Raw genomic sequence first — 45578 nt, forward strand, 5'->3', positions numbered from 1 at the left:
GCCGGCAGCGGCTGGACGAAAAAGTACCCGGAACGGGAATTTGCCGACTATTATCGGGCGGGTTCCTTGAAAATAATCGACTGCGAACGTGATTTAAAACAGACTGCAGCACCCTGGACGGGAGCGCTGCCGGAGCTGCAATGATGTTTCTTAAGTTTATAAATTGATGTCAGGCACCGTCAGACTTCTTGAAAATATCATAAATAGCCGCGATAGTCAATAGCCGGTCTTACCTGCGCTATCAGGGATCTCAAAGCGACTACCTCCGGGATGGATAAAAAGGGTTGATCCGCGAATAGGTGAATCACTCGTCTTCAGCTAGCTACCCAAAATCATATTGACTTTTATGCACTTTATCATTATAATAGTATGCATATATGTCAATAACACGAAACGATTCTTTATAAGACCGAGGTGAGCACAAATGAATTATGCCGAACAAATCTTAGCCATCGCAAATGACAACAACGGTGTGGTGACAACTACACAGGTTACAAAAGCTGATATACCGCGTGAATATTTAAGAATTCTTGTGGCTAAGGGGCTACTTGAGCATTCAGCTCGAGGTGTCTATATTATCCCGTCAATTTTTGATGATGAAATGTTTAATTTACAGGTGCGGTTTAAACGGGGTATCTTTTCACATGAAACAGCGCTGTTTATGCTGGACTTAACTGATCGCACCCCGATTCATTATTCCATGACCTTTCCGCTTGGTTATAATACCACAACCGTGGGATTAGAAAACATCAAATATTACCGTGTCAAGAAAGAACTCTACGAACTTGGTGTCATAATAGCCAAAACTCCCAGTGGTAATGATGTTCGCCTGTACAATGCCGAACGAACGCTGTGTGATATTTTAAAGGGACGTAGCGATACTGAAATCCAAATTGTGACGGATGCCTTTAAACGTTATACGCATCTCGATCAAAAAAATATCCCCTTACTGTCAAATTACGCAAAACGATTAAGAGTTGAAAATAAGCTTCGTTCTTACCTGGAGGTTTTACTATGAACAATGCCATGCAATTAAAGGCGATTATGAAAAACATGTCCAAAGATAAACATATCTCAGCTCAACTTATTTTACAAAATTACATGCTTGAACGACTGCTTGAGCGTATTTCGATGTCTCCTTATCAATCCCATTTTATCCTTAAGGGTGGTTTTCTTATTGCGTCCATCGTCGGTCTGGATACAAGAGCAACCATGGATATGGATGTAACCCTTCGTGGATTTCCAGTCAATGTCGAATCGATCACCAAAATGTTTGAAGAAATCTGCCAAATACCATTGAGTGATGCCATCACTTTCACACTCAGGCACGTTGAAAGCATCCGTGAGAGTGCCGATTATTCCGGTCTAAGGATCGCTCTTGAAGCGAATTACCCGCCAATGAAAGTTCCTTTAAAAATTGATCTTACCACCGGTGATAAAATTACACCGCGGGAGATTGTCTATGAATACAAGCTGTTGCTTGAACCACGCTGTATTAAAATATTGGCATATAACCTGGAGACGATTCTTGCCGAAAAGCTCGAAACCATCATTTCCCGTAGTGATCAAAATACCCGCCCCCGAGATTATTACGATGTTTTTATTATTCGCCAGCTGCAGTGGCAAAATGTCAATGCCGATGCAATTTACGACGCACTCATCGCGACAGCTCAAAATCGCAATACCCTAGCTTTGATGGAACAATACCCAGAAAACCTCCAGACAATTAAGAATAGTCCGGCAATGCATCGGCATTGGATTAATTATCAGAACCAATTTGATTATGCCAAAGATATCGAATTTAATAATATCTGCACGGTGATTCTGGATATTCTAAACAACATGGATTGGCCTCAAAGGAAGACGTGATATCAGTAAAACTCCTTGGGTCTTGATCTCAATAAGTAAAATTATAAACACTGTTTTTTTCTCTATTATATCAGCTATCGACTTAACTATCGACTTAGCTATCGACTTTATTGACTTACGGGGCCGTTCCTCGGTACACCACCTGACTGATATCAACACATCCACCTAAATGGTGCTTTTGCATAAGTTTATAAATTGATGTCAGGCACCGTCATGTTCCTTTTTCGTCCAGCCGCTGCCGGCGATGGTATCGCCAATTTGAAATCCGGATTTTTGCTGCTGCTTTTCCGAAATGGCCACCCAAAACTCAGTTTTCCCGTCATCGCTGCTACCGTTTATTAGCAGATTGTAGCCAATATGATAATGGGTCCGGTTATCGGTTACATAACGCCATACCCGGGTTCGCGGTTGGATGGTTACGATTTTCCCATACCATTTTATCTTTTGTGAACCATTTTCTTCATTACCTCTCATCCTTACCTCGCTATTGTTTTTTATTGGTAGCTTGCAGTTTGACCGCCCTTATCACCTGCAATGATGTTTCTTAAGTTTATAAATTGATGTCAGGCACCGTCAGACTTAAGGCACCGTCAGACTTACAGTCATTTTATTATCCTTTCATTTCATGTTTTTACTATATTTATTTATTTTTTATGATATTATTATGAAAAAATAGAACAACAACCAAGCACTACAAATTTTTTGACAGGTTTTTTTCCTCGTTCATTACCGGGAGGTGTCTGAGTCATTGGATAAAATAACTAAAACACAACGAAGTGCCAACATGTCTAAAATCAGATCAAATAATACAACCCCTGAATTGTTTATTCGTAAAGCATTGTACATTCGAAATTTACGTTACAGAATAAATTACAAAGATGTCAGCGGTACCCCTGATCTCTACTTTACAAAGAATTCAACAGCAGTCTTTGTCAATGGCTGTTACTGGCATCGACATGAAAATTGTAAAGATGCCACAACCCCAAAAACAAATACTGAATTCTGGAACAAAAAGTTCTCCGAGAACACCTGTCGCGATGCTCGCATCAAAGCAGAACTGATGTCTTCCGGCATACGCATACTGATCATATGGGAATGCACCATAAAAAAAATGATGAAAAACCAGAATTACCGCGAGGAAATGTTGGATCTCATCATTCAATTTATAAAAGATAGCGAATTTAATTATCTGGAAATTTGAATCTTTCATAAATTGTTTTGTTCTATTGCTTTAATAATTTCGGCAGCAATCCCCTGTGCCATTAATGGTGGTACTGCATTACCAATTTGTACAAAAGCACTCGTACGTGAATCTTCAAAATAATAATCATCCGGAAATGACTGAATTCGTGCGGCTTCGCGTAAAGAAATAGAACGATTCTGTTCCACATCAGGATGGATATAATAATGACCATCCTTTGAAATATGGGCAACAACTGTATGTGATATACCTTCACCAGGTACAACTTTAAAACGATCCAAAAAACTCTTTGTGTTCTTTTGTGTAATTAGATTTTCAGGCAATTCATTATACTTCAACTTCTTTTGACCATCATTCCAATTTTCAACACATATGCGATAAATCTCTAAATCATTATCTCGGTTTGGTCTTACTTCATGTTGAACTAAGTAGTTACATGTTTCATCTCTTATATGCAGATCCCGCAAACACTGACTATCAGGCCATGTGTGTTCATGTAATCCATGTTTCACGCCAGCCTTCGTAAATGGTATATCGTTAAACAAATCATTAATTGTATAACTTGGTTCACTACAAGGGAAATCCGGAAATTGAAAATCAATATCCTTTTTCCACCCGATTATGATTACTCTTTTTCTGGACTGCAAAACCCCAAAATCTTTTGAATTCAATACTCTATGGTCTATATGATAGCCAAGATTTATCATATCTGTTTTTATTTGTTCAAAAATAGTTCCATCCTTTGCAGTTTTTATACCCATAACATTTTCAAACAGAAAGAAGTTTGGATCATATTTTTTTATAAAGCGCAAATATTGTTTATACAAAAAATTCCTCGGATCATTTTTCATGCGATTCGGATCACGACTACGCCCTGCAATTGAATACGCCTGACACGGTGGCCCACCAATGACGATATCTATCTTTTCATTACCTATCTTTTCTGAAATTTGCTCGAAAGTTTCATCGGAAATCTCTTGATGAATAACTTTGTTCAAAATCGCTTCAGGTATTTGTGAATATAACTGGTCTCTAGTTATTTTTTTAGATAGATAGTCAATATAAATATTCAGTTTATTTTCGTTCTTTAAATAGTAAAACGCTTCTCTTGTTTTTAAAGTCAGTGATGCTGCCCTGTCCTTCTCAACATGTGCCACAATATTAAAACCACACCTACGAAAACCTTCCGATAGACCACCAGCACCTGCAAAAAGATCAAGACAATTCAACTATATCACTTCCTTTCGTTTAACTTATTAATTATACCAGGTTAATGTCTATCTTACAAGGCATTCGTCTGGTTTATTCATTCTATCGCAAATAATCTGACAAGCCTTCATATTCACTTTTATTTTTTATTTCTAAAATACTTATGCACTGTTTCTCAGTGGGGAGCTTTTTCTCCATTTCTATAGCCGTTCTTAACAAACTCATTTCTTTTGGCGAAAACAGATTCTTCTCAATCCCGAACAAAGAAACATTTTTCCAGTATTCGACTCCTAATTCAACTACCTTTTTTTGCGATTCAATGCCATTTACCATTACCTGAACTTTTCTTTCTGATTTCTTAATTTCTTTAATATCGCCTGTACTTATAAGATATCTGTCAATTATTCTTTTTTCAATCATTAAATTACTTTGTTTAAGATATTTCCAGCAGGCTTCCTTCTTACACCACTCAGTTACATTTAACACTTCTCTTTTAGGATCCGTAATATGTTTACTTACATACCCGGAAATCTCCAGAAGAAGCATCTTCAGTTCATCTGTGATTTCTTGCTCCTTCCAGACGCGCTCTAAATTAAATGTTTTATTTGGATATTGTTTTTCAACTAAATATTTAAACCAGGACATTGCATAAGTTACAATGTTAGCCTTGTAGCCCTTTTCATACCAACTTTGTTTTGCGATATTTTTATCTAAATAATTAAAAATAATTCGCAAGGCTACTGTTTCCTTATAATAAAGATCATTGAAATTTTCTTTATCTTTATTCCATTCACCATCAATATATTCAGCAAAACGCATGCAGTTTTTCTGTGTGCCCCAGGAGACGATGTATGGCAGTTCTCTCCAGATATTTCTGAGTTTAGCCATGTCCGTCTTATTAAATCGCTGTTCCTTAGGATGCTGAAGCAGGTATTTTTTCTTTTGCGCCTGAGTCATTTTGCGCTGTTCCTGCTCAAATTGACCTCTTACTCGCTCAAAAAACCAGATAGTTTCATACTGTGCACCATTCTTTGCCGGTGCAAAAAGAACACGTGATTTTTGTTCCATTCGAATATTAAATTCGTGATTTGAGAAAAAATCCGCTGAACTGACTTTATTCTGGCTGTTAGAGCACCTGGAAATATTCGGTATTATTTTCTCCGCAAGAACCTTATCTGGAATTACTGTCAATTTCATCTGAACATAAATATCCGTCATCGAAGCTTTGTCCTTAAAGCGAGCATTCGAAAGACTTGCTGTTGTTTGTCCGCCATTTACCACCTGCAAATTATTGATTTTTTTTAATACAGCTCCATTTTCAGTTCGCTCTATATCCACACTATTCGCAGTAGCCGCAATCCCATTATTATAAGAAAAGAACATATTTTTTTCGTCGCTGAGTATTGTTTTTCGGATATCTCGATTCACAGCAACTTTTGTCGAAAGAAATGACCTGACATTCCCTTCTAATAATCGGCTGCCAAATCTATCGTATATGTCCGCCAACAGATTCCCTGGCAAAACACATAAATAAAATTGCAGATCATCTACTTTAACATCGCATGCTTCCAGTATTGGCAAACCTTTCCCGTATAATTCCAGAAGATCAATTTCTACGGGTTCACCCTCTTCACCATTCGAATAAAGCCTTTCCAGTCTCTGGATATCCCAAATATGATACTCTAACGGTATTTCATTAAACTTAGCATTTGGGAAAACACCTATAGATTTACTCATTATTTTATCAGTGACAACAAATAGTTTGATTTTGTTTAATTCTTCTTTATGCCATAAAAACTGAATCTGTTTAGACAGATCAAATGCAGGCGTACTTATTTCTATATCCAATTTTTCGTGGATACATGCCTCGAAAAAAGTGAATAAAGACTTGAAATATTGGTTCGCTTCAGTCTTCGTGAGTGTATCAATCTCATCTTGTTGTGAATAAATACTTGCAATCAATACCAGTGTTTTATCAAAATCATTATATGACCAGGCATCTACCCGGCATTTTTTCCGACCGCACATTCCTTCAAAGAATGACTGTTCAAAGTCTTCAAAAACCTGATTTTCAACAAAATTATCACATATAATCTTTGTAAATGACGAAACTTTGCCATCACCCTCTGAGGCTGCTGTGGATTTTACATCCTCGCAGCATAACTTATGATATGTTCCTAACTCCATCAATATCCTCGACTTTCCAATCTTTTATGGCTGCTAATGAAAGTGAATAGGTAGCTTTAATAATTTCTTCTCTTACATTTTCCGGGATTAATTTGGGAAATGTCGCATCAACTTTATAAAATTTAATCCCTTTATAAACAAAATACATATTGTCATAGTTTTCTCTGTTTCGATATCCCAACTTCAATAATTTATTCTTGAAGATATAATTGATACTTGGATATAATTCAAGTTTTTTTATAATCATATTTATAATTCCATTAAAACTGAAACCATCCTTATCACTTGCAGTTGTTTTCTCAAGTCTTATTACTCCGAGATAACCTACCTGTGGTATGTCCAGTTGATCAAGTGAGGATATGGCAACAGAATCCTTATCGACACCGATTGTCTTTATTTCAGCCCATGTTTCACTGAAAACAAAATCTCTGTCAGAACCCTCCGGTCCCAACCATGCTTTTATGGCAGAACCCCTATCCATTTTATTAAAAAGTATCTTATCTATAAATAGCAATTCACCGAGCAGCCCTTTTATAACAGAAACAGACATCTCTTCATAACCACTTTCCATCATTTTCTGCCATTTTGTAAACCTTGAAACGAAAATCTCCACACCGTTTAGTTCGTTTTCTGCATAACCACATGCTTCTATCAAATCGAAACATAAATGTAAAAACACATCGCTGAATTCGCTATTTACCAATTTAATTTTTATTGCCCAGCGGCCATCAATTGCCCGATTATTTTTCAACACGGTTAAAGATTTGCTGGATGAAATTTTTGATGGTTCGTAATCACTTATTAATGCTAAAACTCTATTGCCCGCATCATCTTTACCAATAAAAAAATCCAATGGGTGTTCAGCATCAACACGTATTAAGACGTCTTCCTCACTGCGGGAACTGTCCCATTTATTTATTAGTGCTTCGTAATCAATCAAACTCATCACCCTGTTCTTCCTCCAAAGCAGTAACGTAATCAAGATGACTCTGCATAGCTACCTTGTTAATTACATATTTTACTCTTTCTGAATTCGGCTGATTCAGGCTCTTTGGAAAACCCAAACCTAAACCGACTAAAGGCGTACTACCAATAATATTCCTCAGCTCATTTTCTAATGGATTATTGCTGGGTACTACAAAATAAATGAGTAATAAAGGCCTTCGATCTGCATTGAGATATGTCTTATCATCAATTTGTTTTGGCTTACCTTTTTTATTTATTTCATTTTTTTCTTTGAATGCTTTTTCGATAGAAACTCTTTCTTTCTTAGTTAATCCAATTTTTGTTGCACCTCTAGTACCCAATCGGGCATTTCGGCCTGAAATATTCAAAATATTCCCGTTTTTTGTGATACTACGTTCTGATAGTTTAATGCTTAAGTTGTCTATCTCTTCTGAAATAAATTTCCCATGTTCTTCACTATTTAATGGAACACCAGCGCCACCAATTATCGCAACATCCCAAAATGGCTGCTCCATATTATTTAGAATATGCTGACTTAAATCCTTGGATGAGAAGGGTATATGAACAGGATGTGCCGCAAATTCTCTGACAAATTTCCCGACAGTTTCTTTTGTAACACCCATGAACAATACCCTGTTTTCAAACTCAGTATCAGTCTGCAGTGGCAATATTTCTTTAATTAAATCATTGGTTTTAATCAGATTATCTTTTAAAAGATTCTGACTGGCTATCAATTTAGGGGTCTCGATTAATTCCCCAGAAATATTGATCCAGCGTTCAATGTTCTCAGAGTTTCTCATCTTATTCCTGGCAGTTACAAATAGTGAAGGTATACCTTGCCTCACTCTAAGTCCAAACTCCCTTGGTGTCATATCCAGGCGTCGCATTTCTTCAATTTCTTCTCTCAACTCTTCCGATGCCTTTGTAATGTATCGATACCAGCCAATTGTTTCTTCCACCATCCAGATTTTAAACAAATGTTCATAACCATTTCTGTAACCAAACCAACGGCCCATCTGCATCAATGTATCATACATCTGTGAATTACGGTAGAAATAACTGACACAGAGACCTTCCAGTGTAAGACCACGGGAAAGACTGTTCCCACCTATGGCAATTACACGTAACCCGGTATCCGAATACATATCATAATCCAGTTTTTGTTTGCTTTTTTGATTGATTACTTGTATGTCAATCGATATCATTGAATCGTATAATTGGTTTTGTATTTCATCCCAGTTATAATCTGATTTTTCTTGAAGGTTATATTCTTTCCATAAAGCGTTAAAGAGCTTCATCGTTCGATTCGATTTTATCTCTGCCCATGGTTTACCCGCATAAAATTGAATTTCTTTTTTGATACCATCAAAATATGTCTTTACAAAATCAAAAACCTGTTTTTGAACGTTTACATACTGGCTTACATGAATCATCATTGAACGATGTGTATGTGGCCGTTTATCTAAATCTCTGATCGCATTGACCAGACAGAAATACACGATTGATTTTTTTAAACTCATTGGAATTTCCGGTACAGTATGAGCTGACCTGCTTTTTGATTTAAAATGGTTTTCATCTGGATCTTCGCGGTCCTGAATGATATCTTCAATAACTTCAAGACATTTATCAAATTCGGCCTGGTCACCAAATACTCTGACACTCCCGATATAATTAGTTGGAGGCGAGAGCGCATAAATAAAATCACTTGGGAATAAATCAAGTTGTTCAATTTGTTCTTCATCTTCCGGATCAATAAAGATATTGGCAAATGGCGTTGCAGTAACACCCATGTAGTTTTTACAAGAAAATAAATCCAGAATATCGCGAATGCCCTGATTAATAGTAGTTGGATCTTCTTCCGGTTTTTTTGTATTGACCGATGCATTATCTGCTTCATCATCAATCAGCAGTAAAGGCAAGTCAATCTTTTCACCTTCATTATCTATGTTATAATGTTTAAGCCAATTTTTTAGGTTATCTAAAATATTCTTGTTTTTTTTCAAGACAAATATTACTGGCTCATTAAAGGCATTTAAAGTAAATTTTAGAGAATTTAATTTTTTTGCATTAAAGTCACCAGTATCGCTGGTAAAAGGTACCGGTATTTTTATTCTGCTATATAGTCCGACTCCTATATATTTTTCACTCTTCTTTTGGCTAAGAATGTCTTTACTACTACGCCCCACGAAACCTTCATCCACGCGTTGTTGTGTCTGTTTTCGGAGTGTTTCAATTGTACCAGTCAAAAGGATTATAACCTTATAGCCTGCATCAGCTGCTTTATTACATAATGCCAGGTAATTCGATGTTTTTCCAGATTGAATATCTCCAAGAAGCAGGCCCTTTCTATTCCAGGAACCAGCCCATGACCCCTGCTTTATTGGATTACCCAATAAACCAAGAATTTCATCGCTTACCTCCCCTAAACGTTCAACAATTTCATAATTCCAACCCTTTTCTTCTTCCAGATATTTTCTGTAACGGGGCCAATAATAGGCATTCTTTTCTATTTCAGCCTTTCTGCCAGGCAACCATTCTCTAAAAGTAACCTCATTTACAAGACGTGTACCCATATCCATTTTGATATGCATATTAGCAAAAAGATGCGCTAATAATTGGTTTTTTTCGACATCATTTAATACAAAATTTGGCTTAATACTGGAAATCATTATTATTGCAGAATCTATTGCTTCACGAAGATCGCTTTCAGTTGGCTGACTGAGTTTATTATTCATTCTCAATACATTGAATACAATATTCTCAACTTCTCTGGAATTATTCACTTTTAACCTCCTCATATACTTTTTTTAAATCAACAGGAAAATCTTTAAATTCATCCATTATTTTGAATTTGCTATATGCACTTTCGAGCGTTCCCAATTCTTTTGCCTGTTTAAGAAGAAACTTCGCTAATGAGCAAGTTCTTTCTTTGCGCACAGAATTTTCATCAGTTAATATTTTTTCATCGCTCCTGATATCAGAATACAAGATATTTAATGGCAAGTTATCCTGAATCATCTCAATGAACAGTTTTAACGCTTTTTTCGAGTCATTGTCGAGTTTCTCATTTAGATGACATAACATCGGGTATTCATCATTTATGACATATCGTACACCTTCCTCGCTGACCATTCTGCTCCAGATGTGGATACCTTCTTCCACATCTTTTTTTTCCCGAACTTTATATACTCTTTTACTGCCTTCTAAAACCTTATCCAGAATTTGTTTCAATATTTGTTTGACCCCATCCGGTGGTTGTGCAACAGATTTCTTTATATCCAGCGACCATTGTTCATCCAATGTATTGGGTATATCAACCTGGACTCGCGCTAATCGGGTGTAGTCATCTTTAGTGGCTAAATTGAACCAGGTTCCCCAAACTAAAAGACGCTTATTTCGGTACACATACACCCCCTGCATTTTCCTGAAGCCATCTTTACCACCACAGATTTTTTGATCTTTTTTGCTTAATTTTGAAATATGTGGCAAAGTATATGCCTGGATTATGATTTCTCCTTTTCTTCCCGGTAACATTACTTTCTCATCATCCATGAGTTTTGTGCTTTTACTTTTGTAAAAAGGATCATAATACTCTACATCTCTTTTGTTAATTGCTATTCGAGTCTTTTTTACACCATCACCACTTAGATAACGATGAAAAACAAGCCCCAGATGTTCGTGTACATCACTTGTTTTATCAATTAAAGCTTTCTCAAGATCCTTTTCACCCGTATCAATCTTATCCAGTTTTGACCAAATTAGTAGAGTCCCCTGTTTCATAGCATTCAATTCATTTATTTCAGGTAGTTTTAACATCTCTTTTTCATCTAAAAAAATAAGTGACCACTTATCAACTTTATTTATGTAATCGAGATCCCAACGGCAGGCATTCAGTTCGCCGTTATTCTTCGAAGCAACAGTCAGGCAACGGCATTGTGATAATGAGGCAGTCTTCATACCTAGACCATATCTCCCCATATCCTCTTTCTTCCTGGATTTCAAAGGGTTGGTGCTGCCATATCGCATTGCTTCTATTAATACTGACTGTTCCATCCCTACACCATCGTCAAGCACTGAAATGAATGGCTCACAAAAACTATTAAAGGTTATATCGATATTCTTGGCTTTTGCAGTGATGCTATTATCCAGTATGTCAGCCAATGCAGATTCAATTGTATAACCGATTGCACGCGTTGACTCCATTAATATCGAAGCTGATGGTGGTAGATCATGGTATCTCATTTGTAATCTCTCCTGTTAACATTTTAAATTGCTATGCTTTGTTGACTTATTCTATGAAAGCTCAATTTCGTTTTTGTTCGTTTTCATCTTATATGATGTTCTTTTAAATGATTCGATTATTTCTGAAAAATGCTCCAAGTTATTTATTAAAAGCAATTCAATTGCTTTTTCCAGTTCTATGCCACTAAATAAATCTTTGAATTCTTTGGTAATTCCTAAATAATGTAATATACCCATTGCTTGATAGCCACGACTATCTTCAGAAACGAGACCGAGTACGTCCTGATCCAGTTTTCTGTGCGATACACCATCAAACAAATACTTGTAGACAACTTTATCAATTTGATTTTGATTGTACAAATCATATTCTCTTTTTCTGTTTGAACGTTTTAACGTTGGTATTATCATGATTTGACACCTTCATTTCTTTTAAAAGTTTGCACTTCTCACCCCAATCACATTCAACCACTTCTCCCCATCCCGACCTTCCCGCACATCCCCGGTCACAAAGGTCTCCACGACCTCAAGCCCGGCCACTGGTTCAATCAGCGCCGCCAGTCGTTTCTCATCCAAATCCGTAAAATACCGGCCGTTGCGTTCCCCTTCAAAATCCCCATATTTAAAGGAAGCATACAAATAGCCGCCGGGACGTAAGGCCCGGGCGATTTTCCGGAAGATCCCGGTCAGTTCGGCATAGGGCACATGGAGCAGTGAGGCGCAGGCCCAGACGCCGTCAAAAGCCTGGTAGCAATCCAGTTTTTCAAAGGTCTGGCAGAGCACTTCCTGGCCGATGTAATCTTCGGCCAGGCGGCAGCAGCCGGCCGAACCGTCGATCGCAGTGACCTGATAGCCGGCATCCAGAAAGGCTTTGGCATCCCGGCCGGAGCCGCAGCCCAGATCAAGGATGTGGGCCTGGATCGGCAGCAGCTTTAAAAAACGGCGGTGCAGTTTGCCAAGGTCGGCATCGATGGTGCCCTGGACAAAGGTCTGGGCGGACTGGTTGTAGTAGTAGAGGGTTTTACTGAGGTTTTTCGTCATGATCTTCTCCTAAAAATGGTTTGCTTATTGCTTTAGTTTTTCCAGCCGTTCTTTGTAAAAACGCTTGGTGCGGTAATCGATGATGTCTTTGAAGTGCCGGACAAATGTAGGGTTAGTGATAAAGCTTTCCAGTTCCGGCGCCAGATAGAAGCGGCTATCCTTTAGATAAAAGAATTCCCCGGCGGATTGAGCCAGAAAATGGACGGGGTTGCGTTTGGCCAGGCTGACGTATTCTCTTTTACCCCAGCTCATGGCATTGGCGGTGCTTTTATCGCGGAGCAGATCGACCCGGTTGGAGCCCTTTTCATAGAAGGCCTTAAAGCTCTGGTAAAGATCTTCGTCATCAATTTCTGTTTTCATCTGTCCACCGTTATAAAAAGCCAGCAGCACCGGCATCTTGTAAGTTTTTGACATGGCGGTGTTTTCGATGGTGGTGAGAAAGGCCTGTCCCGGGGTTCCCAGCAGCTCTTTTTCGGCCGTTGTTAACTGCCCGATTGTATCGAGAAAGGACAGATAATCGCGGAACGGATTGAGTTCTTTTTTGCTGCGGATCGTTTTATAGATCGTTTCATCCAGATGCACGTAGAGATCCAGCCGCAGCGGTCGTCGTCCCAATTCTTCAGTGATCCGGTAAAACTCATCGAGCACCCGGTCAGTAATTTTCTTCTGATCCCCGGCCATCTTTTTAAACAGATCAATCAGCTTAAAATCAAAATCCACCAGACAGTCGACCGGGTAGTCGGCTTCTTGTGGCAGCCGGAATCCGCTTTTGCCGGTGGGTTCGGGCTGTGCTTCGCTGGTCAGCAGAAAGGGCACCAGATTGGCTTTTTTATAATTTCCGATAAAATCTAGCACGTTGACATGGTTTTTGCCTCGGGTTTTGCGCAGTCCTCGGCCGAGTTGCTGCAAAAAAACAATCGGTGACTGGGTCGGCCTAAGAAACATCACCATATCAAGTTCAGGGATATCGAGCCCCTCGTTAAACATATCCACCGAAAAAACAACCGCAAGCTTGCCGGTTTTGAGATCGCTGATGGCCGCTTCCCGATCCTTTACCAGCTCCCGGTATTGCTCATTGACGGTGCCGCTAATCACCGCACAGCAACTGATCCCCTGCTCCTGGAAATAGCCGGTCATATAGAGGGCGTGGCGGCGGTTGATGCAGAAGCCCAGCGCCCGGCGGCTGCCATATTTGCCATAGTGCTTAAAAATCAGGTTGCCGCGTTTATTGACGCTGGCCAGTTGTGACAACTGGGTGCTGTCGTACTGCCCCTTGCAAAAGTCAACCTGGTCATAATCCAGATCGTCATAGATGCCGTAGTAGCGGAAGGGTGTAAGCCAGCCCTTGTTGATGGCTTCTTTAAGGCGGACTTCGTAAACGACGTTGTAGTCGCAGAGGGCAAAAACATCCTGATTATCCAGCCGCTCGGGGGTGGCGGTGAGTCCCAGTAAAAACTTGGGCCGGAAGTAATCGATGATGTTCTGATAATAGTCGGACACGGCGTGATGGAATTCATCGATGATCAAATAGTCAAAGGCATCCGGGGCAAAGGGGCCGTTGTCCAGATAGGCAGGATTCCCCAGGGTCTGCACCGAAGCGAAAATAATGTCGGCAGCGGTGTCTTTGCGGCTGCCATTAAAGTGGCCGGTGGTCAGCTCGCAGCGGACACATTTAAAGCTGTGTTCGGCCTGACTGAGGATTTCGTCGCGGTGGGCGACGAACAGAATCCGCGAAAAATCGCGGGAGTCAAAGGCAGCCAGAAAGGTTTTGCCAATCCCGGTGGCGGCAACAATCAGACCCTTGTCGAGTTTTTCGCGGCGAAAGTTTTTAAGGGCATAAAGGGCTTCTACCTGGGCGCCGGTCGGTTGGGGAAAGGCAATCAGTGGCGACGGCGCGGGCATAAGCGGAGCGACGATAAAGGCCGCCTGCCCCTGGGCGACGCGGTCATTCACTTCGGCCACGTCGTTGGCCGTTTCGCTGGCCGCCTCACTTTCTTCGATTTGCTGGATAATTTTTGGGCGAATCCATTGTTTTGAGTATTTTTTGAGCTCGGTATCATCAATGATCAGGGAATGATTAGTCAGCAGTTCTTCATAGGTATGTCGGAAGTATTCGCAATCACCGGGGTGCTCCCGGGAGTTAAGCCGATAATTCCACTCAATCCCATTGGTCAGGGCCGATTTTGACAGGTTGGAGGAACCGACAAAGACTTCTTCGTAATCGAGATAGCGAAAAAAGTAGGCTTTGGCGTGGAAGGAATGATTGGCAACATTATAAAAGCGCAGCTCCAGCCGGTCGCCCAGGGCATCCTTGAGCAGATACAGGGCTTCAGGCTGGGTGATGTTTAAATAATTGCCGCAGAGAATCCGGATCTTGACACCTTTATCGGCGGCGGTTTTGAGATCATCGAGCACCAGCTTAATACCTGAGACCATTAAAAAAGACACATTGATGTCTATTTGCTGGGCTTCGGTAAACGCTTTCTTGAGGTGCGGATAAAGGTGGTCGCTGGCGCCGGTAACGCAATTTGGATTAAATGGACTGGCTCCGATCTGATATGTTCCCATGGCTTCCTCTTTCTGTCTTTGTTACAGCACCCGCTTCCCGGCGTATTGGTAATAGCGCCTCGGTTCGGATGGTTTGATATTGTTCAAAAATATTTTTTTGTAAATGAAAGGCTTTCCTTTAATTATACGCTTTTATCACCAAATTTCAAAACATTATAACTAAAAAATCCACCTTTTTTATCAACATCAGCGCCTTATTTGAAATTTTCTGGTCAAAACTTTGACATATGCTAAACTTTTTGCTACCATCACCCCTATCAGGCTGAAAAAGCTCGCGTTATCATGATCGCCGGGATCTTGGTGATTGATACGCTGTAGCGAATCGGGCGCCTGCATAACAGCCTGAGGATAGGTGTACTGCTCATCACAGTACCGGCTGTATTGATCATACCTCATCGTTCTGCCCAAAAATGGTGCCGGTAGGACATTTTGCTGATTTTTCTCAAAAAATAAAAACCCGCCCGGCCATCACGGTGATGAGCGGGCGGGTTTGTTCCCTTTTCGCAACGGTCGCGGCCGGGGAGTTTTGGGGCAAGCCGCTCTCAGCCACGGGTCTTTTCGTCTTGCAGCGTTTTTATCAGGGCGCGGGCTTCGCTGTCACGGCCAGCCGGAACCAGCAAGCCGACCTGATCGTCAAATTCTGCCTTGCCGTAACGCATCCGCACGCTACTGTGATAGTGAAGCTTCAGGTAGTGCTGATCATTTTCTGTGCACAAGACCGCCGCCACCGCTGCTAGCGTATCGCGTTCATTAAAGACCGGGCAGAGATTGCCCCAGATCAAAAAATTGCGACCGATTTTACTTTGGCAGGGCATCCTCAAAATCCTTCGTTTTAGATACAGGTGATACAGGCTCCGCACGAGCCAGGGCAAGCCTACCGGCAGCAACAGCAAGAGCCCTTGCCAGAGCGGCCGGCCGGGAAACTCCAAATGCAGGATCACGGCAAAAATGGCACCGATCACCGCCAGACAGCCGGCCGTAAACGGTGCCAGCCAGCGGTTGCGCTGACGCTGCCAGGCCAGCACATCGCGGGCGACCTGGCGGGCTTCGGGGCGGGAATAGGTCCAGTCCACCAGTACCTGGTCTTCATCATACCGGCCCAACCGCTTGGCCTGGATGGCCAGCACCGGGACAAACAACAGCAAAAGCACAAAAAATCCCAGACCAATCCCCCTGACCTCCGCTACACCAATTAGCAAGCCGGCGACGATCGCCCCACCGGCTAACAGCAATAGTAGCAGCAACCACCAGCGAAAAACTGCTTTAACCATAAAACCTCCTCATTTCAATCCGTGTTCAGGGCACTTTCACAGCATCCGGTTCTCGGCAAAACTATAATAGCCTTCCCCGGCGACAATAATATGATCGACCACGGTAATGGCAATCGCTTCGGTAGCGGCTTTAATTTTCTTGGTCACCGCCACATCAGCGGCTGAGGGCTGGCGGCTGCCACCGGGATGGTTGTGGGCCAGGATGATACTGGCGGCCTGGTGGCGCAGGGCGGTTTCGACAATCAGCCGGGGGTAGACCGGGGCTTCGTTGATGGTGCCCTCATGGAGCAGGGTAGCCTGGTTGACCTGGTTCTGGCTGTCCAGGCAGATCACATAAAAGGCCTCGTTGAGGCGGCCGGTAAAGAGCGCCATGGTGTATTCGCCGGCGGCGGTGGTGCTGCTAAGCACCGCCTTTTGCTTAAACTTACCCTGCTGATAACGGCGCGCCAGGGCGGGCATCAGCGACAGCAGCAGGGCGGTGTTTTCGGTGACCCCGGCCTGACTGCAGAGGTCTCGCGGGTCGGCATCAAAGACCCCTGACAGCGAACCGTAATGGCCGATCAGGGCATGGGCCAGTTCGTTGGTATCCTTCATCGGAATGCAATAAAAGAGCAGCAGCTCCAGAATCTGATGATCTTCAAAAGAGTCGATGCCTTCCTTGATAACCCGGGTCTTGACCCGCTGGCGATGGCCTTTGTGGGGGTTTTTGTCCTTGTTTTTATCCATTTTTTGTCCCTTTCGCTGGTCTGATCAGTCGATTGACCGAAGTGACTGATTAAATGAAAGATTTAACTGATGCTTTAATTATACGGCATTCTGATCATTATGCAAAACAGTTCTGCTGTAAATTATCGTTTTTTTTGGCTTTTCTAAAACAGTGTCGCTAAAAAAAATTCCGGTCTGCCTTGATGCGGCAGACCGGAAAATGATTGTCTAAAACAGCTGCTGCTGACCGCCCTAATTTACTGGCAGCTTAAACACCGCGTCGTAGCTTTTGAAGTCATTGCCACGCACTTCCACATTGACGGTAATTTCACCGCTGGCATTGGCCAGCCCATAGGCGACTTGGGCGCCGACGGTTTTGGCCCCGATCGGGGTCTCCTTGGGATTGCCGGTGGTCATAAGCGGATAAGAGTCGGCCATTACCCCGCTACCATCGATCACTTTAAAACTGCTGGATGAGACATACAGCTCCATGATGCTTTTTTCGACCCCGATATTGCTATAATCATAGGTCAGGATCACAACCTGAGCCGGTATTTTATCCGAGAACTGGTTGCGGTCGTCGGTCAGACTGGCGGCGGTGAAGGTCAGATCAAAGAGGCCATCGACAGCCCAGGTTTCGCCAAGGCCGTAGACCTTTTTTTGCGGCTCGGTGGTTTTTTGGGGCTCTTCGGTGGCGGAGGGGGTCGTGGTGTTGTCGTCCGCGGTCGTGCTGGCTGCGCCCGGAGCGCTAGCGAAGAGACCGCCCAGATTGGCCAGGATGACGATAAAGCCGAGGCTAAAAATGACCGTCATGATCACCTTGGGGATCACAATAAACTGGCGGCTGAACCACAGCAGCGCAATTCCGACTGGCGGAAAAATAATCATCGCCAGGATAATCAGCCAGGATTTCTGCCACCAGCGGACTTCTTCCCAGTCATCTTCATCGTAAAAGGCATCGACCAGATAAAAGATCGCAAAGGCCCAAGACAAAAAGGCCCAGATATAGAGATCGCTGTAATTGCCGGCCATGGTACCGCCGAACAAGGCCGCGACCAGATAGAATCCCGCCGCTGTCAGGCCGCCGCCGGCTCGGTAAGAATTACGAGTGACCACCCCGACGATCCCGGCGATGATAAAGCAGGCGGCAACGATCACCCCAGCTGTGCCGCTGACACCACCACTGCCTTCGATGGTGTTAACCAGCCCGGCCGCGCAGGACTGAAACAGGACAAAAATCGACAGTACCATCGAAATAATACCGATAACCAGTTTTGCAATTTTCATATCTTTACCTCTTTCCCTTATTATTAGTCTTAGTATAACACTTCGGGCTGGTCAAAAATGGGACAGGTGACATTTTATTTTAATTTATTTTATTTTCTTTTGACGTAACCTGAGCAGTTGTCACGGTTGCGCGCTTCGCTTCTAAGCGATAAAGCGCGCCGACCTCTGTCTTAAATTCTGTCTATCGTTTTATTTTGTTCAAACAAAATAAATTTTATTTTTAGCCTTTTGTTTTGTTTGAACTTAGTTTTAAAAACCCCCATCCGGTCGTGTGTTCCGGCTGGGGGTTAGCGATGAAATAAATTGCTTTAGTCTGGCGGTGGGTCATCTGCGCCCAGGTCAGTGACTACCTGTATGAGGCGTTTGGGGATCGGCACGCCCAGGGCGGCATTTTGGTCGCTCGGCTCCATCACAGACTGATTTCAACCCGGTTGCGGCCCTTGTTTTTGGCGCTGTACATGGCTGTATCGGCGCGTTTTAGGACTTCCTCAAAGGGCTCGTCAGCGGTTCGCGGCAGTGATAAGCCGATGCTGACGGTATATTTGATGACCGTCCCGTTATCGAGACGCAGCTCACTGGCGGCGACACTTTCGCGCAGCCGCTTCGCCATCTGCAGGGCTTCTTCAAAATCGCTATGTTCGAGGCAGATGGCAAATTCTTCGCCACCGATGCGGCCGATCAGGTCGGTCTTGCGGACGTTCTTCTTACAAATCTCGGCAAAGCCCCACAGCGCCTGGTCGCCGACGGCATGACCATAGCTATCATTAATCTGTTTGAACAAATCAATATCCAGCATCAGCATTGCCCATTTTACCGCATCGGTCTGGTAGCGGATGGCATTGCGTCCCATTTGTTCAAAAAAGCTGCGGCGGTTATATACCTGGGTCAGGACATCCTCCTGGTAGAGCCGTGCCAGCAGCTGGCGATTGTGATATTCCTCGGTAATATCCTGCTTGATCCCGATAAATTTATAGAGCTGGCCTTCATCATCGAAAATCGGGGCAATAATCGCCTGTTCCCAGTAGGGCTGGCCATTTTTTTTGCGGTTCTGAAAAATCCCCTGCCAGTCCTGGCCGCCCAGAATTGTCTCCCAGAGCTTCTGATAATCGATCGCGACATCCCGATTCAGCTTGAGAATCCGGGGGTTCTGGCCGAGGGCTTCGTCACGGCGGTAGCCGGTGACCGCCTCAAAGGTATTATTAACATAGGTGATGGTGCCGTCGGGGTCGGTAATCACAACCATAATCGGCGACTGTTCAATCGCTGTTTGCAGCACCTTGACCTTTTTTTCAGCCTCGATGCGGTCGGTAATATCAAAGGACATGCCAATCACGCCGATGATCTCACCAGCATCGTCACGAAACGCCAGCTTGCTGGTATCGACCCAGCGCAGCCCCTGTTTGGTGACCAGCTTTTCAACGATGTTGAGCCCAACGATGTTGAGCCGCGGCTCACCGGATTCGATCACCGCCAGGTCATCCTGGTAATAGCGTTCTGCCAACTCCAGCGGGTAGATGGCACTGAGGTGTTGTCCTTCGAGCGCCGCTTTGGCCTGGCCATGCTCTTCCGCCATCGCCTTATTGACCCGGATAAAACGGTTTTCTCGGTCTTTATAGTAGATCATCCCCGGAATGTGATCAAGAATTGCTTCAAACTGGTCCGCCGCGAGCCGGCAGGCGGCTTGCCAGACTTTACGGCGCAGGTCCTGTTCGTTTTTTTCGGTGACATCAATCAGGATGCCGGCAATTTCGGGGTCGCCACCGCTGCCATCAGCCTTGTAAAGACCCTGATCAAGCACCCAGCGAACCCCGCCGTCGGCGCCAATAATCCGGTATTCGAGGGTAAAGGGGGTCGGTTTTTGTAACTGGGCGCTGATCGCCTGGCGGATTTTAGACTGATCATCGGGATGGATGATGCGATCGAGATCATTCGGGCTGCCACTGCTAAAGTAAGGATCTTGATAACCCGTCAAGGCTTTGATATTGTCGCTGATTTCCAGCACCCGACGCTGTTGGTCGCCACTGCAGCGGTAGGTAACGATCTGGAGATTGTTTAAAAATTGATCGATCATCGCTAGGACCTCCTGTCTGTCTGTATGGTTTAATTATCTGCTGAGTTTATCTGCTGAGTTTATCTACTAAGTTTATCTGCCGTTTTGCTTCCGCGCTGCCCGGCCTGATTGGGCTAGGCAGGCGCATTAACCGTTTGCAATTTTTTAATTATTTAAAATCATTATAATATAGTATGCGTTATTTTGCAAGCCTGAAAGCGAACGGACAGGGCTGCCAGTGGCAATGCTTAATTTGAACACATGATTGATATTTTCGAGATTTATCGGTGCTTTATTTCGATATCGCAATCAGCAATAATGACGATCTCATAACTCATAAATCGTGATCTTTGCGAATATCTGCAAAGACTATACCGGCTGGCTTGGTTCGGCCGACTTCTTTGTCTGCATAACCTTTTTCTAATTCTGCATGCAATTGTTCCTCATTCAAGACTGACAGATCGACCAGGCTTGTCGACGGAATTTTGACATCAAACGGCAGACCTTTCTGTAAAATGATCTGTTTATAAAACATATTGATTGCATTGGATGCGGGAATTCCTAGCACGGTTAAAATGCGCTCGGCTTCTTCCTTCACTTCCGGCTCGATTCTGGCATAGAGATTAGCTGATTTTGCCATTGCTTTTGCACTCCTTTCAAATCATACTTTTGTCCTTGCGAACGGACTGTGAGCTTTGTGTCGGTTCTTTTTAGTTTCGCGATGAGCTGGTATCATTTCTGCTTAGTTTTATTTAGTTTTATTATACCGATGTGTCCGCACAAAAGCAATACATTATCATTATTCTTAATGGTCGCCCTTGTTCTGCACGTGCCCCGCGGCCGCCAGCCCGGGGCGATCAAGGGTCGGGAACAGCCCCTGTTGAGGCGCTTGGGGATGGGCACCCCACTGTAATTTTTTGTTTGCTTTTGGGAATTAAAAAACCACCTGCCTTTTACGGTTGGTGGTTTTTGTTATTCTACATCGTTTGATTTTTCAATTCTCTCAGCTTTTTCTGACCGTGTGCCATAAATAAATGACCCCACGATTGAGCCGAGGCTCACGCCAGAAATCAAAGTTCCCGCCCATTCGGCTCCCTGAAGCACAGCATAGATGCCGCCCGAAACACCAACGATGCCAATCACAAAAGCGAATACAACACCCATTCGACTGTCTCTGACGTTAGAGTTAATTACCGCTTTTTCGAGTTGCTGTCTGTGAGTTGCCTGATTCTCTGCCATAGACAAGATCCGTTCAGCTGCCCCCGGAACAACTTCTTCATATCCCCTGAGTATTTGAGGATGTGGTAAAGGCCCCGAAAACCGTTCTTCGCGTGTCATTTGCATGACGATTGATAGCAGTTCTTCTTTTGACTTTTGCTCTAGCTCCTCTGCCTCTATACAATCAACATCATCGCTTTCGTCAAGATTAATCAATTCGGCTGTTTTATTTTTTCTCTCTGCCATTGTAATTTTTCAATGCCTCCTTGATATCGCCGCCAACCATGCTCCAATCAGATTTCAAAGCTTTGTGATCGGCCATCATCCCGGAGTCGCTATTGTTATAAATATTTCGCGTAGACCTTAGATCGATCGCCCTTCCAAACCCCCGGAGTAAGCTCGGCCTGGCAAAAAGAAAATCTGTTTTGTTCATTTCAGCACCTCCTTGTTCGCATTTGCTTAACAATATGTATAGTATCATCAAAAACTTAAAATTTCAACAAGTAAGGCGGGTAATATTTGGCGATCAAGGGGGCAATCAAGGGGACGGTTCTTTTGTGCAATCAAGGGGACGGTTCTTTTGTGTCTTACAGCCACGTCGTAGCTGTCGGCATCGGTGGCGGCGGCTTTGACAGCGCTGGTCATAATGATAATCGCATCACTCATAAATCGTGATCTTTGCGCATATCGGCAAAGACTATACCGGCCGGCTTGGTTCGGCCGCCAGCCCGCGGGCATGGAGCCGATAAACCCAGCGGAGGTCGTAGCCCATCGCCGCGGCGATCTCAGTAAAGGGCTGATCATTGATGTAACGGCGGGTCAGGATTTCCTTGATCTGGGCGCTTTCGTGGCTGTCGATGGCAGCCATCAGCGCCTGATTGAGGGTTTCTATCTGGCGGCTGTCGCGGGCAATGGCCGCCCGCAGGGCGGCCAGCTGGGTGCGACTGCGGTGACTGGTGGCCGGGGTGGCGCGGTAGATCAGCGCTAACTGTTTTTGGGTGTGAGCCCGGTATTGGCGGTTGCGCCAGATCCGTGCCTGGACTTCGGTGATCGCCGCTTTGATGGTTTTAATCGACATGGTACCTCCTTGGGATTGACGCTTCCGGGACGATTCGTCACATTTGCTGTTTGAGACCGACCTTGCGGGCGGGCAATGACCGCCCCTAGGGGATGATTAGCAGCCTTTGATTTGTTAGCTCATGGCAATTCAGATTCGATAAACGCTATGCAATTGTTTTCTTTTTTTCAACTTGATCAGGATTTTTAGACAGGGTTGAAAGGGTTGGGGGCTAAAAAAAACCATCTGTCGATTTTAATTTTATAGTCCTTAGGAGCAAAAACTTCGAAAACCCTTTCACCCTTTCAAATGCCTTTCTAATCGCATTTAACCCTGTCCAAACGTTGTCCAAACGTTGTCCAAACGCTGTCGTTTTGGTGTTTTCAGGATAACGATTTCGCCTCTTTATCTCATTCTGTGCATCCTCAGGAGAAATCCTCAAAATCTTCGAGGTCAATACCAAGATACATGGTTCGTCGGGTGACTTTTTCCCTGATTTTTTCCAGCTTTCCAAAACTTTCTTTTAACTCCATCCAAAAGCGTTTCTGGCTAACCGGCCGCAACCCTGATGCAGTGCTGTATTGCTGATAACCATGATAGAGGCTGGCCGCCGAGGCCTGCCGGCCATCAGCCACCAGACAGCAGTCCTCGACAAAGGACAGCACCGAGCTGCCAGCCACCCGGTAGCGATCCAGCGCCGCCCGGCTGGCGGTCGACTCACTAAAGCGATAGCCATTGTCAATCAGCCGCGCAAGCCCGGCCAGCGCCCAGTTTAAAATCCCCGGCGCCTCCGCAGCCAGCTTATCCTTTAAATAGTGGTCGCGCTGCTCAGCCGGCTTGGGCGGGCCAAAGGGGATGATCACCAGCCGGCGGTAAAAGGCCTCGCTGCGATCACCGAGATTTTTGGGGATGCTGTTGCAGGAAAAAACCAGCCGGGCAGTGGTCTTAAAGGCGTGGGGATCCTTGTTCTTACGCTGGTCGGTCAGCCAGTCCTCGCCGGTAATGCTTTTAAAGAGGCTGCTGTCCTCAATACTGCGCGACAGCAGATCGGCAAAAATATTGGCCAGTCGACCGTCCAGCTCGGCGGTCAAAAACTTCTCGCCCAGTTTCTGCCAGGAAATATTAGAGACATTGGCCTGACCCAAGAGCAGCTCCTGGATCACTGCCAGCAGCGTCGATTTGCCGGCGCCGCCTTCACCGACCAGCACAAAGGCCTTCTGGGCGCGGGTTTCGGGGATCAGCAAATAGCCGCACAGTTCCTGGACGACCAGCTGGGTGGCCGGATCCAGACAGTCGTTGAGAAAGGCCGCAAAAATCGGCGCCGCGGCATCGGGATCATAGCAAACCGCCAGCTGGATCGTCGTCAGCAGCTCGGGATCGTGGGGCGCAAGCGTGCCGGTGCGCCAATCGTAAAGGCCGTTTTTAAGATTGATCAGCGCCTTGTTGACATTGAGGCGGTCGGGGCTACAGAGCATTTCCATCGTCCACTGGCCATGGATGTCGTTGATCTGGGACATCTCAACATCATCGACGCGCAGGTATTTGCGGACGATATGCTTGACGTGGAGGGGATCGACTTTTTTGTAGACGCCCTCCAGATACTGATAATAACATTGCCGCGAATAGATGATTTTTTTGTTGGCCGCTAGGGCGTTGGCCAGGACCCCGGGGATCAGCCGCAGACCAGTCCGGGTTTTTTGATACCAGGGCGGCAGCGGCGGCTGACCCAGATCGCGCGGTCGCCGCCCCGGACAGACCCCCCGCTGTGGACAGCAAAAGCCCCACTGCTCGATCGTTTCACAAGTAAAGGGCTGGCTGCCGGATTGCCGGTAGTGGGCAATCTTGGCCGCGGTGGCAGCAAAGCTATAACCGGGATGGGGTGCCGACAGCCGCTGGATGGCGGCCTCACCACCGGGGACATCGGCCAGATTGGTGATCAGCGGGTACCACAGCGGTTCCGGCAAAGTCGCGGCGGTTTCCTGACAATATTTGATAAAGGCACAGGTCCGCAGCAGCCGCTCCAGGTCAAAATCCCCCAGCGGCGCCTTCAGATCAACTACCGGCGGGGATTTGGCTGGCGCCTGCGGATTTCCGGGGGCGGCGGTAGTAACCCGAAACTGGACCTCATCGGGATGCAGTTTACTCAGCACCGCCTGCAGCGCCGCCTGACGATAACGCCGCTGTGGTTCAAACAACAGGCAGGCAACCGCCACCGGCTCACCCTTGCAGTGGTAAAAGCCCGGCAACCGCATCACCCGGCTGCGGTTGGCAATCACCGGATCACCGGCAAAATGAACCGCCAATTGTTTTTGCAGGGTTCGAAAGCCAGCCAGGTTAGGGTCGGCGGCGGTGTCCGGGCTGTTGGTATGGGGTGGTGGGGCGGGCATTGCTGGCCCGGGGGCATCAGATGCTGCCATCAGCCAATAGCCATGCAGGGACTTGCGGGTTTGCACGACAATCGATGGCGGCAGCGGAAAAGCCATTAAGGTATCCCACTGCTGAGCCAGCGGCAAGTTGTCGGCCTCGACAAAATGAGCGGTCACCCGGCTGATCTCGGCATCGCGATGGCCACCCTGGTTGACCACAAAAAAGACCCCCCGCTGCTGTTCCTGATTGACCCGGTGCAGCTCGGCGACAAGCTTTGCCAAAGCCGGATCGTCAGCCCCCGCAAGGGTATAATTTTTGCCACCGCCGCCACCCTGATCACAAAAAGTCCGCAGCCCATAGGGCCCCGGGCCAAAAGCCGCCAGAAACGCCGCCGGACTAATCTGTAGCGGGCTGATCTGTCCCCATTTCTTTGCCTCTCTATTTATCTCGGTATTTGCCTCGCTATTTGTCTCGCTATTATTCACACTATTTGTATCACTATAACAAGTCTCTTTCATCGCTTTTCTCCAAAAAATCTATATTTTACAACCGGGTCCACAACTAACCTTGATTCAGGGGACGACATTTATCACATCATGTTGTCCGCATCGGAGCGGACACGGCCTAGCCTGCGTGGAGGCAACGAGCCAATCACAAGCTGGCTTGTAGTTGGCGACTGCCCACGACTAATAAGAAATCTTATTTCTTATTATATAAGTTGAATTAAAGAATTTTGCAAATCGAACTGGAATTGTCCCGTGTGTGGGCGATCACGGATCGCCCCTACGATAAATCTTTAATACGACATATATAGTGTCCGATTCCGCAGCGAACAACAGCTTGAAAATGGTCGGACCCGACCACCACTCCTCAACAGAGCCGATATTTCAGTGAGGCAACAACCCCATGCCAGGCATCACCCAGTACCGACAATGACCAAGGGGTCAGACCCTTGTTACATCATGTTGTTCGCATCGGAGCGGACACGGCCTAGCCTGTCCGATTTTCGCGAAGGCAACGAGCCAATCATAAGCTTGCTTATAGTTGGCGACTGCCCGCGACCAATGCGAAAGGAGCGTAGCGAATTTCGCATGGCGCAGCGAACAACAGATTAACAATTGATCGGTACGTTAGTGTGGCACCACCCTTTAGGCTACGACAGCCCCGACCACCTCCTGCTACTCGGCCGGCGCCCACGCCGCCAGCGACCCATAGCGGTCGCCGACTGTGACTTCAACGGCCAGCGGCACATCAAAGCCCGGGAAGGGCGGAGCCGCCATCACCGCGCCGATCCAGGCAATCGCTGGCGCCAGGTGGCTGGTCTCGACCTCAAAGACAATCTCATCATGAACCGTCAGCAGCGGGTGAATCTGTGGCCACTGCCCCAGTCCCGCCTCCAGCCGCACCATTGCCAGCTTTAAGATATCGGCGGCCGTCCCCTGGATCGGGTGGTTTAGGGCGGCCCGCTCAAAATGCCGCTGCAGCCCCTCATCCGGCGCATTGATCCCCGGCAGACAGCGCCGCCGGCCCAGCGCCGTGTCAACCGTCTCGCGATAACGGGCTGCCGCTTTGGTCTGCTGCTGCCAGGGCGCAAGCCCCGGATAAGCCAGCAGCAGATTAAAAATCATCGCCTGACAGGCTTCAAGGCTGAGGTTCAGGCCGGCCTTAACCCGCAAAATATCCTGCAGACCGCGGGGATAAAGGCCGTAAAAAATCCCAAAGTTGATATTCTTGGCGACCGTCCGGCGCGCCTTATAATCAGGATGGCTCTTATCAAGCGCCTCCGCCAGGCTGATCCCATAAACCGCCGCTGTCGTGACCGCGTGGATATCGCCACCCTCGCGGTAGACCGCCAGCATATTGGGGTCGCCGGTAAACCAGGCGCCGATGCGCAGCTCGATCTGGCTGTAATCAACCGCCACCAGGGTCATGCCCGGCCGCGCCATCAAAAAATCCCGGACGGTAATGCCGTGGGCCGGCCCGGCCGGCAGGTTCTGACAATTGGGATTAGCACTGCTAAAGCGGTCCGTCGTCGTCCCCAGCGGAAACAACTGGCTGTGGATGGCGCCGCTGGCGGGGTTAATTTTTTCAGCCAGCCCCAGCACATAGGTTTTGTAGAGTTTGCCCAGGCCCCGATAGGCGCTGATCGCTTTCAAATATGCCCCAGCCGCAAGCCCCTGGGCCCGGCAATAGGCCAGCAGCTGGCCGATGGCATCCTCATCCAGGGCGGCCTTGCCGGTCTCGGTGTACTTCACTACCGGCAGCTCCAGGTCTTCAAACAGATAGGCCTTAAGATCATTGGTGGCAGCGTTTTTACCAACCTGCACCGGCCGGCTGCCCCCGCTTTCTAAAACCTTCTGATACCGTTTAAGCCGGTCCCGGCAGGCGCCCGCCGCGGCAGCAATCCCGGCCTGATCGACTAAAAAGCCGCGTTGCTCAATCCGCGCCGTAAACAGCGCCACCGGGCTTTCAATCGCCTTGACCAGTTTTTCATGGGCGGGGATGTTTTTTTGAAACCAGTCGTTTTCCAGATCATAGAGGCGGCGCGCCAGATCGGCATCAGCACAGGCATACGCAATCGTCGCCGCGGCCCTAGGGTCAAGATCAGCAAACGAGCCCAGCCCGACAACATCAACAAAGCTCGGCAGATTAAGCCCCCACCAGTCCCGCGCCAGCGTCTTTAAGCCGACCTCAGCCAGCTTGCGAAAATGCCCTTGTTGCCGATAAATCAGCAGCGCCGCGGCCATCGTGTCATAGACCGGCGGCACCAGGGCAATCCCCCGCGCCAGCAAAAACTTGGCCTCAAAGGCCAGATTATGGGCGACTTTAACCACCCCCGAATGCTCAAAAAGCCGCCGCCGCAAAAAATCAAAAACCGCTTCGGCATCGGCATTAAGGCCAACCCCCTCCGGGTCATGGTGGCCAAGCGGAATATAGATGGCATCATAGCCATTATTCTTGGCCATTGTGCTAGCAACCGCCAAAGAAATCCCGACAATCTCGCCCCGATGGGGATCCAGCGCCGCCCTACGATCATCCCGCCAGGCCGCCGCCGGTGCCGTCTCAAAATCAAAGGCAATCACCGTGGCACCGGACAGATACGCGTCCAGCACCGCCAGATCAGTGACCAGGCCATACTGTGTTTCTTGAATGTTCATCTCTTACCTCTTTCTCATTAAATTATCTGATCAATTTTAACAAAAAAAACCGAATGAGGTTAATGCCTGCGGCAGCAGGTTAATTAACGTCATTCGGTAGGTCAGTGGCACAGTATCGGCCCTATTTAACTCGAAATGTGGTTACATTCGATTCTATTTGTATGCCCTGGCCGACCAGCGGACAGAGTGCGATCTTTCAATATTATTCACTGATCTTACAGCAAGTCTGTGAATTCTCTCCTCAATACATTAACATTTCTGTCTATAAATATTTCTGGCGTGTTCTCACACGTTTTCTCAGTGTCTTTGACACCGTTTTATGATTGTCGCAACGACAATTTTTCTAAACGTTTAGTTTTGTGTTAATTCCGGTTCGGAATCGTGATTCTCTGACAGCAACACAACCAACTGTCGATTATCCCGGGAACATTTAAAGCGTAAATCCAGTTTGTTCTCCACAACCGCGTCAAACAGGCGTTGTTCACAATTGGGGCAGCGAATTTTTTGATGTTGATTTTCAAAATCAAGCAGCTCCGGCGACCCTGACTCTAGAAATGAATGGTGATGATTATCAATCCTGACCATGACCACTTTTTTGGCCCGGGCGCATTTGAGGGCGACCATACTGGCACCGTCATGGTGACGATAATCAAACAGGTACCCGACACAATGCTTCTTCTTCTCGAGATCCGCATACCGGCAAGTCAGCCGGTGTGGACAATCCACCCGCACAAAATCTTTGAAGCACTCCCCCCGCAATTCCGACGACACATCCATCAAGTTTATCCCATCACTAAAAAAAATATCCAATGGGTCCTCCTTTAATCGTTTTTTTTTATGTCGACAGCCTCATGATGTCCCAACCCCCTTTCGCTATTATGGTTACATTATATCATCTATGGCAATTCTCAGAAAGATATTTCTGGTATTTTAAAAAAAATTTTTGACATTTTTTTTGCTATTAAAAACGCTCGCATTTCTAATTAAATTCAAGTAAAATAAAATATAGTGTGCATATCTGCCATATTTTTGTCGTTCTAGCCAAATTGCAGGTTTTTAAAGTAGCTGTATCACTTTTGTGATACTTGCCAACTTGTTGTTAATATAGCAATATTGATTATTCTGCTGAATTAATGCGCACTACGTTTTTCACTTAAGCAACGCCTAAGGTTGATGGTTTTTCCTGATCCGCTTTCCGATTTGTGTTCCCGCAAAACCATGCAAACAAAGTGAGATGCTCCTCTTGTCTTAGTCAGTTTAAATAAAAACTGGCTATGTCCAGGAGGAGCATTTTTTATTCAGTCTACTTTTTTATTCAGTCCGCCTGACGCTGAGCTGTTTACTGCGGTTCAGGTTTTTTTTAGTATTTATCCAGATCATCTAACCGGATGGTTGGTTCCGCCAGTGCTGGGCTGTGTGCTTTCGCTGCTGGGGTAACTGCTTTTTTTACCGGCGAACCGGTTTTTTTTGCGTTTTTAATTTTAAACGCATCGACCATTTGTTTGAGCATTTCCGCCTGTCCGGACAGCTCTTCGCTGGCGGCAGCGCTTTCTTCGGCTGTCGCCGAGTTGGTCTGAACCACGGTCGAGACCTGTTCGATCCCCTGGGTAATCTGAGCGATTTCCGAGGCCTGATCGTTGGAGGCCCGGGCAATGCTACCAACCAGCCCGGTTACCTGTTCGATTTCATTCAAAATTTCTTTGAGACTTTCTTCGGTTTGATCGGCAATTTTGGTGCCGGCCTGGACCTTGTCAATGGAGCCTTCAATCAGACCGGTCGTTTCCTTGGCGGCCTCGGCACTGCGGGCTGCCAGCGTTCTGACTTCTTCCGCAACAACGGCAAAACCCTTACCATGCTGGCCGGCCCGGGCGGCTTCAACCGCGGCATTGAGCGCCAGAATATTCGTCTGGAAGGCGATGTCATCGATGACTTTGATAATCTTCGAAATACTTTTTGACGACTCATTGATATCAACCATCGCGGCGACCATTTTATGCATCTGATCATTCCCCACTTCGGCATTACTGCGGACCCGCATCGCCAGTTCGTTGGCCTGATTGGCATTGATAGCGTTACGCTTGGTTTCACCTGCCACTTCTTCAATCGAGGCGGTCAGCTCTTGAATCGACGAGGCCTGCTCGGTGGTGCCCTGCGATAAGGCCTGACCGCCATCAGAAATTTGCTGGGAGCCAATTTCAACCTGGCCGGCGGCAATGTTAATGTCCGACATGGTGGCACTAAGGCTACTGGTAATATCGTTCAGGGCTGTTTTAATAGCCTGGAAGTCCCCCAGGTAATCATCAGTGATGTGCTGATCAAGGTTGCCCCGGCCGATTTCTTCGAGGGTGTGGGTGATTTCCCCCACATAGCGTTTGAGGAAGGCCACGGTCTGGTTCATGCTGTCCTTGATAACGGTATAATCACCCTGATAATGGCCGACCATGCCGGTGTTCAGGTTCCCCTGAGCCAGTTCGTTTAAGGTCGCCGAGGCTTCCTGAACTGGTGCCACGACGGCATCCAGAGTGGCATTCACGCCGTCGACAATCCGGGCAAAGTCGCCCTGATGTTTGCTGGCATCGGCCCGGGTATCGAGCTTGCCGTCAATGCCGGCCTGAGCGAGCCGGGTGGCATCATTTATCAGATTGCCGATGGCACTTTTTACCTCCGCTAAACTATTACCAATTGCCTTAAATTGGGCATTGACCTCCGCGGTGTATTCATCCGCTTCTGCAATTGCCATATCAAAACCAACATCCCCTTGGGATAACAGAATCAGGTTGTTTTCCAATCGTGTCACTTCATTTTTGGTATAGTCGCTGACCCGGATCATCGATGTCAGATCGGTGACCACTTCAACGAAACCGACATTTTCGCCTTTGGCATTCTTGAGGTAGGCGGTATCCTGCTTATTGCTTTTGCCACACCATTCAAAAAAGCTGTCCGTTAAGCCCTGATCAACCAATCGTCGGATCCCACAGCCTTCGGTGCGGCAGATATCTGCGCCGGTATTGTAGCAGTCCATACCCCGGGCGGAATCCCGATCTTTAATGACATTGCCGGCGATCATATTGTCTTCAAACGGTTTGTTCATAAATGTCCATTTCATGTTATTATCGGTGACATGAATGGGGAAAGGCACCGCATCGATAATTGCTTCATACCAGACCATTTTATCCACCACGGTATCAAGGGTGGCATTGACCCCCTCAACCACTTCTTTATAACCGCCGTTAAAGGCTTCGGCATTCCCCCGGGTATCCCATTTACCGTTAATGGCGGCCTGGGACAGCATGGTTGCTTCGGCAATCAGACTACGAATCGTTTCGATGGTCTTTTTAAGTGCCGGGGCGATTTCATCCTCAGGGTCACGGAGTTCAATATTGGCCGAAACATCCCCTTCAGAAATCTGATTCATGGTGCCGATAACTTTAATTTGCAGATCCTCGGCCATCTCATCCATGGCAATGGCCATTTCACCAATTTCATCCCGGGTGTCCATGTTTAACCGTTCGCCAAGGTGACCTCGCCGGATTTCTTTGATCATATGCGCGGCTTTTTTAAGGGGCCGGCTGATGGACATACTCAGGAACAGTCCGAGTGCAATGGCGACCACCGCACCGCCAATCATCATCATCGTCATGGTGGCAATAACGTTATTGGCCAGCTCGCTGTTGGCACTTTCCTGGGCTTTGGCTCCATCCACCTTCATGGCAACGATCTTGGCGATGGCCTCCTGTTCGGCCCGGGAAGCAATGCCCGCGGGACTGTCCTCCGTCATCAGTGCCCACGCTTCAGCGTCGCGATTTTCGGTGGCCAGGCTGATAATCGTTTCCAGCTCGGTCTCATAGTCTTTTTTGGCATCCTGAAATGTCTGAAAGACCAACCGCATTTCCTCAGATACAATGCGCTCTTCAAAATCAGCGGCGATAGCTTCTATTTCAGCTTGACGCTCATAGATTTTATCGACATTACTTTTAATCGTCGCGGCATCGTTTGCCGTAATCATATCCCGGGCATTGACTCGCATCCGATGAAATGCGGTGGAGATATCACCAATCTGGGCCAATGGCACCGTCATGTTTTCAAACAGCACCTTGTCCGCTGCGCTCATCGTTCTGAGGTTGCTAATCCCCATGAACCCGACAAGCCCGACAACCGCCGCCACCATCATAAAACCACTTAGAATCTTAGTTGTGATCTTCCTGTCATAAAACCATTTCATCCCTAAACCTCCTGCAATAATTTGCAACCGTTTTCTTTTTTCGCTCTTTTTCTGATTTTCTAACCATTTAATTTTTCCCGCTCCGGCGCTTATTCCAATCTTATTAAAATAATCGCCATACCGAATCGCCAAATATTATACGGATGTAAAATATTACAGTTTATTATACGATTATTTATGCATATTAACAAGATAAATTATCACCTGTATTATGCAAAGTTTACTTTTTATGTGATCTGAACACGCGCCGGTGAAACACTAGGCCGTACCTGACACCAGCCCGACAAACACCAGCACCAGTTCCGGATCAAACTGGCTGCCGGCGTGGTTTTGCAGTTCGGCGATCGCCGCTTCTGGTGAGAGCACCGGCTTGTAGCTACGATCACTGGTCATCGCATCATAAGCATCGGCAATCGCGCAGATCCGCGCCGGCAGCGGGATCGCGTCAGCTTTGAGACCTTTGGGATAGCCACTGCCATCCCAACGCTCATGGTGCGCCAGAACATAATCGGCAATCGCGGTTAATTCGTTATTGGTGCAGAGAATCCGGTAACCGACTTCGGCGTGGTTTTTCATCTCCAGCCATTCGGCATCGCTCAGCTGGCCGGGTTTATTGAGGATGGTATCGGAAATGGCAATTTTGCCGATATCGTGGAGTAGCCCAAAGGCTTTTAGCTCCTTGATCTGATATGCTTCCATCCCCAGCGCTGCACCGATCCTTTCACAGCGTTCTGAGACCTGTCGGGCATGGACTTCCTCGCGATTGCTTTTCTGATGCAGGGCAGCAACGATATTATCGATGACCCGGCCTTTGATGCTTGGCCCCTCATAGAGTTTGTCGTGGTACATCATATCCTCTGCTTTTTTGAAGAGTTCATGGATATCGTCGGCGGCACTGGTCTTGGTTTCAGACCCGAATGAAACCGAGATCTCCAGACCCTCGATGCTTTCCTTTTGCAAGAGTTCTTTAATCCGATTGATCAGTTTAGCGGCTTCTAAGGCGTCGGTTCTGGGAAAGAGCATGATAAACTCGTCGCCGCCGATCCGGGCAACGATGTCATCAGCCCGACATGCGTCGGTCAGGACTTTGGCCGTCTTGATTAACAGTTGGTCGCCACTTGCATGGCCAAAGGAATCGTTGATCAGTTTCAGGCCATTAACATCGCTCATCACAATCGACAGCGGCCAGTTTCTGGGATTATCCAGCCGCACCAGTTCTTCTTCATAAAAACGACGATTATAGAGGCCGGTGAGATGGTCATGAAAGCTGAGATAGGCAATTTGGTCGAGGTTTTTTCGCTTTTCAGTAAAATCCCGAAAGACTAATACTACCCCGGTCACTTGACCCTGTTCATCGATGATCGGGGCGGCGCTGTCTTCGATCACCCGTTCAACACCGTCTTTAGCAATCAGCAGGGTATGATTGGCCAGCTCGATGATTGTCTTGCTTGCCAATACCTTAGCAACCGGGTTATCACAGCTTTCGCGGGTAAACTCATTGATAATCTGAAAGACTGCTTCAATCGGCTGTCCCAGGGCTTGATCCTGAGTCCAGCCAGTCAGTTGTTGGGCAACTTTGTTCATGATTAAGACCCGCCCTTGGGTGTCGGTCGAGATAACCGCGTCACCGATCGAAAACAGGGTCGTTCTAAAGAGTTCTTTTTCATTGTAAAGCTGGTTTTCGAAGGTCTTCTGTTGGGTGATATCCTGAAGGATGCAATGGGTCTGCTTAAAGGCGCCATCCGCATCATAACCAATCTTGCCGTCAAAGGCGATCGTCAGCCGCTGGCCGTCCTTGGTTTTCATCTCAAACTCACTGTGGATGTAGCCCTGGGCTTTAAAAAGCGGAAAGCGCTTACGAAAGCCCTCGACATATTCGGGGCAGAGAAAATCGCCAAACCACTTACCGATCACTTCTGCTTTTTGATAACCTAAAATTTCCAGCCATTTGGGATTGACTTCAATAAAATGACCATCAAAATCGAGCGACTGATAGCCCAGCGGTGCCTTGGTAAAGAGCATTTTAAATCTTTCTTCACTCTCCCGCAGTTCGGCTTCGACCCGCTGCTGCTCGCGGAGCATCCGCGCCAAACTAAAGTTGTGAAAACCCAAGTCGGAGATCATTGCGCCCAGCTTGGCATGATAGGACATCACCGCTTTAACCGTCTCGCGATCATAGCGGGGTACCCGGTCAAGGGCAGCCAGATAGGCGGCCTCATCAAAACCATAGCGGCGCGCCTGCTGGCGGAAGAACTCCTGATCCAGGGCTTCATCGGCATAGATAAACTGACCAAAATAGATATTGCCAAGCTGCTGGCCAGCGACCACAATCGGCGAGGACATATCCCACATGCCATTTTTGCAGCGGTAGGATAAGAAAGTGCCCGGTTCGGTGGCGCGCGCCAGAAGGGTATCGCTCTCGACGCAATTCCGAGCGGTTTCAGGATGACAGCGATGAAACTTGGTGCAGATGTCCTGCCAACCGACGCTGACCAGCACCTGCCCCTTGCTGTCGACGATGGCAGCCAGCATCCCGGTGATTTGATGAAAATTCTCCAGCAACGACTGGACCGCGGCCACATCAATAATCTCGGCGAGCTCTAATTCATCGTCACCGTTCGGTGCTTCAATCGTGGCTGTCAGCTGCTGGTCAGCAGTTGCCGCGCTGGCCTTTAGCACTGTCTCGGGGTGCTTTCCTGGTTCACCATTCATGCGATTCACTTCCTTTTTTATTACAGCTTAATTATTCACCTAATTTTTTACCCCTTTTAGGTTTATTCAAACAGCGTTTTTAACTACGGCAGGAATTTATTTTGGGGGGCTTGCCTGACGATAAAATGAAGGTCTGCTAGATTGCTATCGCAACACCAGCAAGACCTTCATCAATGATTGTGGTTTTAGTATTTGGGGTTTTAGTATTTATCATCGTCCCGGTCATCTAAATTGATCCGCGGCGGAGCCGGCGCGGAGCTGGCAGCCGGTGTCAGTGGCGCCGGCTTTGGTTGTCGATTGGCCGCTTGTTTTTTTATATCTTTGATTTTAAAGGCATCAACCATCTGTTTAAGCACTTCTGCCTGGCCAGACAATTCTTGGCTGGCGGCGGCGCTTTCTTCGGCTGTCGCCGAATTGGTTTGAACGACTGTCGAAACCTGTTCGATCCCGCTGGTGATCTGGGCAATTTCGGTGGCCTGATCATTGGAAGCGCGGGCAATGTTGCCAACCAGATCAGCCACTTTTTCGATTTCCTGTAAAATCTCAATCAGGCTGGCTTCGGTTTGATCGGCTATTTTAGCACCCACCTCGACCTTGTTAATCGATCCTTCGATCAGACCGGTGGTTTCTTTGGCAGCGGCAGCGCTGCGGCCAGCGAGGCTGCGGACTTCTTCGGCAACCACGGCAAAGCCTTTACCGTGTTGACCAGCCCGGGCTGCTTCAACGGCGGCGTTAAGGGCCAAAATATTGGTCTGGAAGGCGATGTCATCAATGACCTTGATGACTTTAGAAATACTATGGGACGCTTCATTAATGTCAGCCATGGCGGCCACCATTTTTTGCATTTGTTGGTTGCCGTACTGAGCACTGCTGCGGACTTCGATCGCCCGTTGATTGGCTTGATTGGCATTGACGGCGTTTTTCTTGGTTTCGCTGGCGACCTCATCGATGGAGGCAGTCAGCTGCTCGATCGCGCTGGCCTGTTCGGTGGTTCCCTGGGAGAGCGCCTGGCCGCCATCAGAAATCTGCTGGGAGCCGCTTTCGACCTGACCGGCGGCGATGTTGATCTCGGTCATGGTTGCGCTGAGATTGGCGGTGATTTGGTTTAAGGCCTTTTTAATGGCCTGGAAGTCGCCCAGGTAATCGGTGCTAATGTGCTGATCAAGGTTGCCCTGCCCGATTTCTTCGAGGATCGCAGTAATTTCTTCAACATAACGTTTGAGGAAGGAAATGGTCTGGTTCATATCCGCTTTGATAATCGCGTAGTCGCCCTGATAACTGCCGACCATGGCGCTATTGAGGTTGCCCTGAGCCAGTTGCTGCAGGGTCATCGAGGCTTCGTTAAGGGGCGCTGCCACGGCATCAAGGGTCTGGTTCAAGCCGGCGATAACCTTGGCATATTCCCCCGAAAATCCTGTCAGGTCGCTACGATGACTGAGGTTCCCGGCAATCGCGTGACTGGCCATGGCCTCGGTTTCAGCGACTAAATTGACAATATTTTGAAGCATGGCAATAATCGCGGGGCTCAGTTGGTCTTTATCACCGCGGGCGCCAAGTTTTTTGAGTAATGGCAGATCGCTCATATTCCCTGCAGCAATCTTATTGGCAATCGTGACAATGCTGGCCAGCCGCTCACAGACTTCATTGATGGATCGGCCAATTTCAGCGTAAATGCCCGGATAATTGGTCTCCATCGTCTCTGAATAATCATTCAGTGCCAATTTCCCGAGGATCCGTTTGCCTTCTTCAAGGGCTCCCAGACCGTCGATGCAGGCATTGATACTATTTTTGATGGCATTAAAATCACCCTGGTAGGTAGCGGTGATCAGGGGCGGAATGTCGCCTTTGCCAATCCGCTCGATATAGTCCGCCGCGACATGCAGCGGACCGACCACCGCATCGAGGGTATCATTGACCCCAGCGACGATTTCTTTAAAGCCGCCACTAAAACGGTCGGCATCGCCGCGGCTATCAAGCTGCCCCGCCACTGCGGCAGCCGACAGCTGCTTGGCTTCAGCAATCAGGTTGCCGATGTTTTCGATGGTTTGTTTAAGGGCCGGTGTGATTTCATCCCGGGGTCCCTGGGCTTTTATCTCGGCCGTGAGGTCGCCAACGGCAATCTGATTCAGGCTGCCAATCAAGGTCAATTGCAGGGTATCCGCAAATTGATCGAGGGCTACCGCCATTTGACCAATTTCATTGGTCGGTTTCATCTTTAGGCGCGTCCCCAAATAGCCCTGCCTCATTTCCTGAATCATCTGATTGACCGCCTTAACCGGTCTGGTCACGGAATTTGAAATTCTATAAAGCACCAGCGCCAGGATCAAAAAGATCAGCAGCCCAATCCCGGCAATCAGTAGCATATTATTGGTAACGGCAGACTGTACATTTGCCATCGAGTAACCGATCGTAATCGCCCCGACCAGGTCACCATTGATGGTCAGTGGATAATTCACCTCATAGACATCGATATCCAGATCTTCATAATAGTATTGTGAGGCCGACGAAACTCCTTCCTGAGCGGCCGCCTTCATATAGACTTCATCAGAATAGTCGGTCCCGACATCGGCGATGATGCTGTCAGCAATGTCAATCACATCACGATCGACAATCGCCAGATAGACAATGTTGTCATCATTAGCAAACTTGTCAACCATTGCTTGATAACTGCATTGTTCACTGAAGGCCTCAAGCTGAGCTGGTAAAATAGCCGTATCGGCCAAACGATTAAGGGTATTGGTATTATCTTCTAATTGAAGGACAAAACGCTGGGCGCTGCTAAAGCCGTTATTTTTCATCTCGGCAAAAAGGCTTTCTCGAATTAAAACCGATGAAATCAGCGCAATCGCGACGATCCCGACAAAAAGACAAATCAGGGGAATGATCAGGAGTTTAAATTTAATACTGGTGATTTTCATTTTGGGGCCGCCTGTTCTGCTTGAAGCGCTTGTGTCCATTGGGGTCTCCTTTTCGTAAAGCCGTTGTATTTAATGATTGTTGCGGTGCCAATCGCCGCTTGATCTTAAATCTAGTCTAGTTTAATATCGTGCACATATCTGCAATATTTCTCATTATACTCGTAATTGTACATGTTTACAAGTTAATATTTTAATATATTATTAAAATAATTACAACCACCTCTATAAATCAGGTGATTTTGGTGCATGATTTAAACGACCCAAAAAAAGACAACCCCTGACGGAGTTGCCTGTTTTTGTTTGAAAGTTTAATGCGTTTTGGTCCAACTCATCCAAATCGACGGCTCAATCACTAGTTAGCCACAAATTCTGATCCAACAACCTGACCCTTGGGCAGGTTGAGATAAACAATCGCATAGGAGCCGTCGGGGTTAAACCAGGCGCGGCCGGTAATCGGTTTGGTGGTATCGGCTTGGGGCTGGCTCAGGCTGATTTCGATGCCGTCGCTGCCCATTACCCCCTTGACCTCGTAAAAGGGCATCCCGACGGCCATCCGGTAGGCCTGTTTATCTGTCACCGGGAAGGGATTCAGGGCGATCAGTTCGGAGGCTGGACTGGTCGGAACCAGCTGTTTGGCAAAGACTAACTGTTCTTCACTGTAGTTAATCAAGACCCCGTAGCCGCTGGCCGGATCAGTATAGGCGACCTGGCCATCGGGCTGTAGCGCGCCGGCGCTGCCGAGCAGCGCTTCGACCTCGGCACGGGGCATATCGAGGCTGACCAGCTGATAGAATTTCAGGGCTGGCAGGTTTAGGTCATTTGCCTTATTATTAGTAGTCGGAACCTTATCGGTGCGGCTTTCGGTTTGATTGGTTTCATTTTTAGGGGCGGCACAGCCACTAAAGAGCAGGAGGCCGACCAGCAACAAGGCGCCGAGTTGGATCGGTCTGTTAATTTTTAATTTCATCGCGTTTTCTCTCTTTCATTTAAATTTACGTCTAAATTTTCATCAAACTTGTATTTCACTATTTGTTGATACTTCACTATGGTTGTTTTTTACCCTTTTGATAAAATAATTATCAGAAATTTTTAGAGAAACTAAAAACGCCCGCAATCCGAGCCGTCTTGATCGCAGCTGTCGCGCCAATAAAAAACCTTTAAATGTTAAAAAAAATTTGAATAAAACCATTAATAATTGGTATATCTTCAATATAAAAGTGGATTGTTGAAAGCTGATTGTTGACAATGATGCCCGCCCTCTCCCGTCGGATCTTTTAATTCTTACGATACGCCCAGCCAGTGCACCTGCTTGATTGCAATGACCGGCCGTAGCTATCGTATCAGAAAGGATAATCGAAATGAAAACACGATTAAAACGCCGTTTCGTCCTCTTGCTCGTGAGTCTGCTCGGCTTGCTGATGATTCCCCCAAGTGCCTCAGCCGATGATATACCCGAGCTATTAAGCGGCCCTGTCAATCCCGAATTTTTGCAATACATCACGGATTTAGAAGCCGGCGAAATCAATGCCAACTCGGCGGAAGGCTACAGCCGCGGCTATATTCCCGAACCACTGGCTCGGGTCGAAACGCCCGAGGAAGACCTTAACCTCGCTGCCACCTTACCGGCCAGTTATGATCTGCGCCAGACCGGCCGGGTCACCGAAATCCGCAATCAGGGACAACTCGGCGTCTGCTGGACATTTGCCAGTCTCGGTTCGCTCGAATCCTACCTCAAGCCGACCAAAACAGAAGACCTCTCCGAAAACAATATCCGCTGGAATCATGGTTTTGATTCCGGGCCTACCAGTGGTGGCAACGCATCGATGGCGCTGGCCTACTTCTCGCGGTGGAGTGGTCCCGTCGGTGAAAGCAGTGACCCCTACGGCTCATCCCAAAAAACTGGACTGGCGCCGCTTTATCATATTCAAAAGGCTGAATTTATAGCCAAATCACCAGCCATGATTAAGACCGCCATTCTAAACGGCGGGGCGGTCTACAGTTCGATTTATTCCGATGCCATTGACTCGCCCACTTACTATAACAAAAATACCCATGCCCTCTATTATGATGGCAATGCCGGCACCGATCATGCCGTCGTGATCGTCGGCTGGGATGACAATTTTGACCGCAACCGCTTTAGCAAAACCCCACCAAACAACGGCGCCTGGATTATCCGCAACAGCTGGGGCAGTGATTGGGGCGATCGCGGCTACTTCTACCTCTCCTATTATGACACCTATGCCGGCAATGAGGTAACCGCCTTTCATAATGCTGAAGCGACCAACAATTACAACCGGATCTACCAGTATGATCCCTTTGGCAATACCGGCTCACGGGGCTATGCCACCAGTGATCGCTCATCCTGGGGCGCCAACATCTTTACCGCCGTCGCCAATGAAAACCTGATGGCCATCAGCACCTACTCACTCAGCACAAACACCACAGCTGAAATCAAAATCTATACCAATGTCAGCGCTGATAATCCCAGCAGTGGCCAGCTTAGCGCAACGCAAACGGTAACCTTTCCCAATCGCGGCTATTACACCGTCAAACTAAACAGCCCGGTAAATTTGACCGCTTCGCAACGGTTTGCGGTGGTGATTAAATACACCACCCCCCAAAATGCTTATCCGATCCCGGTCGAACGTGCCATGGCCAATTATTGTAGTGGCGTAACGGCTAAGGCCGGTGAAAGCTTTGTCAGCTTCGAGGGCACCGGCAACTGGCGCGACATCAGTGCCAACGATCGCGAGAATGTTTGTATTAAAGCCTTTACTGGCGGCACCAGTGTCGCCACCCTAACTGGCATCAAGATCACCAGTCCTGCCACTAAGCTGACCTATCAGCTTGGTGAGCCGCTCGATCTTTCCGGTCTGGTGGTTACCGGTAGCTACAGCGATGGCAGTAGCCGGAAAGAAACCGTCACCGCCGCCAATATCAGTGGTTTTAACTCCGCCACCGCGGGCAGCAAAACCCTGACCATTAGCATCGGTGGCAAGACCACCAGCTACACCATTACCGTTAAGAGTGCGGTTAGCTCCGGCGTTGACGTCTATTACCGCACCCATATCCAGAATGTTGGCTGGCAGTATGACTGCAAAAATGGCCAGGTCTCCGGCACCTCCGGTTATGGCTACCGACTCGAAGCCATTCAGATGCAGCTGATCCAAACCGGTTACGACCTCGGGATTGCCTATCGGACCCATATCCAGAATATCGGCTGGGCACCCTGGCGCTATGACAAAGAGATCAGTGGCACCTCGGGGATGGGTTTACGGCTAGAAGCGATTGAGATTCAGTTAGTCGGTAATGATGCCCAGCTCTTTGATGTCTATTACCGGGTTCATTGCCAGAACATCGGCTGGATGGGCTGGGCCAAAAATGGCCTTATGGCTGGTACTTCCGGCTACGGCTACCGGCTCGAAGCAATCCAGATTGAGGTCGTCCCCAAGGGCACCTACGCCAACAGCTATAGCGATGATGGCGCGGCTTATCTGGAAATGAATTAAGCGTGAATGAAGTTACGATTGATTAAAATTAAATCGTGATTATTTAAGCATCAAAAAAAGCAGCGTGTCTGACCATCGCTGCTTTTTTTCTTGCCGAGCCTTAGGCTTTGTCTAACCGCTAGAAAACTCAGCGGGTCATACCCCCTAAAAGCTTTTTTTGCGGTAATTATTTTGCATTTAGTATTTATCCATATCCATATCCATATCCATATCCATATCCATCTCTAAATCAATGACTGGTTGAGCTGGTGAGGGCTGGGACGGTTTTTCTGTTTCTAAAACCACTTTTTTCACTTTAGCAGCTTGCGCTTTTATGTTTTTTATTTTAAAAGTGTCCACCATTTGTTTGAGCATTTCAGCCTGTCCAGATTATTTTTCGCTGGCTGCAGCGCTTTCTTCAGCGGTGGCCGAGTTGGTTTGAACCACTGTCGAAACCTGTTCGATCCCTTGGGTGATCTGAGCGATTTCGGAGGCTTGGTCGTTAGATGCTCGGGCAATGCTTCCCACCAGTTCGGTTACTTTTTCAATTTCACTGAGGATCTCTTTTAAGCTTGCTTCCGTTTGATCAGCAATTTTCGAACCTGATTCAACATTTTCGATAGAACCTTGAATCAAAGCCGTGGTTTCTTTTGCCGCTTCAGCACTGCGAGCGGCCAGGGTTCTGACCTCTTCCGCCACAACTGCAAAACCTTTTCCATGTTGACCAGCTCGCGCCGCTTCAACTGCTGCATTCAGGGCTAAAATATTGGTCTGGAAGGCGATGTCATCAATCACTTTGATAATCTTAGAAATACTCTTTGATGACTCATTGATGTCCACCATGGCCGTGACCATTTTGTTCATCTGCTCATTCCCTAATTCTGCATTGGACCGCACTCGGATCGCTAATTCATTGGCCTGATTGGCATTCATGGCGTTGCGCTTGGTTTCACTAGCCACCTCTTCAATGGAAGCTGTCAGTTCCTGGATCGAACTGGCTTGCTCGGTTGTGCCCTGAGATAATGCCTGGCCACCATCGGAAATTTGTTGCGACCCGATTTCCACCTGTCCCGCAGCAACATTAATATCCGACATCGTGGCGCTAAGTCTAGTAGTGATATCGTTTAGGGATATCTTGATCGCCTGGAAGTCGCCCAGGTAATCTTCGGTGATATGTTGATCAAGATTTCCTTTGCCTATTTCCTCTAAGGTGTGGGTTATTTCATCAACATACCGTTTTAAGAAGTTAATTGTTTGGTTCATATCATTTTTGATAATCGTGTAGTCACCTTGGTAATGCCCAACCATCCCCGTGTTCAGGTTTCCTTGAGCCAGTTCCTGCAAGGTGGCTGAGGCTTCTTGAACCGGCGCAACGACGGCATCAAGGGTGGCATTGACCCCATTTACGATCCGCGCAAAATCACCCTGGTGCTTGCTGGCATCCGCCCGGGTTTGCAGTTTTCCATCGATCCCGGCCTGAGCCAGCATCCCGGCGTCGGTAACTAGCCGGTTGACTGCCTCAATACAGGTGTTTAGGTTATTCTTGATGGTATTAAAATCGCCCTGATAGGTATCGGTGATCTTTGTTGGGATCTCCCCCTTACTGATCAGGTCGACGTAGTCGGCCGCGACATTCAGTGGGCCGATCACAGCGTCGATGAGCATAGGGAAACTGATCCAGCAAGGCAATGGCCTTTTCTAAATCCGTTTAAATCAATGAGATGCTTGTCCGACAGCATCACGGCAATTTTTTTCACATCCATGACAGTCCTTCTTGCTGATACCAATTAGTATCAATTTGTATCACTAGCACAGCGCCGGACGAATGCCAACAAAAAAACCTCCCATCACTGGAAGGTTTAAGCACTAAAAAGCAGCGCCGTCAGACGGTGCGTTGTCAGGTAGTCAGCCTGGGCAGCCGTTTCATGCTTCATGCATGCTCATGACAGCGGCCAGAGGTAGATATTCAGCTGACCGCCGGCAACATTAACCCCGCAGATCTGATAACCATCCGGGATAGTCGGAAACTCGATTAGCGGATTCAGCTCGGTTTTTGTCGTCAAATTGTATTGGATTAAAGTCCCCTCCTGCTTCAGGACCAGATAGCAATCCGCCCCTGCCGCCGTTTGATAGGCCCCGACGACTTCCCGGCCTGCTAAATTAATGGTGGACAGGGAGTCGCTCCAAGTATCAGCGTCTTGGGTAATCTGATAGACCTTGCCATCCGTGGGGTCGACCGCCAATGCGATGCCATCAGCAACCCCGGCATAAACTGGATTCGCCAGTAATAACTCACCGCTAAAGGGTGTCTCCCAGGTGTTTCCGCCGCCGTATTGTTTAATGGTGCCATAACCGGCTCCGGCAAAGACGGCCCCGTCATGATCGACGGCAAAGATACGAAAGCCCTGGGGCAGTTCCGTCGCAATGGCCAGTTCATTGGCAACCGTCGGCGCCGACCAAATGCCCGTGCTGCTATCATAGCTGACCACCCGGAGATCTTTTTTGATCACCCCAATAGTGGTGGTAAAATCATCCGGTTTCAGGTAATTACCGATGTCCTCGCCCATAATTTGATACACCACAGTAATGGGTTTTTCCGAGCCCAATTGCGGGTCGTTATAGGACGCCATGGCCGTCACCGCAACGTTTTCGCCCTCAGTCACACCGCTGAGGGTCACCTCCGTCACCGCCGCCGTCGCTCCCACGCTCAACCGACCGATGGTGGTGGCCGAGCCAGCAGTGGTGACGCTCAGCTCGGGGGCATTGACGGCAACGCTGTCAAAGGCTCCTTGTAAGATAATCGTCTCGCCGGCGGCATCCTCGGCAATCACCACCGCCAAGCCGGTGGCGTCGGTAGCCACAATCCGGATCGCCCCGCTGGCGGTTTTTTGCATCACAATGGTTTTATAAGACCCGCCGTTAATGTGAATACTGTTAACCCCGCCGCCGCGGACAAAGGTATCGCCCATAACCGTCACATTATTCAGGGTCACGGTGCCATCCCCGACAGCCTCACTGATGGTTAGCTGGCCTTCAATCACCAGATTCTGAAGTATTACGGCATCGGCGACAAGGGTGACATCACCATCAATGGTTTCATTGCCGCTGGCCGGGCCGAAGGTTCCGGCGCTGTCATAGACCACCGGCTCAGCTTTTTTAACCAGTTGGTGATAAGCCGTCTGGATCGCTTTAACTGCAGCATTGACCGTCATCTGTGACTGCTCGGCCGTCACCGCATGGCTTTCAATGGCCGTTTGCAAGGCCGTCCAGCTGGCGACGGTGTAGTCCTCCGGAGCGGTTTTTTCAATCTGCGCAAGCAGCGCCGTATAGGCCGTCAGATCGGTCTTGTTTTTAACTACAGCAACCAACAGCGCTTCCAGCCGCAAGGAACTGCCGACCGTGCCCAACTGGGCGCCATCGGCCAACCACTGGCTGTCATCGACTGGCAGATCGCCAAGATTCTGAACATGGCCGCGATATTTGACACTGTAACGTAAATGTCAAACTGTAGGCACCTATGCATAATACCCCTCAAGGTGCGACAGCCAGTGCCATGATTTATAGTCTTACCGAGTCGGCTAAAAGCAGCAACCAGTTTGACATGGTTTGCCGGGAGAGTGCGACACTGTAGCGTTCAAACTCCTGCTGTTGTCTGGCCAGCGGCATGGCACAGACGTACTTGGCATTGATAATCGCAGCGACCAGCTCCGGCGTTGTAAAGCTGCCGGGAATCAGGGTGTTTGGCATCGCCGCACGAATAAAGGGGATTTTCAAATCAATCCCATCGTCATGTTTAGCGCATTCACGGCAGGTATAGACATGCCGACGATTGTCATTGAACACGA

33 protein-coding genes and 1 pseudogene are annotated in these 45578 nt (G+C 47.3%); 5 read left to right on the top strand and 29 right to left on the bottom strand.

The window, feature by feature from the left end; all coding sequences use genetic code 11:
- The first annotated feature begins 424 nt into the window (after positions 1–424).
- Complete coding sequence (locus QZ998_RS09720) at positions 425–1018, top strand: type IV toxin-antitoxin system AbiEi family antitoxin domain-containing protein (protein ID WP_296560101.1); 594 nt, start codon at positions 425–427, stop codon at positions 1016–1018.
- Positions 1015–1869, top strand: coding sequence for a nucleotidyl transferase AbiEii/AbiGii toxin family protein (locus QZ998_RS09725; protein ID WP_296560102.1), 855 nt, complete (start codon positions 1015–1017; stop codon positions 1867–1869). The genes QZ998_RS09720 and QZ998_RS09725 overlap by 4 nt, the downstream gene beginning before the upstream one ends.
- 201 nt (positions 1870–2070) lie before the next feature.
- On the opposite strand, the gene QZ998_RS09730 is transcribed toward QZ998_RS09725, so the two are convergent.
- On the bottom strand, positions 2071–2343 hold the full coding sequence (locus tag QZ998_RS09730; protein ID WP_296560104.1) for a hypothetical protein: 273 nt from the start codon (positions 2341–2343) through the stop codon (positions 2071–2073).
- Positions 2344–2605: 262 nt separating this feature from the next.
- On the opposite strand from QZ998_RS09730, the gene QZ998_RS09735 reads away from it, so the two are divergent.
- Positions 2606–3070 carry a very short patch repair endonuclease gene (locus QZ998_RS09735; RefSeq protein ID WP_296560106.1) on the top strand — a complete coding sequence of 155 codons (465 nt, stop codon included), beginning with the start codon at positions 2606–2608 and terminating at the stop codon, positions 3068–3070.
- A gap of 5 nt (positions 3071–3075) precedes the next feature.
- Here QZ998_RS09735 and dcm read toward each other — a convergent pair whose 3' ends face one another.
- From dcm to QZ998_RS09800, 13 genes are all read right to left on the bottom strand, one after another.
- Positions 3076–4299, bottom strand: a complete 1224-nt coding sequence (gene dcm / locus QZ998_RS09740) for a DNA (cytosine-5-)-methyltransferase (protein WP_296560108.1) — start codon at positions 4297–4299, stop codon at positions 3076–3078.
- A gap of 82 nt (positions 4300–4381) precedes the next feature.
- The gene (locus QZ998_RS09745; RefSeq protein WP_296560110.1) at positions 4382–6466 is read right to left on the bottom strand and encodes an AIPR family protein; all 2085 of its coding nucleotides are present in this window, start codon (positions 6464–6466) and stop codon (positions 4382–4384) included.
- On the bottom strand, positions 6444–7412 hold the full coding sequence (locus tag QZ998_RS09750) for a PD-(D/E)XK motif protein (RefSeq protein ID WP_296560112.1): 969 nt from the start codon (positions 7410–7412) through the stop codon (positions 6444–6446). The genes QZ998_RS09745 and QZ998_RS09750 overlap by 23 nt, the downstream gene beginning before the upstream one ends.
- Positions 7399–10215, bottom strand: a complete 2817-nt coding sequence (locus tag QZ998_RS09755) for a Z1 domain-containing protein (protein ID WP_296560114.1) — start codon at positions 10213–10215, stop codon at positions 7399–7401. The genes QZ998_RS09750 and QZ998_RS09755 overlap by 14 nt, the downstream gene beginning before the upstream one ends.
- On the bottom strand, positions 10208–11674 hold the full coding sequence (locus QZ998_RS09760; RefSeq protein WP_296560116.1) for an ATP-binding protein: 1467 nt from the start codon (positions 11672–11674) through the stop codon (positions 10208–10210). Before QZ998_RS09760 ends, QZ998_RS09755 begins: the two co-directional genes overlap by 8 nt.
- 51 nt (positions 11675–11725) lie before the next feature.
- A complete protein-coding gene (locus QZ998_RS09765) occupies positions 11726–12082 on the bottom strand; it encodes a hypothetical protein (RefSeq protein ID WP_296560119.1) in 357 nt (118 codons plus the stop codon).
- A 21-nt stretch (positions 12083–12103) separates the two neighbouring features.
- Positions 12104–12712 carry a class I SAM-dependent methyltransferase gene (locus QZ998_RS09770; protein ID WP_296560120.1) on the bottom strand — a complete coding sequence of 203 codons (609 nt, stop codon included), beginning with the start codon at positions 12710–12712 and terminating at the stop codon, positions 12104–12106.
- A 24-nt stretch (positions 12713–12736) separates the two neighbouring features.
- Entirely contained in the window at positions 12737–15280 is a 2544-nt protein-coding gene (locus tag QZ998_RS09775; RefSeq protein ID WP_296560121.1) for a DEAD/DEAH box helicase family protein, read from the bottom strand.
- A 542-nt stretch (positions 15281–15822) separates the two neighbouring features.
- On the bottom strand, positions 15823–16551 hold the full coding sequence (locus QZ998_RS09780; protein WP_296560122.1) for a hypothetical protein: 729 nt from the start codon (positions 16549–16551) through the stop codon (positions 15823–15825).
- 36 nt (positions 16552–16587) lie between these two features.
- On the bottom strand, positions 16588–17277 hold the full coding sequence (gene radC, locus QZ998_RS09785) for a DNA repair protein RadC (protein WP_296560124.1): 690 nt from the start codon (positions 17275–17277) through the stop codon (positions 16588–16590).
- Between the two features lie 231 nt (positions 17278–17508).
- A complete protein-coding gene (locus QZ998_RS09790) occupies positions 17509–18543 on the bottom strand; it encodes a hypothetical protein (protein ID WP_296560125.1) in 1035 nt (344 codons plus the stop codon).
- A gap of 409 nt (positions 18544–18952) precedes the next feature.
- On the bottom strand, positions 18953–20614 hold the full coding sequence (locus tag QZ998_RS09795) for a diguanylate cyclase (protein ID WP_296560127.1): 1662 nt from the start codon (positions 20612–20614) through the stop codon (positions 18953–18955).
- Between the two features lie 313 nt (positions 20615–20927).
- Positions 20928–21233 carry a type II toxin-antitoxin system RelB/DinJ family antitoxin gene (locus tag QZ998_RS09800; protein ID WP_296560129.1) on the bottom strand — a complete coding sequence of 102 codons (306 nt, stop codon included), beginning with the start codon at positions 21231–21233 and terminating at the stop codon, positions 20928–20930.
- 129 nt (positions 21234–21362) lie between these two features.
- On the opposite strand from QZ998_RS09800, the gene QZ998_RS09805 reads away from it, so the two are divergent.
- A complete protein-coding gene (locus QZ998_RS09805; protein ID WP_296560131.1) occupies positions 21363–21506 on the top strand; it encodes a hypothetical protein in 144 nt (47 codons plus the stop codon).
- Between the two features lie 59 nt (positions 21507–21565).
- Here the strand turns inward: QZ998_RS09805 and QZ998_RS09810 are convergent, their stop codons facing one another.
- The 11 genes from QZ998_RS09810 to QZ998_RS09860 form a co-directional block, all read right to left on the bottom strand.
- The gene (locus QZ998_RS09810) at positions 21566–22057 is read right to left on the bottom strand and encodes a DUF2335 domain-containing protein (protein WP_296560133.1); all 492 of its coding nucleotides are present in this window, start codon (positions 22055–22057) and stop codon (positions 21566–21568) included.
- Entirely contained in the window at positions 22038–22244 is a 207-nt protein-coding gene (locus QZ998_RS09815) for a hypothetical protein (protein ID WP_296560135.1), read from the bottom strand. Before QZ998_RS09815 ends, QZ998_RS09810 begins: the two co-directional genes overlap by 20 nt.
- A 47-nt stretch (positions 22245–22291) precedes the next feature.
- Positions 22292–22477, bottom strand: a complete 186-nt coding sequence (locus QZ998_RS09820) for a hypothetical protein (RefSeq protein WP_296560137.1) — start codon at positions 22475–22477, stop codon at positions 22292–22294.
- Positions 22478–22508: 31 nt separating this feature from the next.
- Positions 22509–22889 (bottom strand): hypothetical protein, encoded by a 381-nt coding sequence (locus tag QZ998_RS09825; protein WP_296560139.1) that lies wholly within the window; start codon positions 22887–22889, stop codon positions 22509–22511.
- A 404-nt stretch (positions 22890–23293) separates the two neighbouring features.
- Complete coding sequence (locus tag QZ998_RS09830; protein ID WP_296560140.1) at positions 23294–25753, bottom strand: DNA primase family protein; 2460 nt, start codon at positions 25751–25753, stop codon at positions 23294–23296.
- A 660-nt stretch (positions 25754–26413) separates the two neighbouring features.
- Complete coding sequence (locus QZ998_RS09835; RefSeq protein ID WP_296560143.1) at positions 26414–28393, bottom strand: DNA polymerase; 1980 nt, start codon at positions 28391–28393, stop codon at positions 26414–26416.
- Positions 28394–28744: 351 nt separating this feature from the next.
- Positions 28745–29203, bottom strand: a complete 459-nt coding sequence (locus QZ998_RS09840) for a hypothetical protein (protein ID WP_296560145.1) — start codon at positions 29201–29203, stop codon at positions 28745–28747.
- Positions 29204–29753: 550 nt separating this feature from the next.
- The gene (locus QZ998_RS09845) at positions 29754–32615 is read right to left on the bottom strand and encodes a methyl-accepting chemotaxis protein (protein ID WP_296560147.1); all 2862 of its coding nucleotides are present in this window, start codon (positions 32613–32615) and stop codon (positions 29754–29756) included.
- 258 nt (positions 32616–32873) lie between these two features.
- Positions 32874–35327 (bottom strand): PocR ligand-binding domain-containing protein, encoded by a 2454-nt coding sequence (locus QZ998_RS09850; protein ID WP_296560148.1) that lies wholly within the window; start codon positions 35325–35327, stop codon positions 32874–32876.
- 200 nt (positions 35328–35527) lie between these two features.
- Positions 35528–38245 (bottom strand): methyl-accepting chemotaxis protein, encoded by a 2718-nt coding sequence (locus QZ998_RS09855; protein ID WP_296560150.1) that lies wholly within the window; start codon positions 38243–38245, stop codon positions 35528–35530.
- 352 nt (positions 38246–38597) lie between these two features.
- The gene (locus QZ998_RS09860; protein WP_296560151.1) at positions 38598–39212 is read right to left on the bottom strand and encodes a hypothetical protein; all 615 of its coding nucleotides are present in this window, start codon (positions 39210–39212) and stop codon (positions 38598–38600) included.
- Positions 39213–39603: 391 nt separating this feature from the next.
- On the opposite strand from QZ998_RS09860, the gene QZ998_RS09865 reads away from it, so the two are divergent.
- Positions 39604–41754, top strand: a complete 2151-nt coding sequence (locus QZ998_RS09865; protein ID WP_296560153.1) for a lectin like domain-containing protein — start codon at positions 39604–39606, stop codon at positions 41752–41754.
- A gap of 177 nt (positions 41755–41931) precedes the next feature.
- Here QZ998_RS09865 and QZ998_RS09870 read toward each other — a convergent pair whose 3' ends face one another.
- The 4 genes and pseudogenes from QZ998_RS09870 to QZ998_RS09885 form a co-directional block, all read right to left on the bottom strand.
- Positions 41932–42108, bottom strand: coding sequence for a hypothetical protein (locus tag QZ998_RS09870; protein ID WP_296560155.1), 177 nt, complete (start codon positions 42106–42108; stop codon positions 41932–41934).
- A 15-nt stretch (positions 42109–42123) separates the two neighbouring features.
- Entirely contained in the window at positions 42124–43422 is a 1299-nt protein-coding gene (locus QZ998_RS09875) for a methyl-accepting chemotaxis protein (protein ID WP_296560156.1), read from the bottom strand.
- 251 nt (positions 43423–43673) lie between these two features.
- Positions 43674–45191: pseudogene (locus QZ998_RS09880) on the bottom strand (hypothetical protein); the annotation flags it as partial.
- A 100-nt stretch (positions 45192–45291) separates the two neighbouring features.
- Positions 45292–45578, bottom strand: a 287-nt coding sequence (locus QZ998_RS09885; RefSeq protein WP_296560158.1) for a transposase, incomplete at its 5' end; no start/stop codon positions are given.

It is taken from the genome of uncultured Acetobacterium sp. (genome assembly GCF_927416815.1).
GTDB lineage: Bacteria > Bacillota > Clostridia > Eubacteriales > Eubacteriaceae > Acetobacterium.

What these genes read in the sequence shown, in the direction of transcription:
- QZ998_RS09720 (WP_296560101.1), top strand. Translation starts at nt 425, where the DNA reads ATGAATTATGCCGAACAAATCTTAGCCATCGCAAATGACAACAACGGT.
- QZ998_RS09725 (WP_296560102.1), top strand. Translation starts at nt 1,015, where the DNA reads ATGAACAATGCCATGCAATTAAAGGCGATTATGAAAAACATGTCCAAA.
- QZ998_RS09730 (WP_296560104.1), bottom strand. Translation starts at nt 2,343, where the DNA reads ATGAGAGGTAATGAAGAAAATGGTTCACAAAAGATAAAATGGTATGGG.
- QZ998_RS09745 (WP_296560110.1), bottom strand. Translation starts at nt 6,466, where the DNA reads ATGGAGTTAGGAACATATCATAAGTTATGCTGCGAGGATGTAAAATCC.
- QZ998_RS09750 (WP_296560112.1), bottom strand. Translation starts at nt 7,412, where the DNA reads ATGAGTTTGATTGATTACGAAGCACTAATAAATAAATGGGACAGTTCC.
- QZ998_RS09760 (WP_296560116.1), bottom strand. Translation starts at nt 11,674, where the DNA reads ATGAGATACCATGATCTACCACCATCAGCTTCGATATTAATGGAGTCA.
- QZ998_RS09765 (WP_296560119.1), bottom strand. Translation starts at nt 12,082, where the DNA reads ATGATAATACCAACGTTAAAACGTTCAAACAGAAAAAGAGAATATGAT.
- QZ998_RS09770 (WP_296560120.1), bottom strand. Translation starts at nt 12,712, where the DNA reads ATGACGAAAAACCTCAGTAAAACCCTCTACTACTACAACCAGTCCGCC.
- QZ998_RS09775 (WP_296560121.1), bottom strand. Translation starts at nt 15,280, where the DNA reads ATGGGAACATATCAGATCGGAGCCAGTCCATTTAATCCAAATTGCGTT.
- QZ998_RS09780 (WP_296560122.1), bottom strand. Translation starts at nt 16,551, where the DNA reads ATGGTTAAAGCAGTTTTTCGCTGGTGGTTGCTGCTACTATTGCTGTTA.
- radC (WP_296560124.1), bottom strand. Translation starts at nt 17,277, where the DNA reads ATGGATAAAAACAAGGACAAAAACCCCCACAAAGGCCATCGCCAGCGG.
- QZ998_RS09790 (WP_296560125.1), bottom strand. Translation starts at nt 18,543, where the DNA reads ATGAAAATTGCAAAACTGGTTATCGGTATTATTTCGATGGTACTGTCG.
- QZ998_RS09795 (WP_296560127.1), bottom strand. Translation starts at nt 20,614, where the DNA reads ATGATCGATCAATTTTTAAACAATCTCCAGATCGTTACCTACCGCTGC.
- QZ998_RS09800 (WP_296560129.1), bottom strand. Translation starts at nt 21,233, where the DNA reads ATGGCAAAATCAGCTAATCTCTATGCCAGAATCGAGCCGGAAGTGAAG.
- QZ998_RS09805 (WP_296560131.1), top strand. Translation starts at nt 21,363, where the DNA reads ATGTGTCCGCACAAAAGCAATACATTATCATTATTCTTAATGGTCGCC.
- QZ998_RS09810 (WP_296560133.1), bottom strand. Translation starts at nt 22,057, where the DNA reads ATGGCAGAGAGAAAAAATAAAACAGCCGAATTGATTAATCTTGACGAA.
- QZ998_RS09815 (WP_296560135.1), bottom strand. Translation starts at nt 22,244, where the DNA reads ATGAACAAAACAGATTTTCTTTTTGCCAGGCCGAGCTTACTCCGGGGG.
- QZ998_RS09820 (WP_296560137.1), bottom strand. Translation starts at nt 22,477, where the DNA reads ATGAGTGATGCGATTATCATTATGACCAGCGCTGTCAAAGCCGCCGCC.
- QZ998_RS09825 (WP_296560139.1), bottom strand. Translation starts at nt 22,889, where the DNA reads ATGTCGATTAAAACCATCAAAGCGGCGATCACCGAAGTCCAGGCACGG.
- QZ998_RS09830 (WP_296560140.1), bottom strand. Translation starts at nt 25,753, where the DNA reads ATGAAAGAGACTTGTTATAGTGATACAAATAGTGTGAATAATAGCGAG.
- QZ998_RS09835 (WP_296560143.1), bottom strand. Translation starts at nt 28,393, where the DNA reads ATGAACATTCAAGAAACACAGTATGGCCTGGTCACTGATCTGGCGGTG.
- QZ998_RS09845 (WP_296560147.1), bottom strand. Translation starts at nt 32,615, where the DNA reads ATGAAATGGTTTTATGACAGGAAGATCACAACTAAGATTCTAAGTGGT.
- QZ998_RS09850 (WP_296560148.1), bottom strand. Translation starts at nt 35,327, where the DNA reads ATGAATGGTGAACCAGGAAAGCACCCCGAGACAGTGCTAAAGGCCAGC.
- QZ998_RS09855 (WP_296560150.1), bottom strand. Translation starts at nt 38,245, where the DNA reads ATGAAAATCACCAGTATTAAATTTAAACTCCTGATCATTCCCCTGATT.
- QZ998_RS09860 (WP_296560151.1), bottom strand. Translation starts at nt 39,212, where the DNA reads ATGAAATTAAAAATTAACAGACCGATCCAACTCGGCGCCTTGTTGCTG.
- QZ998_RS09865 (WP_296560153.1), top strand. Translation starts at nt 39,604, where the DNA reads ATGAAAACACGATTAAAACGCCGTTTCGTCCTCTTGCTCGTGAGTCTG.
- QZ998_RS09870 (WP_296560155.1), bottom strand. Translation starts at nt 42,108, where the DNA reads ATGCTCAAACAAATGGTGGACACTTTTAAAATAAAAAACATAAAAGCG.